This window comes from Paractinoplanes hotanensis (genome assembly GCF_023717965.1).
Classification (GTDB): domain Bacteria; phylum Actinomycetota; class Actinomycetes; order Mycobacteriales; family Micromonosporaceae; genus Actinoplanes; species Actinoplanes polyasparticus.
Genome location: NZ_JAMQOL010000017.1, coordinates 111130 through 166625, shown reverse-complemented (window position 1 = coordinate 166625; position 55496 = coordinate 111130). Strand labels below are relative to the sequence as shown.

The following is a 55496-nucleotide window of genomic DNA, read 5'->3' as shown; positions in this document are numbered from 1 at the left end:
CAGCGCCGGTAGCGGGCCGGTCGATCCGGCGGACCCGCTCGTCCGGCGGGCGCTGCGGGAAGCTCAGGCAGCGGCCCGGCTTCGGCACCCCGGCATCGTCACCGTGCACGACGTGGTCATCGATGAAGGCCGGCCCTGGATCGTCATGGAACTGATCGACGGACGTTCCCTGGCGGAGGCCATCCGGGAGCACGGGCTGCTGACCGAGCAGCGGACCGCGGAGATCGGGCTGTACATTCTGGACGCGCTGCGCACCGCGCACCGCGAAGGCATCGTCCACCGCGACGTCAAACCTGCCAACATCCTCATCGATGACGCGGACCGGGTGGTGCTGACCGACTTCGGCATCGCCGCGATCGACGACGCTACCGCGCTCACCGCCACCGGGCAGACGGTCGGTTCCCCGGCGTACCTGGCACCGGAGCGGATCAACGGCCGCCCCGCGACCGCCGCCGCCGATCTCTGGGCCCTCGGTGTCACCCTCTACACGGCGGTGACCGGCCGCTCCCCGTTCCAGCGTGAGGATACCCAGGCCACCATCGCCGCCGTCCTCACCAGCCGCCCCGCCCCGCCGGCCCATGCCGGCAGACTCTGGCCGGTCATCAAGGGCCTGCTGGTCAAGGATCCGGCACGTCGTCTCGCCGCTGAGAACGCAATCCAGCTTCTTGCCAATGTGGCCTACCCGACGGGCTCGCCCGGACCCGCCACAACAACGCCGGGACGACGCTCGGCTCGCTGGTGGCCTACCCAGTCCAAGCGGCGAAGGCCCGCTCTGGACGGCTTGCCGGGGACCCTCGCAGCACCGCCACCCACGATCGCCGCGCCTACGGCCTACCAGGACGCTCACGATGGGCGAGTTACTGGTGCGGTCCCGTCATCGCCGGGAGAAGCCACACCGGAGCAGGCCGTCGTGGAGCCGCCCGGTTCTTCAGCGGACGATCCGGCAGCCACCCTCGCGACGTCGGCGCAGGTCACGTCGGACACCGAAACCGCTGAGAACGGACTGACCACGGTCGTACCGGATCAGACCGGCCCCGCGCCGACGGAGACTGCCGCCGCCGTCACGGTCGACATGCTGACCGGGGCTGCTCGGCTGACCGGCGGACCGTCGCGGGGATCCGAGCCGGCCCGGCCGAAACCCGCCGGGCGACGGCCGAGGCGGGTCGTCGTGCTCTTCGCTGTCCTCGCGGGGACCGCGGCGAGCGCCGTCATCGGCGGCGGGACGCTCTATACCCAGACCCGATCCGACTCAGCCGGTACGCGGGCCGGCACCGGCCCCTCCGCGCGCACTGCCGTGACGTCCGCAGCGCCGGGTCCCAGCACGGTGTCGCCGGCACCGGACAGCCTGGCCGATCGCCCTCCGCGACGCAGCACCAGCCCGTCGGCGACGCGGTCCCGAGTGCCGGCCCCGTTTCACGGCCGATGGGTCGGCATCGCCGCCCAGCCGATGAGCACAGCGAAGTCATGGCCGGCGGTCATCACCTTCGCCCCGGGATCGAACACCGGCCGGATCGAGGTCGTAAGCCTCGGCTGTAAAGGCCTGCTGACCGTCAGCGCACCGGCTCCCACCGAGCGCGTACTCCACGTGCGCCAGCACACCACCCGCGACTCGAAAGCACGCTGCGCCGAGGCTGCCAAGCTCACCCTGATCATCAACAGTGCGGGTGGCATCGACATGTTCTGGCAGGACGCGGCCGCCGCCGACAACACCGCCACCGCGACTCTGGTATCCGAAACGCCGCGGTGATGTCGCATCCGGCAACGATCCGGCCTTCACACGATCTGCGCCTGCCGACCTGCTCCGCGTGTGACGCGTCTCAGATCCAGCCGTGCCGGTAGGCGATGCGCACGGCCTCGTGCCGGTTGGTCGCACCGGTCTTGCCGACCGCGGCCGACAGATAGTTGCGCACGGTGCCTGGGGAGAGGTTGACCCGGCGCGCAATCTCCTCCACCGGCGCGCCTTCGCCGGCGTAGCCGAGAACCTCAGCCTCCCGGGGCGTCAACGGGCTGTCCCCGGCGCTGATCGCCTCGGCGGCCAGTTGCGGATCGACGTACCGGCCGCCGCTGTGCACGGTCCGCACGACGGTGGCCAGAATGTCCGCGGAGACCGTCTTGGGTACGAAGCCGCGGGCGCCGGCCGCCAGCGCCCGCTTGAGGTGGCCGGCCCGGGCGTGACTGGTAACGATCAGGGTGCGGCAGGAGGGCAGTTCGCCGTGGAGGATCCGGGCCAGCGTCACGCCGTCGAGGCCGGGCATCTGCAGGTCGACGACCGCCACGTCGGGGCGCAGCGCGCGGGCGAGCGCCAGCGCCTCGTCGCCGGTAGCGGCCTGGGCGATGACGTCGAGGTCCGCCTCGAGCGCGAGCAGCGCGGCCATCGCACCCCGGATGAGATGCTCGTCGTCGGCGAGCAGGATCCGGATCCGGGGGTCACTCACCGTTGTCCCGGTCCACACCCGCCGGCACCGTGACCTCGAGGCGGAAGGTGCTGGGGTCCCGCCGTTCGGCGTTGACCGTGCCGCCGAGGCCGGCGATCCGTTCGCTCACGCCGACCAGGCCGTTGCCGAACTCCACCCGGGCCGGGCCGGCCGGCCGGGACAACCCGTCGTTCTCCATGGTCAGCGACACCCCGCCGCCGGATGCCACCCGCACGGCCACCAGGCAGGTACGGGCTTCGCTGTGCCGCAACACATTGGTCGTACCCTCCCGGACCACCCAGCCGAGCGCCCCCTGCACCGGCGCCGGAACCCTACCGCCGTCCCCGATCACCCTGCACTCGATGCCGGCGGAGGCGAGCAGCGACCGGGCGCCGGCCAGCTCGACGTCGAGATCGGCGGCACGGTACCCGCTGACCAGAGCGTGCAACTCGGCGAGCGAGTCCTGGGCGATGCGGCGGACCGCGAGCATCTCGTCGACCGCGTCCTCGCGGCCACGCCGGGCCAGTTGTGCCGCCAGCTCGGACTTCAGCGCCACCACCGACAGGGTGCGTCCCACCCCGTCGTGCAGGTCCCGGGCGAAGCGCAGCCGCTCGTCGGCGACCGCGAGCCTGGCCTGCAGGTGCCGCGCCCGGTCCAGTTCCCACATGACACCGAGCATCCACGCCGTGAAGCGGTACGCCGCACCCGCGCCGAGCAACAACAGCGCGAAGGCGAGGACGGCACCGGCGTCGGGCCGGCCCTGCAGGGCGGCGAGACCGTAAACGGCCCCGCAAGCGACCGCGCCGGCGGTGACCACGACCGGGGCGCTCTCCGTCGCCGCCAGCGTGACGACGACGGCGCCACCCACCAGCAGCAGGATCCACAAGGCCGGCCCGTCGTTGTGCCCGGGCGTATGGTCCGGATAGGCCAGGTAGCCGCCTACCACGGCGGCCACCGCCAGCCCCACCGACGCCGCGATCAATCGCGTCGGCCGGGGCCGGCGGCCCAGGTAGTGCTCCAGCGCGGCGCGCAGCTGCACCAGGCACACCACGCCCTGCCCGGCCACGACCGCCACGAGCACCCCGGTCGCCGGTCCCAGCGAGGGCCCGAGTCCCAGGCCGACGACCACCGGCAGCATCAGGTAGTTGACGTACAGCGTGCCCCGGGCGGACAGGTCGAACCGGGCGGCGTTACTCAGCCCACGCCACCACTGCGCCATCACCGTCATCCCCGTCCGCCCCACTCAGCGCCGCGGTTCCCAGCGGAACCAGCGCCGTACCACCACGATGCCGATCGCGATCCAGACCAGCAGGATGCCACCCGGCGCCGCCGCCACGGCGAACACGCTCACGAAGTCGGCCGGGGCGGCGGAACCGGTGGTTCCCAACCAGCCGAGCCGCAGCAACTCCATGGCCGGCGACAGCGGCAGCAACCGCAGCACATCGGCCAGGTTGTCCGGCAGTTGCGCCGCCGGCACCACGATCCCCGACCCGAGCATGCACACCAGCAGGATCGGCAACGTCGTCACCTGAGCCGTCTCGGCCGTCCTGGTGAAGATCGCCGACGCCGCGGCGAGCAGCACACAGACCAGCACCCCACCGGCCACCCCGGCCAGCAGCACGACGGCGTTGACCGGCATCGGCAGTCCGAGGAACAGTCCGCCACCGATGACGACCAGGACGATCTGGACCAGCGCGACCGCCACCGAGGGGCTCGCGGTGCCGGTCAGGATCTCCGCGTCCGTCAGCTCACCGACCCGCAGGCGCTTGAGTACGAGCTCCTCGCGCCTGGCCACATAGGCGGTGACGAGGTTGTAGTAGACGGCGAGCAGCAGGAGCACGCCGCACAGCCCGGTCATCAGGAAGGCGTTGCCGGACAGTTCGCCGCCGTCGACATCCGCCGAGCCGAGGGCCACCGCGATGCCCACCGGGACGCCGAGCGCGTTGAACAGCGCGGTCCGGTTGCGCCAGAACAGCAGCAGCTCGGCGCGACCGAGGGAACGGATCCGCCGGACCCCGGTGCGCGGGCGGGCAAGAGTACCGATGGTCACGACCGTACCTCCGCGATTTCGGCGGTCGCGACGTCCCCGGCGATGGCAAGAAACGCCTCTTCCAGCGACGCGGACCGAGCGTTCAGATGGCCGAGGGTGACGTGCCGTTCGGCCGCCCAGCCCAGCAGGTCGGCGAGACTCTCCTGCAGGGAGTCGGTCTCGACGGTGACCGCCGCTGTCCCGGACGGAACGCCCGGCCGTGCGTGCGACAGCGCCGGCAACTGGTCGGAGCCGACGCCGTCGGGCAGCACGAAGCTGATCCGCGCGGGGTAGTCGGCGGTCAGCTCGGCCGGGGACCCGGCCGCCACGATGCGTCCGCCGCGCATGATGGCGATCCGATCGGCAAGCTCCTGCGCTTCGTGCAGATAGTGCGTGGTCAGCAACACGGTCGTGCCGTCCCGCAGCAGTTCGCGGACCAGCTCCCACGTGGTGCCGCGGCTCTGCGGGTCGAGCCCGGTGGTCGGCTCGTCGAGGAAGAGCACCTGAGGACGGCCGAGCAACGCCAGGGCCAGGTCGAGGCGGCGGCGTTCGCCACCGGAGAGCTGCTGCACGCGTACGGTCGCGCGCTGTGCCAGCCCGGTCAGCGCGAGCACCTCGCCGACCGGTCGTGGCGCGCTCAGCGTGCCGGCCCACATCCCGGCCGTCTCGGCGACGGTCAGGTCCGCGGGGAAGCCGGCTTCCTGCAGCATCACGCCGACCCGGGGCCGCACCACGGCGCGCTCAGCGAACGGGTCGTGCCCGAGCACCCGGACCCGGCCGCCGTTCGGACGGGCCAGCCCCTCCGCCAGCTCCATGATGGACGTCTTGCCGGCGCCGTTCGTCCCGAGCAGGGCGAACAGCTCACCGCGCTCGACCTGGAACGACACCCCCCGGACCGCGGTGAAGCCGCGGGGACCGCCGTACCGCCGGCTGAGGTCGTGCACCTCGACCGCCGGAGCACTTCGTGAGTTCGTCATGAGCCGATTCTTCGGCCCCGCCGGGCCCCCGAGTAGTGCCCCGAGCCACAGGTTCGGATGGCCGGCGCCCGGTTTCCCCATGACATCCGTCATGGGTGGACAGTGCCGACGCCGGCGGTGAACCATCATCCGGTGTGGACGGTGTTCGCCGGTGTCGCGGATGCTGACTCGACCCCTGTACGTCTCGTACGATTGGTTGCCCCGGTAGCGGGCACGTCCGCTCCCTTTAAGATCACTGATCCCGCGCGGGGAGGCGTGGAGACGGTGTTGTTCACGGCTAAATGCCCGGCTGTTGCCGATGAGCAGGAGCGGATTGACCGCAGCATGGCCAGGTTCGTCGAGCGGTTCGGCACAAGCTGGCTCGGCTCGCCTGTCATATTGCCCACCGCGGAGTTCTTTCCGGGCGCCTATACCGGCACCCAACAGGACATGCGTCGGGCGGTCGTCACCGTTTGCGGCATTATGGGCGTCGACGCCTCGCGGATCTTCGTCAAGTTTCCCCACGGCCGTTTCGAGGGATGCTGAGGCGGCGGGACACTGGACCAGAGTGGTGACAGGCCCGGTTGGGCGAGCACGTGGCAGTCGGGTGGCGCAACAGCTCACCGCCGGCCATCGCTGATGTCCGTAGACTCCGCGGATGACCCGGCCCAGGTTGCGGAACAACGCCAACGGGTGGGGCGGATTCAGCGTCATCGGCGCGGCCGGGTCTCAGACCTTGCGGTAGCGGGCCTCCGCCAACGCGAACGATCCGTACGCGGCGAAGCCGATCGCGGCCAGCAGCAACAGCCACATGCCACAACTATGCTCGGACAGCGCCCGCAGCGCGGCATCCAGGCCACGCGCCTTGTCCGAGTCGTGCTCCTCGGCGGCGGACCGCGCTGATTGTCGGCGTAGATCCCGACGCCACGACGCCACGCCGGGGTTCGGTGCTCATCCACAGCAGATGAGGCATGCCCCCCCACACGATCGATGAGACTGCCGGGCACCTTACCGGTCGATCGTGATCGAACACTTCTGCGGCCGACCTCAAAGTAGGGCGTGACTTCGAGTGGGAGTCCCTCTACGGCCGAGCAGTGGCAGGTCTATTCGGCGCGGTACAGCGCGGACTTCCTCCGCGTCGCCGACGCTGATCGGCTTGACGAGCTGGGGGACGAGCGGCTGGCTTCCGGGTGGCTCGGATGCGCCGGCGCGGGTCCCGATGCGCTCGCCGCCGTGGAGGAGCGGCTCGGGATGACCCTGCCACCGGGTTACAGCGCCTTCCTGCAAGCTGTGGCTTGTCGTTCGGTCACCGCTGTGTCGAACCGGGGCGGTGAAGACGAATTGACGTGGTTGCCCTCGCCGTCGACGTATACCGCCTTGCTGGAAATCATCTGAAATCGCTACCTGCCCCCAGCGAAAGGGGGACGGTCCGTGATTCGGATAACAGCCAGGCCTGCGCGGTTTCCGTCAAGGTCGACTTATCCAACGGTCGAACGTTTCGAGGGTTCACCACTGTGGACTGAACGCGTCGCGGCGGTAACACGCCGGACGCAAAGGTCCGGCGGGTCGGGCCGTTGTGCCAGAATCCCTTGTGCGGTAAGGATTTCGGGCGACCGATCGGCCGGAAAGAAGGGGGGATGCCCGATTCCTTGTTGCGCCCCCATTTCGGGTCGGATAACGCTTCCGTACGGGCTGTAAAACCCACGACAGTCCACTTGATAGGTACGAGGCTATTCCGGTTAGGTTCTTTCTCGTACGGCAGGAGCAGTCCTGCCGAGGAAATCGGGGAAGAGGCCATGACATTGGCTGCCGTCGTCATGATTTTTGTTTCTCTGGTGCTCGCGGCGTTCGCCGCGGTCACGTTGTGGTGGACCATGCACGCCTGGCGCACGCCGGAGACCCTGGCCGGCACCCGGTTCGCCCCGCCCGACGGGGAGCAGCACCTGACGTTCTCGTTGCTGTTGCCGGCCCGGCACGAGACGGCCGTCCTCGAGCACACGGTCGAGCGGCTGCTGCGCTCCACTCACGAGGGTTTCGAGATCATCATCATTGTGGGGCACGACGACCCGGAGACGGCCGAGGTCGCGCACCGGGTCGCGCTGGGCGCGCCGGGGCGGATTCTCGTGGTGACCGACCACAACGAACAGAAGAACAAGCCTCGCGCCCTGAATACCGCGCTGCCTTACGTACGCGGGGATGTGGTCGGGGTCTTCGACGCGGAGGACCAGGTGCATCCGCTGCTGCTGGAGCACGTCGACCACGCGTTCCGGGCCACCGACGCCGATGTCGTGCAGGGCGGCGTTCAGCTCATCAACTTCCACTCCAGTTGGTACAGCCTGCAGAACTGCCTCGAGTACTTCTTCTGGTTCCGCAGCCGGCTGCACCTGCACGCCAAGAAGGGGTTCATCCCGCTCGGCGGCAACACCGTCTTCGTCCGCTCCGACGTGCTGCGCCGGGCCAACGGGTGGGACGGCACCTGCCTCGCCGAGGACTGCGACCTGGGGGTGCGGCTCTCCAGCCGGGGTGCGAAGGTCGTGGTCGCGTACGACGCCACGATCGTCACCCGCGAGGAGACGCCGGGCTCGGTGACCGCCCTGCTCAAGCAGCGCACCCGCTGGCACCAGGGGTTCCTGCAGGTGCTGCGCAAGGGCGAGTGGCGCCGGCTGCCCACCTGGCGGGCCCGGATGCTGGCCCGCTACACGTTGACCAGCCCGTTCCTGCAGGCGTTCTCCGGTGTGGTGATCCCCCTCGGGGTGGCCATCGCGATCTGGGCTCAGCTGCCGGTCTTCGTCGCGCTGGTGACCTTCCTGCCGGTGCTGCCGATGGCGGCCACGCTGATGTTCCAGATCGTCGGCCTGCACGACTTCGGCCGGCAGTACGACCTGCGGATCCGCTGGCATCACTACGCCAAGCTGGTGCTCGGGAGTTTCCCGTACGCGCTGGTGTTGTCGACGGCCGCGCTGCGCGCCGTCTGGCGTGAGTACACCGGCAAGCGCAACTGGGAACTGACCACGCACGTCGGCGCGCACCTGAGCGCCGCGCGGCCGGCCACCGAGGTGGCGGCATGACCGTTCTAGAGCTCGTCAAGCCAGTACAGGAAGAACCGGTCCAAGCCCCCAAGGACCGCAGCGATCTCTACCTGTCGGTCGCGCTGACGACGGTGGTCCTCGCGTTGCTGGCGTGGAACATCACCGGCTTCCCGACGGCCAGCGACGACGAGGGCACCTACCTCGCGCAGGCCTGGGCGGTGCAGCACGGCAAGGGCCTGGCCCACTACACCTACTGGTACGACCACCCGCCGCTCGCCTGGATCCAGCTGGCCGCGGGCTCCTGGTTGCCGGGACTGGTCGCGCCCGGCCTGATCGCGGTGGCCGCGGGCCGGATCGCCATGCTGCCGCTGCAGGCTGCCGGGCTGCTGCTGGTCTACGTGGTCGGGCGCCGGATGGGCCTGCCGCGATGGGCGGCGGCGGCCGGGCTGCTCACGTACGGGCTCTCGCCGCTCTTCCTCACCATGGGCCGGCAGATCTATCTGGACAGTTTCGCCGTGGTGTGGCTGCTCGCCGCGCTGGCCCTCGCGCTCTCGCCGCGCCAGCATCTGTGGCACTTCGCGGCAGCGGGCGCGGCGGCCGCGGTCGCGGTGCTCTCCAAGGAGACGATCCTGCTCATCCTGCCCGCCGTGCTGGTGGCGATGTGGCAGAACACCGCGCGCAGCACCACGCGGCCGTGGGCGTTCGGCGCGTTCGCCAGCGGCCTGGTGCTGGTCGGCTGCTTCTACCCGCTCTACGCGCTGCTGCGCGGCGAACTGTTCCCGGGCGAGGGGCACGTGTCGCTGATCGGCGCCGTCCAGTTCCAGCTGGGCTCGCGCTCCGGCTCGGGCAGCATCTTCGAGGCGGGCTCGGGCGCGAACTCGCTCGTGCGCTCGTGGCTCTACTACGACAGCGTCATCCTGGTCGCGGGCGTCGCGGCGACCATCGCCGGCCTGGCCATCCGGCGGCTGCGCCCGGTCTCGGTGGCCGGCGCGATCCTGATCCTGGTGGCCCTGCGCCCGGGCGGCTATCTGCCCGCCATGTACGTGGTGCAGGTGCTGCCATTCTTCGCGCTGGCCGTCGCCGGCGTGCTGGCCTGGACGATCGGGCGGCTCGACCGCTGGTTCAAATGGGGTGCGATCGCCCTCGCCGTGGTGCTGGCCGCCACCGTCGTGGCGCCACGCTGGTACGTCGGCGACCGGCGCGCGCTGACCGCGAACGACAACGCCGCGTACGTCCAGGCCGCCGAGTATCTGCGCGCCCAGCCGCCGTCCACGGTCGTCGTCGACGACGTGCTGTGGCTCGACTGCGTCAACGCCGGCTACCCCGAGCAGCGGGTGATCTGGTTCTACAAGCTCGACCTCGACACCGAGGTCGCCGCCCGGCTCCCCGGCGGCTGGCGGGATGTCGACTACATCGTGTCCACCCCCGCCGTACGGCAGGACCCCGGCACCCTGCCGACCGTGACCGCCCTGCTCGAGAACTCCACCGTGATCGCGTCGTTCGGCCCGGCCGACGGCCTCATCGAGATCCGCCAGGTCCTCAAGGAGCCACAATGACCATCACCCCGGTACGGGCGACGATGCGGGGCACGCTGGGCGAGTTGCCGGTGAGCACGGCCCTCGAGCAGACCGTCGTGGTGCCCACCTACAACGAGCGCGACAACATCGGGACCCTGCTGGAGCGGCTCGCGGCCGCCCTGCCGCACGGCGGGACCGAGATCCTCTTCGTCGACGACAGCACCGACGACACACCAGCCGTGATCTCGGCCGCCGCCGCGGACTGCCCGATCTCCGTACGCCTGATTCATCGCGAGCACGCGACCGGTGGCCTGGGCGGCGCGGTCGTCGAGGGCATGCGGGCCGCCCGGGGCGAGTGGATCGTGGTGATGGACGCCGACCTGCAGCACCCGCCCGAGGTGGTTTCGACGCTGGTGGGGGCCGGCCGGCGCGACGGCGCGGACCTGGTGATCGGCAGCCGGTACGCCGGGGGCGGCAGCAGCCGGGCCGGACTCGACGGCGGCTACCGGCGCATCGTGTCGGGCGGTTCCACCGTGGTCACCAAGGTGATCTTCCGGAACAACCTGTTGCAGGTGAGCGACCCGATGAGCGGGCTCTTCGCGATCCGCGCCAGCTCGCTCGAGACCGAGGAGCTGCGCCCGCTCGGGTACAAGATCCTGCTCGAGCTGATCGTGCGCAACCGGCCCGGCCGCATCGTCGAGGTGCCGTACGCCTTCCAGCCCCGCCACGCCGGGGAGTCCAAGTCGAGCCTGACCGAGGGGCTGCGCTTCCTCAAGCACCTGGCGATCCTGCGGTTCGGCGCCAAGCGGGCCCGGATGCTCGTGTTCGCGCTCATCGGCATCTCGGGGCTGCTGCCCAACCAGTCGGCGCTGTGGTTCCTGCACGACGTCGTGGGCGTGCACTACCTGCCGGCCGCGATCGTCGCCAACCTCCTCGCGGTCGGGTGGAACTTCCTGCTGACCGACGCGCTGCTCTACCGCGACCGCCGACAGCATCGCAGCTTCACCGGGCGGATCAGCCGGTTCTTCGTCCTCGGCAACGCCGACCTGCTGCTGCGGGTGCCACTGCTGGCGCTGCTCGTCTCGGGCCTGCACGTCGGCGTGCTGATCGCGAACCTGCTCACGTTGCTGGTCTCGTTCGTGGTGCGATTCCTGATCCTGGACGGTGTCATCTACCGGGCGCGACGCCCATGACTCCACGGCCCTGGCTCAGCCGGCGCAACCGCCGCGACCTCGGAGTCACGCTGATCCTGTCGCTTCTGCTGCTGCTCGCCCTGCCCACGCTGCCGGTCTCGGCGGGCGCCAACCTGGTCGCGAACGGCGGCCTCGAGTCGGTCGGCGCGGACGGCTTCCCGGTGTGCTGGGAACGCTCGGGGTGGGGCGACTCGCCGTACACGTTCGACGTGACCGCCCAGGCTCACACCGGCGCCCGGGCCATGCAGATCACGCTGGCTCAGAGCACGACCGGCGACCGCAAGGCGATGATGCTGGAGAACCCGTCCTGCGCGCCGAACGTGTCGCCGGGTCACCAGTACGACCTGAGCGTCTGGTACACGACGACCACCCCGAACACGGCGATGACCGTGTTCCGCCACGACGTCGCGCAGGGCTGGGTCTACTGGACCGATCTGGCCAGTCTGCCGGTCACCACGACCTACCAGCAACAGACCGTACGCACCCCGCAGGTCCCGCCCGGCACCGACCAGATCGTCTGGGGCGTCACCCTCTACGGCGCCGGCACCCTGCGCACCGACGACTACCGGATGGAGGACGTCACCCAGCCCTCCCCCGGCACGACCGCCTGCACCGCGGGCGCGGCCTGCACGAAGGGCGCCTGGCAGGTCATGCCGTTCGACACACCCGTACGGGCCATTCACGCCGTCGTTCTGCACAACGGCGACGTGTTGCTGGTCGCGGGCTCGGGCAACAACCTCGACGACTTCGCGGCCGGCACCTTCAAGACCGCCGTCTACCACCCGTCCACCGGCGCCTTCACGAACGTGGCGACGCCGGCCGACCTGTTCTGCGCCGGGCACGTGCAGCTCGCCGACGGCCGGGTGCTGGTGATGGGCGGCAACAAGGACTATCCGTCGGCCGACGGGACGGTCGGCTACAAGGGACTGCGCGACTCGTTCGTCTTCGACCCGGCGACCAGCAGCTACGAGCGGGTCAACGACATGTCGGCCGGCTCCTGGTACCCGTCGGCGACGATCCTCGGCAACGGCGACGTCATCTCGCTCGGCGGGCTCAACGAGGACTCCTCGGGCATGGTCGCCACGCAGTACTTCGACGCGAGCGAGGAACGCTGGCTCGGGCTGGGCGAGGCCAACCAGACCTGGAGCTTCTGGGGTCTCTACCCGTCGATGATCCTCATGCAGGACGGCCGGCTGTTCTACACGGGCAGCCACGTCTTCGGCAACGGCCTGCCCGGCACGGGGGCGTCCATCTACGACTACGGGGCGAACACCATCACGCCCGTGCCCGGCCTGCGCAACAAGGACGAGCGCGACCAGTCGATGAGCGTGCTGCTGCCACCCGCGCAGGACCAGCGGGTGCTGACCCTCGGCGGCGGCAACATCGACACCAACCCGGACGCGAACCGCTTGACCGACCTGATCGACCTCAAGCAGGCGGCCCCGGCCTACACGGCCGGCCCGCTGCTGCCGACCGGCGTCGGCCAGACCTCCACCCAGGGCAAGATGTACGTGTCGGCGGTGCTCCTGCCCGACGGCAAGGTCTTCGAGACCGGCGGCGCCCTGCACAACCGGGCCGATCCGGTGTACGAGGCGTCGATGTTCGACCCGGCGACCGACACGTTCACGGCCGGCCTGGCCACCGACCCGGTGCCGCGCGGCTACCACTCGTCGGCGTTCCTGCTGCCCGACGGGCGGGTGATGGCAGTCGGCAACAATCCCGGTGACGGCACGTTCGACACGCGCGTGTCGGTCTATTCGCCGCCCTACCTGTTCCGGGGCGCCCGCCCGCAGATCCTCACCGTGCCCGACAACACCTGGGCGTACGGAAGCGCGAACACCATCACGGTCGACGGCCCGATCCTGAAGGCGGAACTGATCCGCCCGGCCGCCGTGACCCACTCCAGCGACCCGAACCAGCGCTTCGTCGACCTGCCGATGACCGTCACCGGCAACACCATCGACCTGAACCTGACGAGCAACCCGAATCTGGCCCCGCCCGGCTGGTACATGCTCTTCGTGGTCGGCGCGAACGGCGTCCCGTCGGTGGCGAAGTGGGTGAAGGTCGGATGACCGCCCGGCGCGCGTCCCTGCTCCTGATCGGGGCGGCGGCGGTGGCCGCGGCGCTCCTGCTCATGCTGCGCCCGGGGCCGGCCGCACCGGTCGGCTCCGGGGTGCAGATAACGTTGGCGACGCCGGCGGCCGCTTCATCCCTGACGCCGGCGGCACCGTCACCTCAGACGCCGGCGGCACCGGCCCGGGTCAGCCCGCCGCCCGGCACCACCCGTCCGCCGGCCGCCCCGGCCGCCACCGTTGCGGCCGGCGGGCCCCCGGCGCCGTTCGTCCAGACCTTCGCCGGGCAACCCGGCGTCCGCCCGCTGCCCGCACGGCCGTCGCCGACCGCACCGGTGCCGGTGCCGGCCCATGTCGACGGCTGCGACCGCGCGTACGGCACGCCCGGTCAATGCGTGCCGTGGACTTTCCCGCCGAACGTGACCGACAAGTGCGCCTGGCTGGCCACCAACGGCTTCACCGGGCTGACGGTCCGCTCCCCCGACCGGCACCGCCTCGACTCCGACCGCAACGGCATCGCCTGCGATTCCTAGTTACTGGGCCTTCGGCGCGTCGAGAACCCATTCCACCGTGACGCTCACGGTCAGCTGCTGCCGGCCCGGCTCGAGCGGAACTGCCGAGTCGGCGGCGAACCTGTCCTGTCCACCCTGTCCCCAGTAGACGGGACCGCCCTCGCTCACCTTGACGACCCGGCCGAGCGGCCGGCCCGCCTCCCGCGCGTACAGTCCGGCCTTCCGCCGGGCATCGGCGAACGCCTTCTTCCGGGCCTCCGCCAGCAGAGCCGCGTCGTTCTCGATCGCGAAGGACGTTCCGTTGACCCGAGCCGCGTCGCCGCCGGCCGCCACAGCGGCGGAGATGAGCGCCCCGCCCCGGGACAGGTCGCGGATCTTCGCGGTGAGTCCCTGGTTCACCGTGTAGCCGGTGATCGCGCCGTCGTCCTTGCGCGTCGAGGTGACGCTGACGTTCGACGTCTGCAGGTCGGCCTTGGCCACCCCGCCCCGGACGAGCGAGTCCCGCATCCGACCGGCGGCCGCGCTGGCCCGCTTGAGAGCGTCGGCGACCGTGGACGAGCTGGTCTCGACCGCGAAGCTGGCGTCGAGCCGGTCCGGCTGACCGGACACCTCGCCCTGACCGGTGACCGTCACGCTCTCCCAGGGCTGGTCCACCGCGGCCCCGCCCGCCGCGAACGCCGTACCCCCGCCGGCAAGCGAGGAAAGGACGACAACAGCCGCCAGAAGGACGACCACGGATCTTGACTTCTTACTCATACTTTGAGGGTATATGCCCGTTTAGCGCAAGTTCCGCATTTCGCTGTGGCCTGCCGTGACCGGGCGACTACGCCGCAGGTGCTCACTGGAGTTGCGCCGCACCGGTTGACCACAGTGTCAGACATGCCGACCACCACCCAGCGGCCGCCAGCCGATCTGCTGCTGCGCAGCCTGTCGCCCCACCACCGCAAAATCCTGGTCGCCACGTACTTCCGCCGCCGCACGACCCGCGAAGCCGCCCGCCTGCTGGGCCTGACCCCCGAAGCAGCGAAGTCCGACCTCTACCACGCGATGCGCGACCTCTCCGACAAACTCCGTCGCGCGACGGCCGCCGGTATGTGATCGTCGCGGGATGGCCCAGCCCATTCTGCGCACCGACCGTCTGCTGATGGCGCCGCTGGCCGACCGCCACCTCGACCTGGAGGTGCACCTCGACGCCGACCCCGAGGTGCTGCGCTACCTCTGGGGACGGGCCCGGTCCCGCGAGGAGGTGACCGCCAGCCACGCCGAACGCACAGCGGCCGCTCACCGGGTCGACGGCCTGGGCCACTGGATGGCCTTCCGAGCCGACCGAGACGCCACCCCGGCCGAAACCGAAGACACCTTCGTCGGACTCATGATGCTCCCGCCGGCCCACGGCCCCGACCGACCGGACGACCCGTCCGTCAGCGAACTCGGCTACCGCCTGGTCCGCCGTTGCTGGCGGCAGGGCCTGGCCGGCGAGGCGTCCCGCGCCCTGCTGCGCCACGCCTTCGACACCGTCGGGCAGAGTCGCGTGATCGCCCAGACCATGGCCGTGAACGCCGGATCCCGAGGCGTCATGGAGTCGGTGGGGCTGCGCTACGTGCGCACGTTCTTCCCCGTCTGGGACGATCCCCTGCCCGGAAGCGAGCTGGGCGAGGTCGAATACGAGATGACCCGCGAGATGTGGCGGAGCGTCAGCTGAGCCGACCGCCGCGGAGCCCGGACGCCGCCGGAGCCCGGACGCCGCCGGGGGCGCGTCACGCCGCGAACAACAGGGCGGCGCTGATCAGGACCGTCACCGCGGTGGCGAAGTGGATGCCGAACGCCGTGGCTCTCGTGCCGCCGTTGCGCAGGACGATCAACGTGTCGCCCAGGGGCACCAGCGCGACCACCAGCATGAACCAGGCCCCGGCGGTCGCTCCCACGAAGGCGAGCAGCGCGAGCCCGATCAGGCCGTAGCTGAGGTCGCGGACGCCCTTGACCGACAGGAAGGCCACCTCCCGGGCCGGCACGCCGTAACCAGCCGCTGCTGCCTGCGGCACGACGAGGAATCTGACGCCGATGAAGATGATGAACAGGTTGAGCAGAATGGCGAGCCCGTAGGCGATCGACGTAAGCATCGGTTCCTCGTTTCTAGCGTTGCTAGCTTCTACAGCGACACTAACATCGCTGCGCTCGGCTCGCTAGTGGCGCTAGGATTCCTGTCATGTCTCTCCGAGAGCGCCGTGAACGGGAACGCCGGGAACGGGAGCAGCGCATCATCGCTGTCGCCCGCGAACTGGCCGAGGCCGAGGGCTGGGACGCCGTCACCACACGCCGGCTGGCCGAGCTGATCGAATACAGCCAGCCGGTGCTCTACAGCCACTTCAAGGGCAAGGCCGCCATCATGGCCGCGGTGGCGCTCGAAGGCTTCGCCGAACTGGCCGCCGAACTGCGGGCAGCCCGCACCGCTTCGCCCGACCCGCGAACGTCGCTCGCCGATGTGGCGGCTGCGTACGTCCGGTTCGCCGTCACCCGGCCGGTCCTCTACGAGGCCATGTTCACCAGCGACGTCGACCTGGCCTTCGCCAGCCCACAGACGCCGGCCCCGTTGCAGGAGGGCTTCGGCGAACTGCGCGAGGCGGTGCGTTCGCTGGCCGGTTCCGACGAGCTCGACGCCCGCACCGAGGTCTTCTGGGCGGGCCTGCACGGCCTCATGACACTGACCCGGGCCGGCCGCCTGCCCCCCGAGGACCACCACCGCCGGCTGGCGATCCTGCTCCGCCAGTTCGCCGCCTGACGGCTCGGGAACCGCCCGATGGCACAAAGAACCGCGTGACGGCACAAGAACCACTGACGGCTCGGAACCACCCGACGGCACAAGAACCACCCGACGGCACAAGAACCACCCGACGGCACAAGAACCGCCCGACGGCACGGAACCACCCGGCGGCACGGAACCGCCTGACGGCTCAGGAACCGGTCGTCGTGCTGGCGCGGATCTCGAGACGATGCGGGACGACCAGGCGTCTCGGTGGGGCGCCGGGGTTCGCCAGGCGGTCGGCCAGGCAGGTCAGGGCGGCGTCGGCGATGGCGGGCTTGTCGGGCGCGACCGTGGTGAGAGCGGGATTGGCGAAGCGGCCGTCCTCGATGTCGTCGAAGCCGGCCACCGCCAGGTCGGCCGGAACCCGCCGCCCGCTCGCGACGGCCACGTGCAGGGCGCCCAGGGCGAGCTGGTCGCTGAAGCAGAACACAGCATCGACATCCGACGTCAGCAACTCGGTCATCGCCGCGGCGCCGTCGGCGCGGTGCAGGCGCCGCACCGGAATCTCGCGAGCGGGCAGGTTCGCATCGGCCAGGGCCTGGCGGTAACCCTCGGCTCGGCGGGCGGCGGTGCCGTTGACCAGGTGGGACTGCAGGCCGATGGCGGCGATGCGGCGGCGACCGGTTTGGATCAGGTGGCGGGTGAGGTCGGCGGCGGCGACGACGTTGTCGATGGCCACGTGGTCGAGCAGGCCGTCGGCGTCCTGCTCCCCCAGCAGCACCAGCGGGGCGCTGTCGGTGCGGCGGGTCAGGTCGGACGGTGACAGGCCCCACGGGCTCATGATCAGGCCGTCGACGGTCTGGGACCGTACGCCGTCGAGCAGTTCCCGCTCGCGGGCGGCGTCACCGCCCGTCTGCTGCACCAGCAGGGTCCACGCGTGCGCCCCGGCCCGGTCGGCCAGCAGACCGGCCAGCTCGCCGAAGTAGGGCGACGCGATCTCGGGCAGCACGAGCGCGACCAGCCCCGACCGGCCGCCGCGCAGGTGACGGGCGGCCGCGTTGGGCTTGTAACCGAGCTCGTCGATCACCCGCTGCACACGTTCCCGGGTCTCGGGGGCGACCAGCGCGAAGCCGGACACCACATTCGACACCGTGCGCACCGAGACGCCGGCGCGTTCGGCCACCTGCCGCAGATTGGCGCTCACGAGCCCATCCTAGGGGTTGCAACGTGGCATGCCACGTTGCAACATGAGGATTATGACGACTTTCATCAATGAGGCCGATGCGATCTACCGCGACGGCATCACCGCTCTCCAGGGCGCGTTCGACACCGGCTGGGCCGACGCCATGCGCGAGGACATCGAGGCGGCGTTCGCCGAGGCCAGCAACCGTGAGGGCGGCGCGGTGGGCCGCGGCCCCAAGCGCTACTACGTCGAGATCCACCCCGAGCAACTGCGCGGCTTCGTCGACCTGGTGACCCACCCGTGGGTGGTGGGCGTCTGCACCCAGGTGCTCGGCCCGGACTACGAGATCGTCGAGCTCGGCTTCGACATCCCGTTCGCCGGCGCGGTCAACCAGCCCTGGCACCGCGACTTCCCGATGCCCACGGTCACCCGCGAGAAGCGCCGCCTCAACTCGCTCGCCTTCAACCTCACCGGCGTCGACACGACCGACGACATGGGCCCGTTCGAGATCGCCCCCGGCACCCAGTTCGACGACAGCCCCGAGTTCGGCCACGACATGTTTCCCCCGCGTACGCACTACGACCGCTACAACGAGCTTGCCGTGCGCAAATACCCGCAGCGCGGCGACATCTCGGCCCGCTCGGCGCTCACCGTCCACCGCGGCACCGCCAACAAGTCGGCCAAGTCGCGCCCGGTCCTCGTGCTCGGCGTGGACGCCCCCGACGCCACCAACGGCGACAAGCACGCCATGGCCGTCACCCACGGCTACCGGGAATCGCTGCCCCCACTGGTCAAGGACCACCTGCACTGCCCGGTCGTCGACGAGCTGACCCCGATCACCCAGAAGCACACCATCGAGGGCCTGGTCATGGGCGACGCCTGAGTGGCACCCTGCCTGGCATGCCGTGGGAAGCCTCGAAACCGTCTCGCCCGCCGTCCCACCCGGTCGCGCTCAAGCCCCTCGCCCGCGGCGACCGGGCCGTGCTCGACCATCTGGGCCAGCTCTACCGCTACGACCTCTCCGACGCGTACGCGCTGCTGCCCAACGCCGACGGCAGCTTCAACTTCCGCGAACTCGACCGCTTCCGCCTCGCCGACGACCCGAAGCGGCGCGCCTGGCTGATCACCGCGGCCGGCCACACGGCGGGTTTCGTGCTCACTGGCCCGGGCGAGCCGGACGGCACGTCCATAACCGCCTTTTTCGTCGTACGAGCCCTGCGCCGCACCGGCGTCGGCCGGGAAGCCGCCGTCCGGGCGATCGGCGAGTTCCCGGGCCGATGGGTGATCGGCTTCCAGCGGTACAACCCCGGCGTCGAGACCTTCTGGACACGGGTGGCCACCGACGTGGCGGGCGACCGATGGACGATCCACGACGGCCCCGCCCCCGACGACCGGCCGCCCGACACGTTCGTCACCTTCACGACTCAGGGCACCACCCGCAGTGCGGGGCCGGACTCGACGGCGAGCACCTCGTAGGGCGCGACGATGATGCCGCCCAGCAGCTGATAGCGACCCGGTGGCGGCGCGGGGAACTCCAGCGTCACCTCGCCGCCGGTGCTGCCCGCCGCGACGCGGCAGGCGGTGGTGGCGACCACCCGGGCCTCCCAGGCCTCGGGCGAGGTCACGACCACATGGACGATGTACCGGGCCTGGTCGTCAGCCGTCCGGGCGGCGTCGGCGCCGGTGAGCGCGAAGGCGAAGGTGGCGGTCAGCTTGTCCGGGTCGGCCTGCGCGAACCGCAGGTCCACGATCTCGAGTCGAAGATCGGCCGGCAGCGGGCCGGCCGGCGTCACCGCTTCGATCGTCTCGACGAAGTACTGCACCTGGCGACCGCCGTCGGCTCGCGGCGGCTCGGCGCCAGTGGTCTGCTCGCCGTCGTCCCGGGCCACGTGCTGTTCCCGCACCTCGCCGTCGGCGTCGAGCACCACGGTGACCGAATAGATCGGAGCGACCGCCTCGGCCGTCGGCTCGAGGGCCTCCGGCGTACGGAAATCGGCCTTTATCCCTTGCAGCCGTGCGCCCAGCGACCTCGCGCCCGGGCCCATGCCGAAGCGGGCGAACGCCTCCCACACGGCCTTGTTCGCCTCGGCGAACCGGTCGGCCGGCAGCTGCCCGGCGTCCCGCAGATCCGCGAGCGCGCTGAGGATCGCGTCGCGCATGTCCAGGAAGCTCGGGTTGGGCGGCGACACCTTGAGCGCGTCCATGACGAGGCTCAGGGCGAGCTGGTCCGACCCGAGGCGCCGGGTCATCTCCATCAGCGTGGCGCACCAGACCTCGCCGACCTCGTGCACCTCGCGGTACTCGATGCCCAGCCGCCCGAAGTGCCCGGGATGCCGCTCGTCGTAGCGGTGCCCCCGGATGCCACCCGTCCGGTCGACGACCCACGCGGCGACCACGTCGTTTCCGGTGTGCATGCAGGCGAAGTAGTCGCCCCAGCCCTCGCCCATGCCGGCGCTCTGCGGTTCGTCCAGCGCGTGCGTGTCGAACCCGCCGCCGACCAGCCGGTTTGTCACCCCGTGCGAGAACTCGTGGAACACGACCGACGCGTCCAGCGCCGTGTGCCGGTCGGTGCTGGTCACGAGGCCGAGCCGCAGCACGGGGCTGGTCCCGTCGACCGGTGTGAGCATCGAAGCCGTGCCGGGGACGCTGCGCGCGTACACACGGGCGTCCACCGGGTCGGTGCCGGTGCCGCCACGGCCGAGCGAGTCGCGCTGGAAGTTCCCTTCGGCCTCGGTGAAGCCGAGGAGGTAGAAGAAGTCGTGGGCCGACGAGGCGAGGGCGAACGCGTTCAGCACGCGCTGCTCGGCGCTCTTCGGATCGGGCGAGAAGGTCAGGTGCGCGTCCTCGTGAGTGCCTCGCACCGGCGGGTCGGCGTCGCCGGGGTGGGCCACCACATTGTTGCCGGAGGTGTCGTCGCCGGACAGCCACGGGTCGGGGAACCCCGCCGGCAACCCGGGCGGCGACTCGAGCCGGTAGTCCTGCAGGGCGCGGGGGAAGGCGATCCGCTCCCGCTCCCGGCCTCCGTCGATCAGGTGGACGTCGCCGACCGCGGTCCCGTTGAGGACGGTCTGGTGGGCGAAGAGCACTGTCCCGTCGCCGGCGTCGACCACCACGACGAACCGCTGCACGTGGTCCGGCATCGTGAGGGCGACCCGCCAGCCGAGCCGGATGTCGCCGGGGCCGAGCGGGAACCACACCAGGCCGGCCGTGATCGGCTCGGCGAACGGGCCGGCCGCCAGGACGGTGGTGCGGTCCTGCGCCCCGGCCAGCACGGTGGTGACGCGTGGCTCGTAGGAGTCCAGGTCGACCGCGGGCGGGTCGAACGGCTGGTGGAATTGGTCGTACTTACCGAGTTCATCGGGCGCCGGCAACGCGACGTGCCGGGCCGCGGCCAGCACGGCGGCCTCCACCCGCACCGCCGGTTCGGCGTCGAGCAGTTGGTCGATCGTGACGCTGCGGCCGGCGGACGAGGCCACCGTGCCGGACGGGTCGAAGACCACCGCCTGAGCGGCCTGGAACACCTGGATCCCCTGGTGCTGCTGCCGCAGGTGGACGGTGTGGGCGCCCGCGCTGGTGGTCCGCACGACGGGATCGGGCACGAACTCGGCCGGCTGGGTCGCTGTCAGCCCGAGCAGCGGACCCACCGAACGCAGGTGGGCGAGCGCACGAGCCGCGTAGGGGCCGGGCTCGGCCTCGCCCCGGGCCACTTCGACGCGGGCGGCGTTGCCGGTCAGCCGGTCGAGCGCCGCGACCCGTGCGGTCTGCTCGCCGGGCAACTGCTCCGAGACCGTACGGGCCAGTGTTCGCAGCCTCTGCTCGTCGGGCTCCTCGACCGGGCGGCGGAGATCGACTTCCCGGCTCATGGTTCGCCTCCTCATGGTGGAACGCCCGGCGCCGGGTGGCGCCGGGCGCTCAGCGGACGGCTACTGGGGGTAGACGAGGTAGCGGAGCGGGATGTTCTCCTGGATCTGGCCGGTGTCGACGTCGATGACCGTGCTGGCGAAGGCCGCGTACGGCTGACCGATGTCGACGATGTCGGCCGACAGGTTGGCCTCGAACAGCAACGGCTTGCGACCCGGGACCGGCGCCTGGAACCAGAACTCGAGAACGGTGAAGGCCGGCGCGGCGGGAGGTGCGAAGAAGTCCTGCCGGAAGTCGTCCGGACCGTCCGTCACATCGGTCAGGTTGACCTGCTCCATGCTGACCCGGTACTCGCGGCCGCTCAGTTGCGTGGTGGGGGGAACGGCGAACCCGTTCGGGATGTCGATCGTCGGGTTGACGAACATCACGGCGTAGATGACCGCCCACTCGCCGCCGGCGATGATCCGGCTGGGCTGGTACGGCGGGGGCCCGCCGAACTGGATGGGAGTGAACGCGTACAGGTCGAACGCGACGTACGGACCGACATTGGGCTCACCAAGCTGGGCTTCCGCCTTCGCCCGCTGCGTCTTGGCCTTCTGTACCGCCTGCCGCTCGTCGAGACGGTCCTGCATGGTCGCCCGGAACCGGTCGATCAGGTCGTCGCGGGTCTCGTCCGCCCGCTTCCGCACATCGTCGGGGGGAGTCACTGCCGGTGCTGTGCCGGCACTGACAACGATCTCGTCCTTGGTGCTGCTGCTCATCGGGGTGCCTCCTGGTAGCCCTGCGTCTGACCTGACAGACCCTTGCAGCGAGCGCTTAACCGGCATCGTCCGACCACTTAGCCGCGGACCCGCCCGTCCTTAAGCGACTGGCACGCCGACGTGGTTTTGGGATGGTTTCCGGGGGGAATTACGCGTTCCCCGAGCCCGGGGGATGTCACCGAGTGACCGGGAGACGACAGTGGTCCCACACGAGATGATGGTGGTGAAGTCCGGCGAGACCGGCGCCGAGGAGTGGAACTGCCCGAGTTGCGGCCGTCGGCTGCTGCTGCGCTGGCCGCCGCGCTTCGAGCGGATCGTGCTGCATCCGGGCGACGACCGCGTGATTCACGTCGGACCGAACTGTCCGTGGGCGACGTGCCCGAGCAGGAACTGCGCTGGCTGAGCGCCAACGGCATCCTCTGGACCTAACTTCAGACCGGCTCGTGCCGCCGGATGCGCTGGTAGAGGGCCTGCGTCTCCGGGCTCGGCTCCACGCCCAGGTCGCGCCAGAGCGCGTCGGCGCACGCCCGGTGCTGGAGCAGGGCGAGGTGCGGCTGCCCCTGCCGGCTCTGGCAGACCATCAACCGCCGGTGCGTCGTCTCCCGGCAGGGATCGCCCTCGACGACGCGCGCGCAGAGACCCGCGGCCGCGGCGTAGCGGCCGGCGGCGAAGGACAACTCGCCCAGGTGGTCGAGGGCGTCGACGTGGGCCAGGCGCCACTGCTCTCGCGGCAGGACGGGCCATTCCTCGTACGGATTCTCGGCCAGCAGGTCGCCACGGTAGAGCCCGTCCGCCACCTCGTACTCCCGGATGGCCGCGTCGGCCTCGCCGGCCAGGCGCCGGAGACGGGCCAGCCGCAGATGCCGGTCGAACTCGTCGACATCGAGCCAGAGGCGCACGGCCGGGTCGAGGCCGTAGCGGTTGCCGAGGAAGCGGACGATCGGCCGCTCGGTGACCGTGCGCAGCGCCCGCCGCACGCCGTGCAGGGCCACGTTGAGGCTGTTGCGGGCGGCGTCCTGGGTGGAGCCGGGCCAGAAGACGTGCATCAGCGTCTCGCGGGACGGCCACGGGTTGCGGTGGGTGAGCAGATAAGCGAACAGGGACTCGTTGCGCCCGCCGTGCCAGAGGCCGGCCGGCACGCCGTCCAGCGTCACCAGGAACGGGCCGAGCACGTGCGCAGCCAGAAGCGGACGCGCTGACCAGGGCTTCTCCGCCGTGAGCAGGCTGGATGGCGAGTGATCGTCCATGCGGCACCTCCGGGACGGCCACACACCAGGCTACGAGCGCCCGGCGGCCGTGGCCCGGTCAGATCAGGGACACACCGCCCGCCCGATCTCGGAAATTTACGTACGTAAGTCCTTGCAAGCTCTTCCACCCCCTGCAAGCGCTTGCTATGGTCCGTTCCAATGTGAACGCGGGATTACGTCCCTGTCACCGGATCCGTCCCCGGTGGTAGCGGCACCGCGGTCACCAGGCAGCGAAACGTGTCGTTGAAACCCCACCCCGATGGCTTCTCGCCGCCCCCTCAACCTCACGCCGGCGGGCGTCGTGGCTCGTACCTGACGTAAGGAGATCCCCGTGAAAAGATTCGCCGCACCGCTGATAGCAGCGTTGCTGGCCGCGATTGTCGCGGTCGTCGTGGTGGGCCGCCCCGAGCAGGCCGACGCCAAGCCGGACGCGAACCCCGGCGCCCGGGACGTGATCGTGCACCTCTTCGAATGGCCGTGGGCCTCCGTCGCCGCCGAGTGCACCAACGTGCTCGGGCCGAAAGGCTTCGGCGGCGTGCAGGTGTCGCCGCCGCAGGAACACGTCGTGCTGCCGGGCGCCGGTTACCCGTGGTGGCAGGACTACCAGCCGGTCAGCTACCAACTGGTGACGCGGCGCGGCGACCGGGCAGCGTTCGCCGCCATGGTCAGCACGTGCCACGCGGCCGGCGTGAAGATCTACGTCGACGCGGTGATCAATCACATGGCCGGCGGGGCGTCGACGGGCACGGGCTCGGCCGGCACGTCGTACAGCCACTACTCGTACCCCGCAGTGCCGTTCGGCGCCAACGACTTCCACCACTGCGGGCGCAACGGCAACGACGACATCGCCAACTGGGGTGACCGCTGGGAGATCCAGAACTGCGAGCTGGTCGACCTCAGCGACCTCAGGACCGAGGACTCCTATGTGCGCGGCAAACTGGTGGCGTACCTCAATGACCTGATCTCCCTGGGCGTCGACGGTTTCCGCGTGGACGCGGCGAAGCACGTGCCCGTGGCCGACCTGCAGGCCATCTACGGGCAGCTGAACGGCAACCCGTACGTCTTCCAGGAGACCATCGAGGGCGGGGCCGGCGAGCCCAGCCCGGCCGAGTACGCCGGGATCGGCGACGTGACCGAGTTCCGCTACGGCGACGTGGTGGGCAACGCCTTCCGTGACGGCAATCTGCAGAATCTGCAAAACCTGCCAGGCCAGATGCTGCTTCCCAGTGGCGACGCGGTCGCGTTCATCGACAACCACGACACCCAGCGCAACGGGCGGGCCAAGCTGACCTACAAGGACGGCACGAACTACGCGCTGTCCGAGGCCTTCATGCTGGCGTACCCGTACGGGACGCCGTCGGTCATGTCGTCGTTCACGTTCAGCAACCCGGAAGCCGGGCCGCCAGCGACGTCCAACGGCACGACCACCGCCGTCAACTGCTCGTCCGGCTGGGCCTGCGAGCACCGCTGGCGCACGACGGCCAACCTGGTCGCCTTCCACAACGCGGCCGCGGGCACGGGCCTGACGAACTGGTGGTCCAACGGCGGCAACCAGATCGGGTTCGGGCGCGGGTCCAACGCGTACGCCGTGTTCAACCGGGGTGGCGCGCTGAACCGCACGTTCAGCACGTCCCTGCCCGCCGGAACCTACTGCGACGTGGCCAACGGCGACTTCGCCAACGGCAGCTGCACGGGTACGGCGTACACGGTCAGCAGTTCGGGCCAGTTCACCGCCACCGTCCCGGCCAACGGCATGCTGGCGCTGCACGTCAACGCCCGTGGCGCCGGCAGCACGACACCGCCGCCCACCGGCTGCACAACAGTCGCTGTCACGTTCGCCGCCAACGCCACCACGACCTGGGGCGAGAACGTGTTCCTGCTGGGCAACCGGGCCGAGCTGAGCAACTGGAACACCAGCGGCGGCGTGGCCCTGTCGTCGGCGGCGTACCCGGTCTGGCGCGGCACGGTCACCCTGCCGGCCAACACCGCGATCGAATACAAGTACGTCAAGAAGAACGGCTCCACGGTGGCCTGGGAATCCGGCGGCAACCGAACCCTCAACACCGGCACCGCCTGCACGCTGACGGTCAACGACAGCTGGCGTTCCTGACTGGTTTAATGAGCCGCATGCGGCGGTTCACGGTGTTCATCACGCTGACGATGCTCGTCTCCGGCTGCACCTCCACCCAGCCGGAGGCGAGCATCGACGCGGCCGGGATGGTCGGGTGCGCCGACCAGGCCGCCTGGGGCCGCATCGCCAGTGTGTCCGGCGACCGCGCGACACTCGAGGTCGACCGCTGGCTGACCCCGTCGATGGGCGCCACCACCATCGAGGTCGACGCGTCAGGCACCGGCCCCGCGGGTTCCCACGGCTTGCTGGTGATCGAGGGCGAGTCGGTGGCGTGGCTCTCCGACGAGGCCGGCCTGGATGCCCAGAACGCCTGGGAACAGGCGGGCCGCCCGCTCATCGACAACTGCGAGGACAACCCTCAGCGCTGACGCGATAGGCTTCGATCGATGCCCATCCGCGGAGTCATGTTCGACGCCGGCGGCGTGCTGACGCGACCGGTCGGCGGTCGTTGGAACCCGCGCTACGACTTCGAGACGATCGTCATCATGCACCACCCCGGCGTCCGGCACGACCTTTTCCCGTACGCCATCCGGGCCGGTCAGGCGTTCCTCGACGCGACGCCGTCCACCGCCAACCGCACCGACTACCACCGCACGATCCTCAGCGCGCTCGGCATCGACCTGCCGTCCCCCTCGCTCCTGCAGCAGCTCGAGGCCCCGGCCGCCGGACCGGTCATCGAGCTCTATCCCGACGTCCGCCGCACCCTGTCCCGCCTCCGGCGCGCCGGACTGCGGATGTCGGTGGTCAGCGACAACTGGGCCGGCCTCGAGGCGACCTTCGACGGCCTGGGGATCGGGCGCTACTTCGAGGGTTTCGCCATCTCGGAACTGCTCGGCTGCCGAAAGCCCGACCCCCGCATGTACGCCGAAGGCAGCCGGCTGCTGTCGCTGGCCCCGGACGCGTGCCTGTTCATCGACGACGACCCCGCACTCGTCGTGGCGGCCCGCGAACTCGGGTACCACGGTGTCACCCTCGACCGCTCGGCCTCGCATTCCTCGGACGGGGTGATCCGGTCGCTGGACGAGCTTCTGCCACCGCCGTCCTCTCTGCCAGGATGATCGGATGGCGTACATCGATCTGGGTCTGGATGAGACGGTCAACCCGGGAATCCGGGGGTTGCTGCGGTATCGGCCCGAGACCGGGCGGCCGCTGATGGAGCTGGCCGAGGTGCTCTTGCGGGGTCCGAGCACGCTCAGCCGCGGGGAGCGGGAGATGGTCGCGGCCTACGTCTCGGGTCTCAACGAATGCGTCTACTGCCGCAACTCGCACGGCGCCTTCGCCGCCGCTCAGCTCGAGGACGGCCGGCCCCTGGTCGACCAGGTGTGTGACGACCCGGCGTCCGCCCCGATCACGGACAAGCTGAAGGCGCTGCTGCAGATCGCCGCCGCTACCCGGGTCAGCGGCCATGACGTGACCCCGTCGCTCGTGGCGGCGGCCCACGACGCGGGCGCCACCGACGCCGAGATCCACGACGTGGTGCTGATCGCGGCCGCGTTCAGCATGTTCAACCGTTACGTCGACGCGCTGGGCACCCTTGCTCCCACCGACCCGGCGCCGTACGAGGCAGCCGCTCCCCGCGTGACCGGGAGCGGCTACCTCGCCTGATCGGAGACTACGAGGCAACCACCCGCAGCGCGAAGCGGCGGTACCCGAGCCGCTCGAAGGCAGCCACCATCGGCGTGTTCGTGCTGTCGGTGTCGGCCCTGGTCGCCACGTCGAGGCCGCCGACCGAGATCTGCTCGAAGGCGTCGGCGAACGCTTCGTCGGCGGCGGGCTCGAACGTCAGGCGGGTCGAGCGCTTCGGCAGGGGCCGGGCGCTCGTCCATTCGTACCGGAAACGCTCGGTGACGGTCGTGAGCCCGGCCTCGGCGGCGGCCGCGAGACGGGTGGTGATCTGCGGGTCGTCGCGGGCCTGGGCCCGCCCGTTCCAACTCGGCGTCGCCCAGGACGCGGACGGGCTCGGCATTGAGCAGCACGCGCCCACACCAGGCCGATCCCGCCCCGCCCGCCTACTGTGCGCGGACGACCAGGGTCTTGGCGGCCATGTCGCCGAGGCGGCGGCGACGGTCGGAGTTGACGACGATGAGAAAGCCGACCAGGTAGCCGAGGAAGCCGTCGATCAGGCGCAGCAGCGTCCGGACGAAGCCGGACAGCAGGCCGGGGCGGCCGCCGGTGTGCGCGTCGACGACCCGGATACCGGTGATCCACTTGCCGATCGTGCGGCCGGTCAGGCCCTCGAAGAGCGTGTAGTAGAGCAGCACGATGACGCTCAGCCAGAGCGTGCCCGTGTTGTCGAAGCGGGTCAGGTCGAAGCCCGACTCCGCGCCCTCGACGCCGAACGCGGCCACCAGCGCGCTGTTGATCAGGCTGAAGATGAGGCCGTCGATGAGGGTGGCCACGATCCGGCGGCCGGTGACCCGCACCTCCGGGGCGCCCGTTCCGTACGTCATGCTGCTGATCATGCCGGACGGGCGCCAACGCCATCCTCGGCCGCGTCAGGTCGCGGTGCCGGCGCTTCGGCCGGGAGCGGCGCGGGTGATGCGGCCGGGCGGCGGGTGCCGATGATGAGCAGGTAGCCGACCATCCACAGTTCGCCGACCGTGGCGGGGTAAGCCAGCAGGTCGGCAGCCAGGGTCGCCCCGGGCGTCGCGTAGCGGACGAACGCGCTCAGCACGTAGCCGACACCGCCGGCGATCAGGATCCAGCCGAGCGCCCGGGGCATGGCCGCGCGCAGCGCACACCAGCCCATCGGGATCAGCCACAGGCCGAAGAACACCCCGCCCACCGACCAGAGCTGGTCGCTCACCAGATACAGCGTCTGGACAGTGGCCGCCGCGTCGCCGTACGGGGCTTGCGCCACCTCGAGCGCGCCGGCCAGCAGGGCCGAGCTGACCAGCACAGCGACGGCGTTGACGAGGCCGAACGCGGCGATCTCACCGGCCGCGACCGGAGCCACCGTACGGAACAGGCGGTAGAACCAGACCGCGGCCAGCGCCTGCATGACGACGAGCAGCAGTTCGAGCAGCACGACGGCGCGGGCCCATGACTCGTCGGCGACGAGGTTGGCCAGCGTGGCGGCGGGATCGTCGGCGACGAACAGCCTCGGGCGGACGAACAGATAGGCGAGCCCGCCGACGACGGCGAGCGAGAGATAGAGGAATCCGGTGACACGGGCGGTGCGGACCATGGCGCCTCCCTTACGTTGTAAGGCCCACCATACGCTGTAAGGTCAAGCCATGGCGATCAAGGCTTCCCGTGCGCCGCTGAGCCGCGAACGGGTGCTGTCGGCCGCCGTCGCCCTGGCTGACCGGGAAGGCCTGCCCGCCCTGACGATGCGCCGCCTCGCGGCCGAGCTGAGTGTCGAGGCCATGTCGCTCTACCATCACCTGGCGGCCAAGGAGGCCCTGCTCGACGGCGTCGTCGAGACCGTCATCGCCGAGATCGTCCCGGCCGGTGGGGCCGAACCGGACTGGCGAGCGCGGCTGAAGCAACAGTTCCTGGCCGCGCGCGAAGTGATGCTGCGCCACCCGTGGATGCCGGGCCTGCTCGGCTCGCGGCGCACCGTTCCGACGACGGTCTTCGCCTACTACGACGGCATCGTCGGCACGCTGGTCGGCGCCGGATTCTCGTACCGGCTCGCGCACCGCGCCCTGCACGCGCTGGGCAGCATGCCGCTCGGCTTCGTGCAAGAGGTCTTCAGTCCGGGCGCGGCCGGCGGCGATTTCGACCCCGCGACCGCCGAGGCGGAGATGGCCGCCCTGGCCGAGGCGATGCCGAACATCACCGCCATGGTCGCCGCGGAGATCCACGCGGCCGGCGACCCCACGCTCGGCTGGTGCGACAGCCAGACGGAGTTCGAGTTCACCCTCGACCTGATGCTGGACGGGTTCGAACGCCTGCGAGCGAAGGGTTAGGCGACCCGGGCGCGCTGGGCCCGGTGGTGCTGCTCGGTGCGGTACATGTCGGCGTCCGCGGCCGAGGCGAGCTGGGGAAAGTCGGTTCAGCAGGCCCCGTACGCATGGCCGACGCTGGTCACTTCGCCTCCGTTCCGCCGCCCCGAACCAGGGATCTTGACCGCAGCGCGCCGCGGTGCACGGCGGCGCTCGATAGGCGCAGGTCACAGACTGTGGCGGGCCGGGCTACCGCGTGCTTGGGTGTGATCCGTGACCGACACGACCGACCAGAGCGACTCCACCCGGACGACGAGGTGGAAGCGCCGGGTCGCCACCCCGTTGCGCGACTTCCTCAGCACCGAGGCGGGCAGCGCCGGCGTGCTGGTCGCGGCCATTGTCGCCGCCCTGATCTGGGCCAACACGGCTGACAGCAGCTACGAGTCGTTCTGGCACACCGCAGTGAGCGTCGAGTTCGGCAGCCGGGGCATCGAACTCGACCTGCGGGAGTGGGTCAACAGCGGCTTGATGACGCTGTTCTTCCTGGTCGTGGGGCTCGAGGCGCGACGCGAGTTCGACCTCGGCGACCTGCGCGACCGGCGGCGGTTCGTCCTCCCCGCGCTGGCCGGCGTCGCGGGCATGGCCCTGCCCATCGGCATCTTCCTGGCGTTCAACCACGGGCACGCGGGCGGTGCGGGCTGGGGCACGGCGATGTCGACCGACACCGCGCTCGCGCTGGGCCTGCTCGCGCTGGTGGGCCGGCACGTGCCGGTGCAGGCGCGACTGTTCCTGGTGACGGTGTCGGTGGTCGACGACGTGGTCGCGCTGATCGTGATCGCCGTGGCCTACTCGGACGACATCCGGATGATGCCGTTGATCGTGGCGGTCGCGGCCTTCCTGCTGACCCTGGTGATGGTGCGGGCCGGCGTGCGCAGCGGGTTCGTCTACCTGCCGGTCTGTCTGGTGGTCTGGGGCGCGACGCTCGAGAGCGGCATCGATCCGGTGGTGTCCGGCCTAGCCATCGGCCTCGCCGCCGCCGCGTACACACCCGGCCGCAACGACCTCGAGCAGGCCAGCGACCTGTTCCGCTCGTTCCGCGAACAGCCGACCCCCGAACTCGCGCGGTTCGCCCGGATGGGCCTGCTGCGGTCGCTGTCCCCCAACGACCGGCTGACGCGCACCTGGTCGGGCGTGTCGAGCTACCTGATCGTGCCGCTGTTCGGCCTGGCCAACGCGGGCATCGTGATCGACGCGGGCTTTCTCGGTGACGCGCTCGCCTCCCGGGTCACCCTGGGCGTCTTCTTCGCGTACGTGGTGGGAAAGCCTCTCGCCATCACCGGTGTCTCCGCGCTGGTGACGTGGCTGAGCCGCGGCCGCGTCCGGCCGGCCGCCGGATGGGCGTCGGTGCTGGGCACCGGGACGATCGCCGGCATGGGCTTCACGGTGTCGTTCCTGATCGCGAACCTGGCGTTCGAGGAACCCGAGCTGTCCGACGCCAAACTGGGCCTGCTGCTGGCCATCCCGGCCGCGTCGCTGATCACGTGGACGGTGTTCTGGGTGACCGGCCGGCTGCCGAGGCCCCGCAAGGCGGTCGCGCTGCTCGGCGATGTCGAGGAGCTGATCGACCTCATCCCCGAAGTCGACCCGGAACGCGACCACGTGCGCGGCCCGGCCGGGGCCACGGTGACCCTGGTCGAGTACGGCGACTTCCAGTGCCCGTACTGCGGCCGGGCCGAGCCCATCGTGCGCGAGCTGCTGACCGACGACGACCTGCGCTACGTGTGGCGCCACCTGCCCCTGACCGACGTGCACCCGCAGGCCCAGCTGGCCGCGCAGGCCGCCGAGGCCGCCGGCCTGCAGGGCAGGTTCTGGGAGATGCACGACCTGATGTTCACCCGGCAGGACCACCTGCGGATCGCCGACCTGCTCCGCTACGCCGGCGAGCTCGGCCTCGACCAGGACAAGTTCCACGACGACATGATGCAGACGATCTGCAAGGACCGGATCACCGCCGACCTCGAATCGGCCGACCTCAGCGGCGTCTCCGGCACCCCTACGTTCTTCATCAACGGCCGTCGCCACTACGGCTCGTACGACGTCCAGACCCTGAAGGAAGCCATCCGGGTGGCCCGCGTGCGCGCGAAGATCGCCGCCAAACGCCGGTGAACCGTGCCCGGCTTCTGTCGTAGGGCTCGCATAGAGTCTCGTGTGTGGAACCGGGAGCGGGGGCGCCGGCCAAGGCGAGGGAAGCACGCACCCATTGGGCGGCGGCGCTGGCCAATGGGCCTCGGGAGCTGCTCGATTTCCTGTTGCCGCTGTGGGCGGGGGCCGCGCTCGGCGCAAGCGCGACGCAGGTCGGCCTGCTGATCGCGGTCGAGTTGGCTGTGTCGGTGGCGGCGCGGCCGATGGCGGGCCGGCTGGCCGACGTGCGGGATCGGCGGCGGGTGGCCGCCGCGGGCGCCCTGCTCTACGCGGCTTCCTGCCTGGGGTATGCGTTCGCAGGAGGGCTCGCGGTCGCCTTCGGTGCGGCGGCGATCGGCGGCGTGGGTGGGGCGTTGCTCTGGGTTTCCGTACGCGCCATGGCCGGCGAGCGATTGGCCGAGGACACAGCGGTGTACGCCCGGCTGACCGCCGCCGAAGAGAACGGGACGTGGATCGCCTTCGTGGCCGGCTTCACGGTGTTGCAGGCCGCGGGCTACCGCTCCGTCTTCCTGGGGTGCGCGACCGCCTGCCTGATCGCGGCGGGCGCCCTGCTCAGCGCCCCGGCCCGAGCGGTACCGCCCGCGCCCTCGCTGCCGGGAAGCACTCTGCGACGGCTGCGCCCGATGCTGCTCGCCGTCGTCATCACCATGACGGCCGAGGCTGCGGTCGGGCTGCTCCTGCTGCTGCACCTGCAACGCCGGTTCGAGCTGCAGATTGTCGAGATCGCCTACGTCTTCCTGCCCGGCGCGATCGCCATGGCCCTGCTGCCGACGTGGCTGCACCGGTTCGTGCTGCTCTACGGCCGCACCCGGGTGCTGGCCGTGGCGTCGGTGTCGTCGGCGGTCTTCGCGGCGGCCCTGGCCTGGGCGCCGCATCCGGTGGTGATCGCCGGGCTGTGGATCCTCAGCGGGGTGGCCTGGGCCGCGGTGCTCCCGATCCAGCAGGCGGTGATCGCCGAAGCCTCCGGCTCGCAGGTGGGTCGCGGCATGGGCGCGTACGAGGCCGCCGTCCTTCTCGGCGCCCTGATCGGCTCGCTCGCGGCCGGCGTGCTCTACGACGCCGGGCCGTGGGCGCTCGCCTGTGCCCTGGCCGCCGCCGTGATCCTCTCGGGCGCCGTGCTCGTCCCCTGGTCGGTGCGCGCGGTGGGCGTACCCGATATCCCACCCACGCCGGCACCGCCGGCACCGCCGGCACCGCCGGCACCGCCCACACCCGCACCGCCCACGCCAGCACCGCCGGCGCCCACACCAGAACCGGCGCCCGGTGCGCAGCCGGCCCGGTCGCCCTACCGCAAGCTGGCCGAGCACGCCGCGCTCTACACCCTCGCTCAGGTCGTGCTGATCGTCCTGGCCGAATCCTGGCTGCTCGACCTCGCCCGCGGGAACGCCGACATCCTCAACGGCACCCGGGAGGGCGGCGCGTCGTTCCTGTACGGCGCCGGTCGAATCTGGACCTTCATCATCGTCATCGATCTCGTGTGGACCCTGATCGCCGCACGTCGCCCCCGGAGGGACAGCAAGTGACTTTCTCGAAGAACCGGCTCACCCGGCTGCGCGGTCAGCTCCAGCGCCGCGTCGACGACGGCTTCGCGCCCGGCATGCTCGCCCTGCTGGCCCGCCGCGGCGAGGTGCACGTCGAGGCGACCGGCTACCTCGCGTACGAGGGCGCCGGCTCGACCACGCCGATGGCCACCGACACGATCGTCCGCATCGCCTCCATGTCCAAGCCGATCGTCGCCGCCTGCGCGATGACCCTGGTCGAGGACGGCACCCTGCGCCTCGACGATCCGGTGGACGACTTCCTGCCCGAACTGGCGAACATGACCGTGCTCGCCGACCCCACCGGGCCGCTCGACGACACTGTCCCGGCCGAGCGCCCGATCACCCTGCGCGACCTGCTGACGTACACCCTCGGCACCGGCATGGTGGACGCCGGCCCGATCGCCGACGCCCTGGACGGCCTCGGCTACCCGCCCCCGGCCGATTTCGTGGCCCGGCTGGGCGCGCTGCCGCTTGTGCACCAGCCCGGCGAGCGCTGGATGTACGACACCGCCGCCGCCGTGACCGGGGAGCTCATCGCCCGGGCGACCGGCAAGAGCTTCGGAACGGCCCTCCGCGAGCGGCTGCTCGACCCGCTCGGGATGCGGGACACGGGCTTCCTCGTGGGCCCCGACCGGCTCGACCGCTTCGCCACCGCGTACGCGGCCGAGAACGCCACCGAGGTCGAGGACGGCCTCGACGGGCTGCTCAGCCGGCCACCGGCCTTCGAGAACGGCGGCGGCGGGCTCGTCTCGACCGCCGAGGACTACCTGGCCTTCGGGTCAGCCCTGCTCGCCGGGGGCAACGGCATTCTCTCGCGGCCGGCCGTGACCCTGATGACGACCGACCACCTGACCCCAGCCCAGAAGGCCGTCTCCGGCTTCGGGCCGGGCTACTTCGACGCCATCGGCTGGGGTTTCGGGATGTCGGTCCGCACCCGCCGCACCCACCTCGGCCCGTCGGCCGGCACCTACGGATGGCCCGGTTTCTACGGCACCGCCTGGTACAACGACCCGGCCGAGGACCTGACCGCGATCTTCATCATGCAGCGGGCACACGCCGGCGACCAGACCGGAACCCTCTGGGCCGACCTGTGGACCGCCGTCTACCAGGCGATCGAGGACTGACAAGCGTCTCGCACATGGGGCGTGGACGCTCGGCGATGGAGCGCCGGGCGTCGCGCCGGTTGACTGGGGGCATGTTCGCACTGCGAGTGACCGCGCTGATCGCGGCAACCATGACGACCGGATTGATGGCCGGCGTGTTCGGCCTCTACCAGCACACCGTGATGACCGGCCTCGGCCGCACCGGCGACCGCACCTTCATCGGGGCCTTCCAGGCGATCGACCGGGCGATCATCAATCCCTGGTTCATGCTCAGCTTCCTCGGGGCGCTGCTGTTCACGGCCGTCTCGGCGTTCCTCAACCCGGGCCGGCAGATCCTGCCCTGGGTGCTGGCCGCGCTCGTCCTCTACATCGTCGTCTTCGCCATCACCATCGCCGTCAACGTGCCGATGAACGACGCCCTCAAGGCCGCCGGCGACCCCGGCCGGATCCCCGACCCGGCCGCCGTCCGCGCCGCCTTCGACGAGGCGCGCTGGGTGGCCTGGAACCTGGTCCGCACGCTCGCCACCACGGCCGCCTTCGGCTGCCTGTGCTGGGCGCTCGTCGCCCGCGGCAAGCTCGGTTAGATCATCTTCCGGGCGAGCTCCCGCACGACGTCGACGAACAGGTCGATGTCGGCCTCGGTGGTGCGCCAGTTGACGATGGCCGGGCGGAGCGCGACCCGGCCGTCGTACACGGTCGTGCCCGCGTACACCCGGCCGTCCTGCAGCAGGGCGGCGCCGAGGCGGCGGTTGAAGTCGTCGAGGTCGGCCACGCCGCGCGGTCTGGCTCGGAAGCACACGATGCACAACTTCACGTCGGCCAGCCGCTCCAGCTCGGGCGCGGCGTCGACGCGGGCTGCCAGGTGCTGGGCCAGATCGAGGTGGCGCTCGACCATCTCGCGGTGACCGGCTTTCCCGTACGCGGCCAGCGTGGCCCAGATCGGCAGCGAGCGCGCCCGGCGGGAGCTTTCCGGCCCGTACAGCGCGTAGCCGCTCGCCGGATCGCCCGGCCCGGGCAGGTACGCCGCACCCGGCATGCCGAACGCCGCCCCCAGCCGGGCCTGGTCACGAACCAGGGCGAAGCCGCTCTCGTACGGCACGTTGAGCCACTTGTGCGCGTCGGCCGCGATCGAGTGGGCCCGGTCGATGCCGTCCACGAGAGGCGCCGTGCGCGGGGAAAGGGCGGCGAACAAGCCGAACGCACCGTCGACGTGCAGCCAGCAGCCGAACTCCTCGGCCAGTCCGGCGAACTCGGCCACGGGGTCGAAGTCGCCTGCGTTCACTTCCCCCGCGTTCGCGATGAGCACGGCCGGGGCGCCCTTCAACGAATCCAGGTGCCGCCGCATCAGGCCGAGGTCGATCCGCCCGACGCCGTCTCGCGCGCAGACCATCACGGCGTTGCGCCCGTGCCCGAGCATCTGCAGGGCCTTGCGGGCGCTGGCGTGCACGTACCCCGACGACAGCACCGGCATCCGCGGCAGCTCGGCCAGCCCGTCCGCTGCCGTGTCGATCCCGTGCTGGAACCCCCACCAGTGAGTCGCGCAGCCGAGCGACGTGAAGTTGGCGAACGTCGCGCTGCCCACCAGCGCCCCGCCCCACGATTCGGGCAGCCCGAACAGGTCCCGCAGCCAGCCCAGCGCCACCGTCTCCACCTCGTGCGCGAACGGCGACGAGATCTTCGAGAACGCGTTCTGGTCGAGCAGCGCCGCCGTCCAGTCCGCGGCCAGCGCCGCCGGCGTCACTCCCCCGGTCACGAAATGAAAGAACCGCGGCCCCGACGACGCCGTGCCGGCCGCCGTCCCCACCCGGAGCAGCCGCTCGATCACCTCGGCCGGATCGCCGCCCGATTCCGGCAACGGACCACCCAGCTCAGCAAGAAGCGACAGCGCCGCCGGATCCTGCACCGCCCGCCCCGAGAGCGACGCGAGATAGGCCCCGGCAGCCGCGTGAACCTGTCCCAGAAGATCCGACATGCGAGCAGACTACGGCGCGCCCACGACCGGATGCCCGTCGTCGCCGGTCCAGTGCCGCTGCGACACCCCAGCCGGCACGCCGTACCGCTCAAAGGGCATACTCGCAGTCAACCAGCCCTACCGCGACGGCGCCTGTCCGATCGGGGACATGTCGTCTTCTCCTCCGTGCTGATCCGGCGGGCCGACACACCTCTGCTCGGGCCTGAACAGTGAGAGTGAGTCATGGAACGCAATCGGTCAGCCGCTGCTACGGACAACGCGGGCCGGATTCCGCCGGTCTATAGAGCGGTCATGGCGGCGGCAGGGCCGATCGTCCGCTGGTGGGGTCGTCTCGAGGTGGTCGGCCTGGAGCACCTCCCGACGCACGGCGCGACGATCGTCCCGGCCAACCACGACAGCGCGTGGGATCCCGTGGTCATCGCGTTCGCCGCCCGGCGGCGCCGGCAGATCCAGGCCCTCGCGAAGGCATCGCTCTGGAAGAACCCGCTGCTGCGGCGCGTGCTCGACGGGATGGGGCAGATCCCCGTCCGGCGCGGCCAGACCGACACGGACGCCTTGGACGCCGCGGTGCAGTGTCTCTCGGCCGGCGGCTGCGTCGGGATCTTTCCCGAAGGCAGCCGCTCGCAGGGCCGGCAGCTACGCGCCCGCAGCGGTGTCGGACGCCTCGCTCAGGCCGTGCCCCAGTCCCGCATCGTCTGCGCGGCGGTCTCCGGGACCGTGGACATCACCCGCTTCCCGCGACGTCCCCGGCTGAAGGTGACGTTCTTCGAACCCACCCCCTCGCCGCCGTCGGAATCGGCCTCGGATCTCGCCGCGAGGCTGACCGCCGAACTCCGCGCCGTCGCACCGGTGGCAGCCGGGCGGTAGCACGGTCGCCGCCTCGGGGCGACGGCTCGTTCGTCTCGGCAACCAGCACGAGCACACCGACCGCGTCGGCCAGTGCCAGGGCGACAACCGTGACCGATCGGCGGACGGACGGGCTCATCGGCGTAGGCATGCGGGCAGGGTACGGCGGGCGATCACGGGGTGAGGGCGCGGAGGCCGGCCGCGAGCAACGGCTGCACAGCGTCCTCGGCCCGGGCCGACGTCGGATCCGCGGCGGCGCCCCGGCGGGCGCGGTAGCTGATGCCCTGGGCTATGACGGCCAGCTTGAAGTTGGCCAGGGCCAGATAGAACGGCCAGTGGTCGAGGTTCACGCCACGGCGGCGGGCGTAGGCCTCGGCTATCGCGTCGGCGCTGGGCAGGCGGTCGCTGGCCCAGGCCGCGTCCAGGCCCAGGATCGGGTCGAGCTGGGGCTGGCGGTAGACGCACATGAGCGCGATGTCGGTCAGCACGTCGCCGACCGTCGCCAGTTCCCAATCGACCACGGCCAGGACCTTGCTGATGTCGGCGCTGTCGAGCAGCGTGTTGTCGATCCGGAAGTCGCCGTGCACCACGCCGATGTGGGCCGACCGGGCCGGCACCGCCCCGGCCAGGCGGCTGTGCAGGGCCGTCGCGTCGGGCAGGTCCCGGCTCTTCACCTCGGTCCACTGCCGCCACCACAGCCGCACCTGACGGTCGAGGAAGCCGTCCGGACGGCCCAGACCGCCCAACCCCACCTCGTCGACATCCACCGCGTGCAGGTCGGCCAGCACCCGCACCAGTTCGGTCACGCACGACTCGAGTTCGCGCGAGGTGTACGCCTCGAGCTGGGACCGGGTGCGCACGACCTGGCCGGTGATGAACGCCGACACCGCGAACGGCGCCCCGATCAGTCCCGGGTCCTCGCAGAGCGCCACCGCCGGCGGAACCGGCACCGCGCTGTACTGCAAAGCCTGCGTCACCTTCCATTCCCGGGCCACGTCGTGGGCCGACGGGGTGAGGCCGGACAGCGGCGGCCGCCGGACGATCCAGCGGTGGGCGCCGTCGGTGACCGCGTACGTCAGGTTGGACCGGCCGCCGCTGACCAGGGTGCTCGCCAGCGGCCCGGCCACCGGGATCCCCCGCTGCTCGAGGAACGCCCGCACCCCGTCGACGTCGAGGCTCACGGCCGGTGTCCCACCGCGGTGGCCCGGCGCATCACGATCTCGTCGATCACGCTGCGCGGCGACAGCCCCAGGACGGCCGTCACCGTGCGGACGACGTCGTCGACCGGGATCATCGTGTCGGGCGGCACGGTGTCGTGGATGTAGGCGCTCATGTCGGTGTCGACGTAGCCGGGCGCGATTGCCGTCGCCGTGACGCCGCGAGCCGATTCCTCCGCGTTGACGGTGCGGCACAACGCGAGCAGCGCCGCCTTGCTGGCCCCGTACACGCCCAGCGACGCTTCCGCGTGCACGCCGGCGATCGACGCCAGCGCGATGACCCGCGCCCCGCCCGAAGCCGCCCGCAGCAGCGGCAGCAACTGGCTGACGAGCACGAACGGCGCCCGCGTGTTCAGCGCGAACTGCTTGTCGAAGCGCCCGACCGGATAGCCGTCGAGCGGCGCGGCCGATCCCACGCCGGCCGCCAGGATCAGCGCGTCCAAAGACAAGTTCTTCTCCGCGTACGCGGCCACGACGGCGTCAGCCGCGTCCGGTGCCGCCAGGTCGACAGCGATCCTGTCGATCCGGGACGCGCCCACACCGTCGAACGCCGCAGCGAGCCGGTCCGGATCGCGCGCCACCACCGTGAGCTTCCACCCCTGGGCGGCGAGGGCGAGCGCGATTCCCCGCCCGATGCCGCGGGAGGCGCCGGTCACCAGCGCCGACCGTCCGGCGCTCACGTGGTCTCGCCCGGAATGCCGACGATGGAACGCGCGATCGTCGAGTACCGCTCCAGCAGCGCCTCGACCGGCAGCGACCCGTCCGGCCGGTACCACGACGCGACACCCACGCAGAGCGACGCGATGGCCCGGCTGGCGTCCTTCGGATACGGGGTGGCGAAGGCCTTCTCCCGTACGCCGTCGAGAATCACCCGGTCGAGCATGCGCTGCTGCTCGTCGCGTTTGGCGACGTAGCGCTCGCGGTTCTCGGGCTCCAGGCTGCGCAGCTCCGCCGTCGACACCGTGGCGCCGATCCGCCGGTACATGTGGAACCGCAGCAGCGACTCGACCAGCGCGTCGAACTGCGACCGCGGATCGCCGGGCGCGGCCGCCAGGGCCTGCTTGCTGCGTTCCAGCAGCTCATCGATGATCACGTTCATCAGGTCGAAGAGGATGTCCTGTTTGGACGGGTAGTAGTGGTAGACCCCCGGAACCGACAGGCCGGACCGGCGCGCGAGGTCGCGGGTCGTGGTGCCGTGATAGCCGTGCTCGAAGAAGGCCTGAAGGGCGGCGTCGAGGATGTTCGAGAGGTCTTGCGCCTCGTACTCGCGCCACTCGTGCCCGGCTGACATCTTCGCCTCTTTCGTCGTGCTCACGGCTGGCTCCGTCCCGCGCGCGCCGCCGCGATCAGCGTGTCGAGGGCGCCGGCGTCGTCGACGGCTCCCCGGTCGATCACGCGCTCGGGATCGGCGCCCTGGAGGATACGTTTGACCGGAACCTCCAGGCGCTTGCCCGTCCTGGTGTGCGGCAAACTGGGCACGAGGATGACGTCGTCGGGCACGTGCCGGGGCGACGTGCGCTCGGCGATCACCCGCTTGACGGCGGCCGGCTCGACCGCTCCGGCCGGCACGACGAACAGCGGCATCCAGTAGCCGCCGTCCGGCTGCTCCACTCCGACGAGCAGGGCGTCCGCCACGTTCGGCAGGTCGCCGATCGCCGCGTAGATCTCGGCCGAGCCCAGCCGCACCCCGTGCCGGTTGATGGTGGCGTCGGAGCGCCCGAGGATCACGTAGCCGCCGCGTGGGGTCCGCTCGATCAGGTCGCCGTGCCGCCACACGCCGGGAAAGACGTCGAAGTAGGTGTCCCGCAGCTTCCGCCCGTCCGGGTCGTCCCAGAAGTAGAGCGGCATCGACGGCATCGGCTCGGTGATCACCATCTCGCCCGGCGTCCCGTCCGGCGCCTGGCCGCCGTCGGCGTCCCACACCTCGACGGACGCGCCCAGGGCGGCGGCGCTGATCTCACCGTCGTACACCGCCGTGGTGGGAGCACTGGCGACAAAGACACCGCAGATGTCCGTGCCACCGCTCATCGACCCGAGTTGGACAGTGTCGCTGACGTTCTCGCGAAACCACTCGTTGGCCGTGGCCGGCAGCACGGACCCGGTGACGCCGACCAGCCGAACGGAGGGGATATCCGGTTTCAGGCCGGCCCGCTGCGAGGCCTCCAGATACCCCGGTGAGGTGCCGAACACGGTCACGTCATGGTCGGCAACCACTCGCCACAACGCATCCGGGCCCGGGAAGGTCGGCTTACCGTCATACAAGACAATGGTCGAGCCGTGCAGCAGCCCGCAGATCTGCGCGTTCCACATCATCCAGTTCGGCGTGGTGTACCAGAAGAACGTGTCGTCGCCCCGCAGATCCATGTGCAGCCCCGGCGACACGAGCTGTTCCAGCAGCACTCCCCCGTGCCCGTGCACAATCCCCTTGGGCTTGCCCGTCGTCCCCGACGTGAACAACACCCACAACGGGTGATCGAAATCAACAGCCAGAGCCTCCCGCACAGGCGTCGCCGCGAGCGCCTCCACCCAAGAACTGGATGAGCCATCCGAGAGTCGCCAAGGCTCGGCTGCGACAGCGCCCTCCTGACCGGATGACCTATCCGCAACCCCGGCGGTTCGCACCGGGACAGCGGCCTCCAGACCGGACGAGCTGTCCCCGACCGCGGCGGTCCCCACCGGAACAGCGCGCTCCACACCGTATGAGCTATCCGCAACGCCGGCGGTCTCTGCGGTGATCGTGTGTTGCAGGCCGGGTAGCAACTCGCGCAACTCGCGGGCCGCGGCGCGCCGGTCGTGGACCTTGCCGCCGAAGCGGTAGCCGGTGCCGGCGATCAGCACCTTCGGGTTCAGCTGGGCCATCCGCTCGGCTGCCGAGGGCGCCGCGTAGTCGAGTCCGGTCTGGGCCCACACCGCGCCGACCATCGCGGTGGCCACGAACGCGACCACTCCCTCGACGCAATTGGGCAGATAGGCGGCCACCCGGTCGCCCGGCTCGACGCCGAGGGCGCGCAACCGTCCGGCCACCGCGCCGGCCTGGATGCGCAGTTCGGCGTATGTCAGGACCGTTCTGTCGCCGTTCTCCGCGACCAGAATCACGGCGGCCTGGTCGTCGCGTCCGGAGCGCAGCAGATGCCGCCCGAAGTTCAGCTTGCCTCCGGGGAACCACACGGCCCCGGGCATCCGCCGTTCCGCCAGCGCTTCCCGCGGCGGCGCGGCCCACTCGACGTCGAAGAACTCGGCGACCGCGCACCAGAACTCGCCCGGCGCCGCCACCGACCACGCGTGCAGCTCGCGGTAGTCCGTCACGTCGGTCAGCCCGGCGCGGCCCTGGTCGACCAGCCATTCAGCGAACCGCACGATGCGGGTGTCGTGGATCCGTACCGGATCAGGTATCCATTTCATCGGCGCCGGCCCGGCCAGAGCGAGCCGCGGGTGAGGACCACGTCCACCGCCACGGCGATGATGAGCACCGACCCGGTCGCGAAGTACTGCACCTCGGTGGTCAGGCCCAGCAGTTGCACGCCGTTGCTGATCGAGCCGATGACCAGCGCGCCCAGGATGGCCGACCAGATCGACCCGCGCCCGCCGAACAGGCTGGCGCCGCCCACGACGGCGGCCGCGATCGCGTTCAGCATCAGCGGTCCGGCGCCGGAGGTGACCGAGACGCCGAGTTGCCGGGAGGCGTCCACCATGCCCGCGATCGCCGCGCACGCCCCGAGAATCAGGAACGAATAGATCACCATGCGCCGCACGGGGACGCCGGCACGCTGGGCCGCCTCCCGGTCGCCGCCCACCGCGTACAAGTGAATGCCGTATCGGGTCTGCGTGGTGAAGTACCAGGCGATCAGCAGCATGACCGCGACGATCAGCACCGGCATCGGCAGCCCCCGCTGGCGGGTCAGCGTGAAGACCCCGCCGAAGAGCACGACTGCGACGAGCACCGACGGCACGACGACCGAGACGGGCGACGTCCGCGTGCCTGTGGATATCCGTTCCCGGTACTGAAAGAAGCGGTAGGCGGCGAAAGCCAGCGTTCCGAGCGCGGCCAGCACATAGCCGGCGCCGGCCGGGATCGCCGTGCTCGCGATCTTCGCGAACGAGGTGCCGGCCACGCTGACCGTGAATTCGGGCGGCAGCACGACCAGAATGAGTCCCTGCAGGATGACCATGCCGCCCAGCGTCACGATCAGCGACGGCACCCCGAACGTGATCACGAGGGCCTCGACGAGCGTGATCGCCATGCCCGCGGCGATCGCCACCGCGATGGCGAGGGGCAGAGCCAGACCGCTGTTGACGGCCAGTCCGGCCGCGATGGCGGCACAGACTCCTGAAAGGACGGCCGAGGAGAGGTCGATTTCGCCCACCAGCAGGACGAAGACCACGCCCAGGGCCAGGATCGCCGTCGTCGCGATCTGCAGCGTCAGGTTGGTGATGTTCTGGAAGCTGAGGTAGGCCGGGCTCTGGCTGTAGAAGACGGTCCAGATGATGGCCAGCACGATCAGCACCGGGAGGCTGCGATGCCCCCGCGCGGCCATCTCGATGGCCCGGCCGGCCGGGGTTCGCCGGGTCCCGGGCGCGGAGGTCGTCGCGGTGCTCACAGCTCGTCTCCTTCATGGGCGCCGGCCGGGGTCCCGTTCGCGCCGGAAGCCTGCGGAGAAGCGATGCTCACAGCTCGTCTCCTTCATGGGCGCCGGTCATCGCGCCGACCAGGTCGGACGGGGTGTACTCGCCGCGGCGGAACTCGGCCACCCGGGAGCCCAGGCGCAGCACCACCACCCGGTCGGCGACCTGCCGGACGTCCTTCATGTCGTGTGAGATCACGACGACGCCCCGGCCCTGGTCGCGCAGCCGGTGGATGAGGTCGAGCACCTCGGCGCGCTGGGACACGCCCAGGGCCGCGGTGGGCTCGTCCAGGATCACCACGGCCGGGTCGCTGATCAGCGCCCGGCAGATCGCGATGCCCTGCCGCTGGCCGCCCGAGAGCGCGACGACCGGGGTGCTCAGCGAGCGCAGCTTGACCGACAGGGACTCGAGAATCCGGTGGGCGTGGTCCTCCATGACGTGCCGGCGGATGCGGCGACCGGACCACATCGGGCCGTACTTCTCCTGGCCCAGGAAGAGGTTCTGCACCGCGTCGAGGTTGTCGCACAACGACAGGTCCTGGAACACAGTACGGATTCCGGCCTCGGCTGCCGCGCGCGGCGAGACCAGGCGGGCACTCTCGCCGCGGACCCGGATCTCGCCGGTGTCGGGCGACTCCACACCGGACACGATCTTGACGAGGGTGGACTTGCCGGCGCCGTTGTCGCCGATGAGCGCGACGACCTCGCCCGGGTCCACCGCCAGGTCGACCTCGTGCAGGGCTCGTACGCCGCCGAAGTGTTTCGAGATCTTGGTGAGCTCGAGCAAGCTCATGGGACGTCCTCCCCGCGGGGCGGCCGGTGAGTTCCGGCCACCCCCTCATGCGATGGGCTACTTGTTCCGGGTCTTGCAGGTCTCGGTGGACGCGGCCGGGCCCTCGCAGATCTGCGCCCAGGTGAAGATGCCGAGGTCGACGGCCTTCTGCACCGCGTCGCCGGGGTCCTTGCCGTCCTCGAGGTGGATCAGCGTCGACTCGAGCTTGGCCGTGGGCACCTGCATCGCGCCGTTGTCGATGGTGTCCTTGACCAGGTCGGCCGGCGGCGCCTGACCCGCGGCGGCGGCGAGGGCGATCTTCGCGGCTGCCTCGGCCTCGACCGAGAACGCCTTGAGCACGTTGTCCTGCTGATCGCCGGTCAGCATGTACTGGAGCCCCGTCAACTCGGGGTTCTGACCGCCGTACACCGGGGTGTTGAGGTTCTTGCCCTTGAGCGCCGCGATGATGCCGGCCGTGATGCCGTCGTAGAACCCGAAGAACGCGTTCACGCCGTTCTGCGTCTTGGTCAGGCACTGCTCGGTCGCCTTGGTGGCGTTGTCGGGCGCCCAGTCCTTGATGTAGTCCTCGCAGACGACCTGGATGTCGCCGCTCTGGATCAGCGGATCGATGATTTTGTTCTGCCCGGCCAGCATCTGGGTCGTGTAGACGTCGCCCTTGTTGCCGTACTGGCGGGAGACCTTGACCGGCTTGGCGCCGAGCTTGCCGCTGGACACCTGCTCGGCGAAGTACGTGGCCTGCTGCTCGCCGACCTTCTCGGGGTCGAAGATGACCTGGGCGTACATCGTGCCCTTGACCGGCGGGTTCTCGTAGCCGATGACCGGCACCTTGGCCTGCTCGGCCGCCTGCAACAGGCCGGCGCTGGTGTTCGGGTCGGCCGCGACGACGACCAGGGCCTTGGCGCCGGCCGCGATGGCCGCGTTGGCCTGCTGCAGCTGCTGGTTGGAGTCGCCGCCGGCGTTGACGAACTTGACCTCGACGCTCGGGTCGAGTGCCTTGATGGCCTTCTCGAAGGCCGGGCCGTCCTGCTGGATGTAGCGGGTGGGAGTGGTGTTGGGGGCCATGAAGTAGACGAGCTTCTTGTCGTTGCCGCCGGCGGCGGCGTCAGAGTCGCCGTTCCCGCAGGCCGAGACGAGTAGAAGACCGGCGCAGGCGATGGCTATAGGACGTTTCATGGGCTGACTCCTCTGCGGACGGGCATGAGGTATCGCGCCGGGTCGCCGACCCGGCGGTATCGCTGAAAGGCGTTTACTCCGGCTGGATCCCCGCCTGCTTCGCGGTGATCTGGAGTGCGAGGTGCTTGGAGTAGATGCGGACCCAGGCGAGCGGGCCACCCATGTACCAGAACGCGGGGTGACCCGTGCGCCGGTACAGTCCGCCGATCTCGCTGTCCTCGCCGATGCCGAGGACGAGCGGGAGCCGGTCGGCGACCTCGTCGCCGAAGAGCCGGCGAGCCGTCTCGCGCATGTTGCGGTAACCGGTCGCGAGGACGACGAGGTCGGCTTCGAGGGTGCGGCCGTCCTCCAGGCGTACGCCGTCCGGGGTGAACTCCGCGAGCCCGGAGCCCTGGGCGAGTTTGATCTTCCCGTCGGCGATCAGCCGGGAAGCGCCCACGTCGATGTAGTAGCCGCCGCCGTACGCCAGCGCGTAGCCCATCAGGCCGGTGCCGTCGGGCCCGTCGTTGCGCTTGAACCCGACCGCGTCGAGCGCGGCCAGCAGGTCGGCGTCCTTGCGAGCGGTCTCCTGCACGCCCTCCTTGGCCATCTCGAGCACGAGCGGCCACGGCGTGCCGGCGGCCAGCAGGTCGGCGTACTTGGTGGGCGGGCCGCCCTCGACGAAGTTGCTGCCGAAGATGGCCGGGATGCCGTGTTCCTGGCTGATGATGTGGGTCGACGAGCGCTGCACGAGCGTGACGTCGGCGCCGGCCTCGTACAGGTCCTGCGCGATGTCGTGACCGCTGTTGCAGGCGCCGACGACGACCGCCTTGCGACCGGACCAGTCACCGCCACTCCGGTGGCCGCTCGAGTGGTAGCTGACGCCTTCGTAGGAGGAGCGGCCGGGGAAGTCGGGCACGTTGGGCTCACCCGCGGCGCCGGTGGCCAGGATGACGTCGCGCGGATGCACCTCGCGCTCGCCCTCGGGCGTACGGACGACCAGCGTCCACCGCCCGGCCGCCTCGTCGAAGCTGCTCGACGTCATCTCGGCCGAGGTCCAGACGTTGAGCTCCATGGCCGCGGCGTACGACTCGAACCAGTCGGCGATCTTGTCCTTCGGGCAGTAGACAGGCCACGACTCGGGGTACGGCATGTACGGCAGGGCGTCCGCCCACACCGGGTCGTGCAGCACCAGCGAGTGGTAGCGCTTGCGCCAGCCGTCGCCGACCCGCTCGCTCTTCTCGAGCACCAGGGTGTCGACGCCCATCAGGCCCAGGTTGGCGGCGACCGCGAGCCCGCCCTGGCCGGCGCCGAGCACGACCACGTCCGGCTCCCGGCCGGCGAAGCGGACGTGCTCCCGCCGCTCGTCGAGCCAGTTGCCGGTCGCCTCGTGGCGGGGGCCCCGCGACCGGCGGGCGCCGATGCGGCGCTCGTGGCCGCGCAGGTCGTCGAGCTCGGTCATCAGCGTCCAGGCGACCCACCGGCCGTTCTCCAGCCGCAGGCGGACGGCGCCCCGCCCGTACCCGAGCGGGGTATCGAAGGTGATGAAGCCCTCGACGACGTCGTCGCCCTGGTAGCGCGGGCCGAACTCGGTGACCATCGCGATGTTCGTGAAGGAGTCCGGGGTGAGGTGCTCGTTCAGCATCGCCGCGACCTGGTCGCGTCCGTGGTGGACGCCCAGGTCCCAGGTGAGCGCGAGCAGGTCGCGCCACCAGCAGTCCTCGGCGAGCAGCGCCGTGGCGCCCGCTGCGTCGGCGGCCTCGAGGGCCGCGGTGAGTCGGCCGAGCCAGGCGGCGAACGTGGCCTCCGCCGTGACCTCGGTTGTCATGGCTTGATGTGTCTCCGTCGCCATTGACGCGCCCTTCCCGTCCGTATCAAGCTGATACAGCCCGAGCGCTCGCTCGGTAGCCAAGAGTGTGGACCTTCACCCGTGTGACAGGCAACACTCCCGGCAACATTTCCTTAACGAGATCGTCACGAGCGGGGTGGCTATGACCAGCGACATCGTCGAGCGCACGCGATCATTCATCGACGAGCATGTGATCCCTGCCGAGGACAGCTCGGACGGCTCCGTCGACGCGGCCGGCGGTGAAAGTCTTCGCGTCGAGCTCCAGCAGAAGGCTCGGCTCGCCGGCATTTTCGCCCCGCACGCCCCGCTGGAGTACGGCGGTCTGGGCCTGAACATGGAGCAACGGGCCCCGGTCTTCGAGGCCGCCGGACGCTCGCTGTTCGGCCCGATGGCGCTCAACATCAACGCCCCCGACGAGGGCAACCTGCACCTGCTCGACCAGGTCGCCTCCGGTCCGCAACGGGAGCGATATCTCGCTCCCCTGGCCCGGGGTTCGGTGCGTTCGGCCTTCGCGATGACCGAGCCGCCACCGGGCGCCGGCTCCGACCCGAACGCGCTCCGGACTACCGCCCGCGCATCCGATGACGGCTGGCTCGTCACCGGCCGGAAGAAGTTCATCACCGGCGCCGACGGCGCGGGATTCCTCATCGTGATGGCCCGCACCGAGGGCGGCGCGACGATGTTCCTGGTTCCCGCCGACCGACCCGGAATCCGCCTGGTGCGGCATGTGACCACCATGGACAAGTCGATGCTGGGCGGCCACTGCGAACTGGAGCTGACCGACGTCCGAGTCGGCCCGGACGACGTGCTGGGCGAGGTGGACCAGGGCTTCCGGTACGCGCAGGTGCGCCTCGGCCCGGCCCGCCTCACGCATGTGATGCGCTGGCTCGGCGCCGCCCAGCGAGCCCACGAGGCTGCCGTGGCCTACGTCAGCGACCGCACCGCCGCCGGCCGCCGCCTGTCCGAGCACGGCATGGTCGAACTGATGATCGCCGACAACGAGATCGACCTCGCGGCCACCCGCGCCCTGCTGCTCACCGCGTGCCGGGCCCTCGACGCCGGCCGGCCCAGCCGCGAGGAAACCTCCCTGGCCAAGGTCTTCGGCGCCGAAGCCCTGCACCGGGTGGCCGACCGGGCCGTCCAGATGTGCGGCGGCGCCGGCGTCTCGGCCGACCTGCCCACGGCCCGGATAGCCCGCGAGATCCGCCCGTTCCGCATCTACGACGGCCCGTCCGAGGTCCACCGCTCCTCGCTGGCCCGCCGCGCGGTCCGCCGCTACGGCGCCGGCTCGAAGGAGACCACCTCGGAGGCGACGCCGGTGACCTGAAGCGCGATGCCGTGCGGGCCCGGGTAGTAGCGGCGCGTGGTGATGACCCGGAACGAATGCCGGCGGCGCACCTCGAGGGTCGCGCCGGGTGCGAGGGTGGCGGTGGTCAGCTTGTAGGTCTTGGCCGTCTGGGCGCTGTTCGCCTTCCGGTGGTGCACGACGTAGTCGATGGCAGGGGTGTCACGCCCGGGCTCCTCCGGCGCGGGACGGTTCAGGATCGTGGGTGTCACGACGACAGGCCCAGCGGGCGGGCCTGCCTGGCGGGGCGGGCCCAGCCCGCCGGGACGCCGGACTGATCTTGCGCGGGGTCTCTATGCTGGCCCGATGGCAGCGTGTCCTGAGCTGGCCGTCGACCGCCGTTCGCGGCGGCGGGGGCTCTTCGGGGCAACCCCGAGGACGCTTGATTGAGCACCGCAGCGCATCGCCGGCGCGACGCAGCGCTTCGCGCGGCACTGCGCAGGCACGACCGGGAATCGTCAGGGCACGCTGCCCCGCCGCAGGTGGCCGGCGCCCTCGCCGACGCTCTGCTCACCACGGACTGGCGTCCGGCGCAGATGCAAGCAGTCGTACGGGCCGTCGTCGCGGGGCGCGTGCCCTGGGCGCGACGGCTGGTGGCGGCCGTGTTGTCGGCGTACCCGCGCGCACCGGTCGACCGCCCGCGGGAACTGCGTCAATTTCTGATCAACCGCGCCCTGGCCCGCCGCGCGGTCATCCGGCGCCGGATCGTGGCGCCGACCCGGGTCGTACGGATGCGGTGGGGTGCTCCTGCTCTGGGCGACCTGGCGGAACTCGCCGCGTTTCTGGAGCTCGACGGCGACGCGCTCGACTGGTTCGCCGACCGGCGCGAGATCAACCGGCACGCCCGGGACGAACGACTGCGCCACTACCGGTACGTGTGGCGGCCGCACCGGCTGATCGAGGCGCCGAAACCGCGGATGCGCGACCTGCAACGGCGCCTGCTCGATCAGATCCTGTCGGTGGCGCCGGTGCACGACAGCGCTCACGGGTTCGTGCCGGGCCGGGGCACGCACACCTTCGCGCGGGCCCACACCGGCGCCGACGTGCTGGTGCGCCTCGACCTGCGGGCCTTCTTCTCGAGCATCACGGCGGCCCGGATCTACGGGCTGTTCCGCGGCCTCGGCTACCCCGAGCCGGTCGCGCACACCCTGACCGCTCTGACCACCACGCGTACACCGGCCCACGTCCTTCGCGAAGCGCCCGACCCGCACCTGGCCGCGCTGCTGCGCCAACCCCACCTGCCGCAGGGCGCGCCGACCTCGCCCGCGCTCGCCAACCTGTGCGCCTTCCGCCTCGACCGGCGGCTCAGCGGGCTGGCCGACCGGTTCGGCGTCACCTACGGCCGGTACGCCGACGATCTGGCCTTCTCGGGCACGCTCACCAACGCCCGCGTCGACCGGCTCGTCGAGCTGACCGGCCTGATCGCCGCAGAGGAGGGCTTCCGCGTCCACCCCGGCAAGACCCGGATCCGCCGGCGGTCGCAGCGCCAGGAACTGACCGGCCTGGTCGTCAACGGGCGCCCGGCCGTCCCCCGCGAGCAGTACGACCGGCTGCGCGCCGTCCTGCACAACGCCGCCCGGCACGGGCTCGCCGAAGCGAACCGCGACGGCCACGCCGATTTCGCCGCCCACCTGGCCGGCCGGGTCGCCTGGATGTCGCACCGCCACCCGGCGCGCGCCGCCAAGCTCCACGAACTGCTCGCCCGCGCTCTAACTGCCCGTCCTTGACCTTCAAGATCGGTCAGGTCGGGTCTGTTCCGCGGTGTGCCGGGCGCGGCATTGGCGTACGGTCCGGCGGAGCCGGGTTCGGATCGCGGCAGCGAGGAAACCGCAGCGTTCGGTGTGTCCGCAGTGCGGCTGTGGATGGTCGGGCGGGCCGCGCCGCGGCAAGAGTGTGACCCCACGTAGCCTTTCGCGCCGCTATCTACCGTTTTGCTCCTACGACGTCAGAGCCGTTTCCACTGCTCTGGTCAGGCTTGTGATGTCGTCCGGGGTGGTGTCGAAGGTGGTCATCCAGCGGGCTTGGGCGTGGGATCCGGCCCAATCGTAGAAGTGAAACTGGTCGTGCAGGGCAGCCAGGGCGAGTTCGGGGAGAGTGACGAAGACGGCGTTGGCCTGGACTGGGTAGTTGACTGTCAGGCCGGGCAGGTCGCGGATCCGGTCATGAAGCAGCGTGGCCATGGTGTTGGCGTGGGTGGCGTTTCGTAGCCACAGGTCGCCATCCAGGAGGGCGAGGAACTGCGCCGAGATGAAGCGCATCTTCGAGGCCAGCTGCATGGACGCCTTGCGCAGGTGGTCGACGCCTCGGTCGAGGGCGGGGTTGAGGATCACGACGGCTTCGCCGAGGAGCATGCCGTTCTTGGTGCCGCCGCAGGAGAGGATGTCGACTCCGGCGTCGGTGGTGAAGGCGCGTAGCGGCAAGCCGAGGTGGGCGGCGGCGTTGGCCAGTCGGGCGCCGTCCAGATGGACCAGCATGTGGTGGGCGTGGGCGAAGTCGGTGATGGCGCGGATCTCGGCCGGGGTGTAGACCGTGCCCAGTTCGGTGGCCTGGGCCAGGGAGACCACCTGGGGTTGGGCACGGTGCTCGTCGTCGAAACCTCGGGCCTCCCGCCGGATCGCTTCTACGGTCAGTTTGCCGTCGGTGGTAGGGACGGTGAGAAGTTTGAGGCCGGCGACCTTCTCCGGGGCGCCGCACTCGTCGACGTGGAGGTGGGCGCTTTCAGCGCAGATCACCGAGGCCCAGCGGTCGCAGGCGGCCTGCAGAGCGATCACGTTGGCGCCCGTACCGGTGAGCACCGGGTACGTCCGGGCCTCCGGGCCGAAGTGGTGACGAAACACCTCCCGCAACCGCTCGGTGTAGACGTCCCCGCCGTAGCTGACCTGATGGCCGCCGTTGGCGGCGGCGACAGCGGCCATGACCTCGTGGTGGACGCCGGAGTAGTTGTCGCTGGCGAATCCGCGAAAGCTCGCATCGTGCATCGTCACGCTGTGATTCTGGACGCCGACGTGACCACTCGGAAAGCTGGTATCCGCGTCGTCAAGGATAAGATTTTCCGATGCTCGCCACCCGTCGGTTGCATCTGCTGGTCGCCGTCGCCGAGTCCGGGTCGATCGCGGGTGCGGCCGCTGCGGTCGGATGCAGCGCGGCTGCTGCGTCGCAGCAGCTCGCCGTTCTGGAGGGCGATCTCGGCGTGCCCCTGTTGGAACGCGCGGCGCGCAGCGTCCGGCTGACCCATGCCGGTGAGGTCCTGGTGGAACGCGCCCGTGTGATCCTGGCCGACCTGCAAGCGGCCGAGCAGGCGGTCCTCGCCTCGGGAACGGTCGGGCACGGTCGGCTGAGGCTGGCCGCCTTCGCGACGGCGACCACCCGGATCGTTGCTCCGGCACTGGGCGCGATCCGGCGGCGGCACCCCGAGCTGCGGCTGATCTTCACGGAACTCGAACCGGAGGCGTCCCTGCCCGCCCTGCGGCTAGGGACGATCGATGCGGCGATCACCCACCAATACGCGCCGCTGCCCGCGTCCGACCTACGCGGACTGACCCAGAGCCCGCTGTTCGCCGACCCCATGGTGCTGGCCGTCCCGCCGCGCCTGCGCCCTGCGGGTGACGGGCCGGTCCGGCTGGCCGACTTCGCCGACGGCGAGTGGATCGCGTCCCGGGCCGAGTCGGGATTCCAGGCGGTGACCGAGTCGGTGACGCGCGCGGCCGGCTTCGAGGCCCGAATCAGTCACCGCGCTGACAGTAGCCAGGCGGTCTTGGCGCTGGTCGCGGCGGATCTCGGCGTCGCCTTGATATTGCGGTCGGCGGTGACCTCCCATGGCGGGATAGCGCTGCTCGACATCGCCGGCCCGCCGAAAATCACCCGCCAGGTGCACCTCACCAGCCGCACCGGCGACCTCAACCCGGCGGTGAAGGAGTTGCACCGGGAACTGACCCGCCGAGCGCGTGGCGCCCCAGGCAGATCAGAGTCCAATGACACGCTGACTACACGATGACCGAGGAGCGTGTCCAGGGGGTGTCGGCACGTTGCTGATACAGCCGCCGTACGGACAAGGACTCACGGTTCGATCGCCCCTTCCCACGTGGCGGCGTTCGGAACAGCGTCACTGTGACGGCGATACGAACGGCAGAAACGAGGCCCGACGAACCATCATTCGCGCCGGCTGCGGAAACAGGTAGAGAGACAGCCACTAGCCTGAGCGTCATGACCGTAGACCTGTTCGCCGGCGTTCCGGTCCGCGACTACGCCGCCGCCATCGCCTGGTACGAACGACTTCTCGGCGCCGAGCCGGCGTTCCGTCCCAACGACACCGAGGCGGTGTGGGAACTGGCCGACCACCGCTACCTCTACGTCGAGGTGCTACCCGAGCGGGCCGGCCACGCCCTGCAGACCATCTTCGTCGGCGACTACGACACCCGGCTGGCCGAGATCGCCGGCCGGGGCCTCGAACCGGCCACTGTGGAGACCTACGAGAACGGCGTCCGCAAGGCCATCTTCCGCGACCCCGACGGCAACGAGATCGGCTTCGGCGGCGGCCCGGTTGAGTGACCGGCTCGAGATCCCCGGCCGGAGGGTGCGGCGGGTCGTCCTGCTGGACCTCGACGGCACGCTGCTCGACTACTCCGACGACGACTGGCTGCTGACCGTCCGCGCGACGTGCGACGGGCTGACCGAGTCCATGCCCGGCCTGGACGCGGCCGAGCTGGCCGAAACGTACGCGCGGCTCTGTCTCCGCCATTGGCAGCCGGCGGCGTCGGCGGTGATGCTGGCGCCGAGCGGCCACGACGTCTGCTGGCCCCTCAGGCGAAGATGCCGGCCGTCCCCATGGCCACGCGGCGGCGAGCGGCGGGCTCGTCGTCCTGGAAGCGGTCGACCGCCCAGGACAGGGCGAGCACCAACTCGTACACCTCGTCGGCGGTGATGTCGGCGGTCGCGTCGCCCGAGGCCTTTGCCGTCGCCAGCAGCGCGCCGGTGCGGGTCAGCAGGGGGTCGGCGGCCGGCTTCATGGGCGAGGCGGCGTCGTGGTGGGCGGCGGCCAGGCAGTACGGCAGGTCGTGCCAGATGCGCAGCTGCCAGGTCAGGTGCTTCAGCCACTCGGCCAGGGCCTCGCGCGGCCCGAGCGTACGCGCCAATTCGTCGGCCTCGGTCAGCGCGTCCGCGATGCTCGTCTGCATGACCGCCGCGAGCAGGTCGTCGCGGGTCGGGAAGTTGCGGTAGAGCGTGGCGTTGCCGACGCCGGCCCGCAGGGCGATGCCGTCGAGCGAGGTGAGCACGCCGTCGACCTGGAACGTCTCACGGGCCGCGGTGAGAATCGCGTCGCGGTTGCGCTGAGCGTCGGCGCGCATCGGGCGCTTCGTTGTCGCCATCACCACATCCTTCTTGACTATCCGGGGATAGTCCCCACATAGTTTTTCCGGGGGCATTCCCCACTTGTCGAAGGAGTCTAGATGAACAAGCCACTCGACGGCCGCACGGTCCTCGTGACCGGCGCCAACGGCGGCCTGGGCGAGCAGTTCGTGCGCCAGGCGCTCGAGCGTGGCGCCTCCCGGGTCTACGCCGCCGCGCGTACCGGAAAGCCGTGGAACGACGCCCGCATCCGGCCGCTGACCCTCGACCTGACCAGCCCCGACGACGCCGGCCGCGCTGCCGAAGCGGCCCCGGACGTCGACCTGCTGATCAACAACGCGGCCATCGCCCCCGCCGGCGACTCCATCTCCGGCCCCGAGGACGAGCTGCGCCGGACCTTCGAGACCAACTTCTTCGGTACGTTGCGGGTCGCGCGCGCCTTCACACCGGTGCTCGCGGCCAACGGCGGCGGAACGCTGCTCAACATCCTGTCCACCGCCGCCTGGATCAACGTGCCGACCGGCTACGGGGCGTCGAAGGCGGCGATGTGGTCGGCGACCAACGCGCTACGGGTCGAGCTGCGCGCCCAGGGCACCCAGGTCATCGGCCTACTGGTCGGCATGGTCGACACTGCGATGTCGGCGCGCTGGGACGTCCCCAAGGTCAACCCGGCCGACGTCGTCGCCCAGGCCTACGACGCGGTCGCCGACGGCTCGATCGAGGTGCTGGCCGATGAGCCGACCCGCGGCCTGAAGGCCCGGCTCAACACGAGGGCCGAGGAGCTGTACCCCTGGCTCGACGAGCAGCTCGCAGGCTTCGTGCCGTAGGCCGCCACTTCCAGGTTGTCATGTTCTTCGGTCGCGGCACCCACCGACAGCCTGGCTGATCTGGGCCGCCGCCACCAGAATCTGCTGCGCCGCCAGCTCGTCCTCATCACCCGGCTCGAGCGCGAGGAGGCCGACCCGGCCGACCCGGCCGGGCTGGCCGGGCTGGCGTGTGTTCTCGCCGCAGCAGGCTCGGCACCCGCCCGGGCCAGCCCGGGTGGCGACGCGGCCCTGTATTAGCAGTGCCGGAAGACGATGCAGCAGATCGCCGACCAGTATCGCGACGCGGACAGCGTCTCGGTCGCGATCATCTGTACTCGGCCGGACGGCACATCGGTGGACCCGAAGTCCTGGATGCCGGCCCCCCGGACCCGTCCAGCACCGATCCCGGCGATGGCCGGGCCTCGCTGGACCGACCTTCTCATCCAGCTGACCGAATCGGCCTTCATCACCGATGAGGTCGCCGCCGAAGCAGACCAGGAGAACTCGGCGCCGCCGGACGGAACCGCCCACCGCAAGCTGGTCGACGCGATCTCCATCAAGCTCGGCGGCCCACAGCACCCCAAACTCTAGATCGGCGCGGGTCAGGTACTCCTTGAACTGGCCATACCGACGCGATCGGTCAAGGAGTTCAGCTGCGGCACTGACCGCGTAGAGTTGATCGATGACCGGTCCTCGGACGGTCGTCCTCAACGGCGACCTCGGCAGTGGCAAGTCAACGGTGTCAGTCGCGTTGGCAGAACGGCTGGGAGTGCGCCGGGTCAGCATCGGCGACCTCTACCGGCAGATGGCGGCCGAGCGCGGCATGACCGCACTCCAATTCAACCTGCACGCCGAGCTCGACGACAAAATTGACCACTACATCGATCAGCTCCAGTACGACATCGCGGCGTCGGGCCTGCCCTTGGTTGTCGACAGCCGCCTGGCCTGGCACTTCTTCCGCGATGCGTACAAGGTCCATCTGGTCACCGACCCTGTGATAGCGGCCCGGCGGGTTCTGGGCCGCGCCGGCGGCCCAGTCGAGCAGTACAGCAGCCTCGAGGATGCGTGCACGCAGCTGGCGGCGCGCAGCGAGAGCGAGCGGCAGCGTTTCCTCGCCCGTTACGGGGCCGACAAGACCCGGTTGCAGAATTACGACCTGATCTG

The 55496-nt window shown here is 70.8% G+C and carries 57 protein-coding genes and 1 pseudogene (2 of these 58 only partly in view); 32 read left to right on the top strand and 26 right to left on the bottom strand.

The genetic code is table 11. The features are described from left to right. On the top strand, nt 1-1747 hold the 3' portion of the coding sequence (locus tag LXN57_RS14985) for a serine/threonine-protein kinase (protein ID WP_251798767.1). Its footprint begins 140 nt before the window's first position; the window shows 1747 of its 1887 coding nt (coding positions 141-1887); its start codon lies beyond the left edge, outside the window; its stop codon occupies nt 1745-1747. Nucleotides 1748-1817: 70 nt separating this feature from the next. On the opposite strand, the gene LXN57_RS14980 is transcribed toward LXN57_RS14985, so the two are convergent. From LXN57_RS14980 to LXN57_RS14965, 4 genes are read right to left on the bottom strand one after another with little or no spacing between them, the layout of a single operon-like run. Beyond that, complete coding sequence (locus LXN57_RS14980; RefSeq protein WP_285904624.1) at nt 1818-2435, bottom strand: response regulator transcription factor; 618 nt, start codon at nt 2433-2435, stop codon at nt 1818-1820. Continuing rightward, the gene (locus LXN57_RS14975) at nt 2428-3642 is read right to left on the bottom strand and encodes a sensor histidine kinase (RefSeq protein WP_251798766.1); all 1215 of its coding nucleotides are present in this window, start codon (nt 3640-3642) and stop codon (nt 2428-2430) included. Before LXN57_RS14975 ends, LXN57_RS14980 begins: the two co-directional genes overlap by 8 nt. Before the next feature lie 15 nt (nt 3643-3657). Beyond that, a complete protein-coding gene (locus LXN57_RS14970; protein ID WP_251798765.1) occupies nt 3658-4464 on the bottom strand; it encodes an ABC transporter permease in 807 nt (268 codons plus the stop codon). Continuing rightward, complete coding sequence (locus LXN57_RS14965) at nt 4461-5420, bottom strand: ABC transporter ATP-binding protein (protein ID WP_251798764.1); 960 nt, start codon at nt 5418-5420, stop codon at nt 4461-4463. The genes LXN57_RS14970 and LXN57_RS14965 overlap by 4 nt, the downstream gene beginning before the upstream one ends. Before the next feature lie 255 nt (nt 5421-5675). Here LXN57_RS14965 and LXN57_RS14960 point away from each other — a divergent pair, with 255 nt between their 5' ends. Further along, nucleotides 5676-5945: a hypothetical protein gene (locus LXN57_RS14960; RefSeq protein WP_251798763.1), complete on the top strand. Its 270-nt coding sequence runs from the start codon at nt 5676-5678 to the stop codon at nt 5943-5945. 183 nt (nt 5946-6128) lie between these two features. On the opposite strand, the gene LXN57_RS14955 is transcribed toward LXN57_RS14960, so the two are convergent. Beyond that, complete coding sequence (locus LXN57_RS14955; protein ID WP_251798762.1) at nt 6129-6335, bottom strand: DUF1206 domain-containing protein; 207 nt, start codon at nt 6333-6335, stop codon at nt 6129-6131. Between the two features lie 123 nt (nt 6336-6458). Between LXN57_RS14955 and LXN57_RS14950 the strand changes: the two genes are divergently transcribed. The 6 genes from LXN57_RS14950 to LXN57_RS14925 all read left to right on the top strand — a co-directional run bounded on the left by LXN57_RS14950 (nt 6459) and on the right by LXN57_RS14925 (nt 13743). After that, nucleotides 6459-6794 carry an SMI1/KNR4 family protein gene (locus LXN57_RS14950; protein WP_251798761.1) on the top strand — a complete coding sequence of 112 codons (336 nt, stop codon included), beginning with the start codon at nt 6459-6461 and terminating at the stop codon, nt 6792-6794. Between the two features lie 401 nt (nt 6795-7195). Beyond that, complete coding sequence (locus tag LXN57_RS14945; protein ID WP_251798760.1) at nt 7196-8467, top strand: glycosyltransferase; 1272 nt, start codon at nt 7196-7198, stop codon at nt 8465-8467. Continuing rightward, entirely contained in the window at nt 8464-9984 is a 1521-nt protein-coding gene (locus LXN57_RS14940; protein WP_251798759.1) for an ArnT family glycosyltransferase, read from the top strand. The genes LXN57_RS14945 and LXN57_RS14940 overlap by 4 nt, the downstream gene beginning before the upstream one ends. Further along, nucleotides 9981-11138 carry a glycosyltransferase gene (locus tag LXN57_RS14935; protein WP_251798758.1) on the top strand — a complete coding sequence of 386 codons (1158 nt, stop codon included), beginning with the start codon at nt 9981-9983 and terminating at the stop codon, nt 11136-11138. The genes LXN57_RS14940 and LXN57_RS14935 overlap by 4 nt, the downstream gene beginning before the upstream one ends. Beyond that, nucleotides 11135-13210: a galactose oxidase early set domain-containing protein gene (locus LXN57_RS14930; protein WP_251798757.1), complete on the top strand. Its 2076-nt coding sequence runs from the start codon at nt 11135-11137 to the stop codon at nt 13208-13210. The genes LXN57_RS14935 and LXN57_RS14930 overlap by 4 nt, the downstream gene beginning before the upstream one ends. After that, nucleotides 13207-13743 carry a hypothetical protein gene (locus tag LXN57_RS14925; protein ID WP_251798756.1) on the top strand — a complete coding sequence of 179 codons (537 nt, stop codon included), beginning with the start codon at nt 13207-13209 and terminating at the stop codon, nt 13741-13743. The genes LXN57_RS14930 and LXN57_RS14925 overlap by 4 nt, the downstream gene beginning before the upstream one ends. On the opposite strand, the gene LXN57_RS14920 is transcribed toward LXN57_RS14925, so the two are convergent. Continuing rightward, nucleotides 13744-14478 carry an SIMPL domain-containing protein gene (locus LXN57_RS14920; protein WP_251798755.1) on the bottom strand — a complete coding sequence of 245 codons (735 nt, stop codon included), beginning with the start codon at nt 14476-14478 and terminating at the stop codon, nt 13744-13746. A 123-nt stretch (nt 14479-14601) separates the two neighbouring features. On the opposite strand from LXN57_RS14920, the gene LXN57_RS14915 reads away from it, so the two are divergent. Continuing rightward, the gene (locus LXN57_RS14915) at nt 14602-14820 is read left to right on the top strand and encodes a sigma factor-like helix-turn-helix DNA-binding protein (RefSeq protein WP_251798754.1); all 219 of its coding nucleotides are present in this window, start codon (nt 14602-14604) and stop codon (nt 14818-14820) included. A gap of 10 nt (nt 14821-14830) precedes the next feature. Further along, the gene (locus tag LXN57_RS14910; RefSeq protein WP_251798753.1) at nt 14831-15424 is read left to right on the top strand and encodes a GNAT family N-acetyltransferase; all 594 of its coding nucleotides are present in this window, start codon (nt 14831-14833) and stop codon (nt 15422-15424) included. Between the two features lie 55 nt (nt 15425-15479). Here the strand turns inward: LXN57_RS14910 and LXN57_RS14905 are convergent, their stop codons facing one another. Further along, nucleotides 15480-15842 (bottom strand): DUF4267 domain-containing protein, encoded by a 363-nt coding sequence (locus LXN57_RS14905; protein ID WP_251798752.1) that lies wholly within the window; start codon nt 15840-15842, stop codon nt 15480-15482. An 86-nt stretch (nt 15843-15928) separates the two neighbouring features. Here LXN57_RS14905 and LXN57_RS14900 point away from each other — a divergent pair, with 86 nt between their 5' ends. Continuing rightward, entirely contained in the window at nt 15929-16501 is a 573-nt protein-coding gene (locus LXN57_RS14900) for a TetR/AcrR family transcriptional regulator (protein ID WP_251798751.1), read from the top strand. 172 nt (nt 16502-16673) lie between these two features. On the opposite strand, the gene LXN57_RS14895 is transcribed toward LXN57_RS14900, so the two are convergent. Further along, on the bottom strand, nt 16674-17669 hold the full coding sequence (locus tag LXN57_RS14895; protein ID WP_251798750.1) for a LacI family DNA-binding transcriptional regulator: 996 nt from the start codon (nt 17667-17669) through the stop codon (nt 16674-16676). Between the two features lie 52 nt (nt 17670-17721). Between LXN57_RS14895 and LXN57_RS14890 the strand changes: the two genes are divergently transcribed. Together LXN57_RS14890 and LXN57_RS14885 are read left to right on the top strand one after the other, a co-directional pair. After that, complete coding sequence (locus LXN57_RS14890) at nt 17722-18531, top strand: phytanoyl-CoA dioxygenase family protein (RefSeq protein WP_251798749.1); 810 nt, start codon at nt 17722-17724, stop codon at nt 18529-18531. A gap of 17 nt (nt 18532-18548) precedes the next feature. Beyond that, entirely contained in the window at nt 18549-19124 is a 576-nt protein-coding gene (locus LXN57_RS14885) for a hypothetical protein (RefSeq protein ID WP_251798748.1), read from the top strand. Here LXN57_RS14885 and LXN57_RS14880 read toward each other — a convergent pair. Continuing rightward, nucleotides 19073-21511 (bottom strand): M36 family metallopeptidase, encoded by a 2439-nt coding sequence (locus LXN57_RS14880; RefSeq protein WP_251798747.1) that lies wholly within the window; start codon nt 21509-21511, stop codon nt 19073-19075. The genes LXN57_RS14885 and LXN57_RS14880 overlap by 52 nt on opposite strands. Nucleotides 21512-21571: 60 nt before the next feature. Beyond that, nucleotides 21572-22270, bottom strand: coding sequence for a hypothetical protein (locus LXN57_RS14875; protein WP_251798745.1), 699 nt, complete (start codon nt 22268-22270; stop codon nt 21572-21574). A gap of 214 nt (nt 22271-22484) precedes the next feature. Between LXN57_RS14875 and LXN57_RS14870 the strand changes: the two genes are divergently transcribed. Beyond that, a complete protein-coding gene (locus LXN57_RS14870) occupies nt 22485-22673 on the top strand; it encodes a hypothetical protein (protein ID WP_251798744.1) in 189 nt (62 codons plus the stop codon). A gap of 28 nt (nt 22674-22701) precedes the next feature. Here LXN57_RS14870 and LXN57_RS14865 read toward each other — a convergent pair whose 3' ends face one another. Further along, a complete protein-coding gene (locus LXN57_RS14865) occupies nt 22702-23517 on the bottom strand; it encodes an AfsR/SARP family transcriptional regulator (RefSeq protein WP_251798742.1) in 816 nt (271 codons plus the stop codon). 331 nt (nt 23518-23848) lie between these two features. On the opposite strand from LXN57_RS14865, the gene LXN57_RS14860 reads away from it, so the two are divergent. The 4 genes from LXN57_RS14860 to LXN57_RS14845 are packed head-to-tail and all read left to right on the top strand — an operon-like array spanning nt 23849 to nt 27253. Then, nucleotides 23849-25627, top strand: coding sequence for a carbohydrate-binding module family 20 domain-containing protein (locus LXN57_RS14860; protein ID WP_251798741.1), 1779 nt, complete (start codon nt 23849-23851; stop codon nt 25625-25627). A 17-nt stretch (nt 25628-25644) separates the two neighbouring features. After that, nucleotides 25645-26016 carry a hypothetical protein gene (locus LXN57_RS14855; protein WP_251798737.1) on the top strand — a complete coding sequence of 124 codons (372 nt, stop codon included), beginning with the start codon at nt 25645-25647 and terminating at the stop codon, nt 26014-26016. Between the two features lie 18 nt (nt 26017-26034). Beyond that, complete coding sequence (locus tag LXN57_RS14850; protein ID WP_251798736.1) at nt 26035-26706, top strand: HAD family hydrolase; 672 nt, start codon at nt 26035-26037, stop codon at nt 26704-26706. A gap of 4 nt (nt 26707-26710) precedes the next feature. Then, nucleotides 26711-27253: a carboxymuconolactone decarboxylase family protein gene (locus LXN57_RS14845; protein WP_251798735.1), complete on the top strand. Its 543-nt coding sequence runs from the start codon at nt 26711-26713 to the stop codon at nt 27251-27253. Nucleotides 27254-27260: 7 nt separating this feature from the next. On the opposite strand, the gene LXN57_RS14840 is transcribed toward LXN57_RS14845, so the two are convergent. Genes LXN57_RS14840 through LXN57_RS14830 form a run of 3 tightly spaced genes read right to left on the bottom strand, consistent with a single transcriptional unit; the run spans nt 27261 to nt 28835 of the window. Continuing rightward, complete coding sequence (locus LXN57_RS14840; protein WP_251798733.1) at nt 27261-27614, bottom strand: hypothetical protein; 354 nt, start codon at nt 27612-27614, stop codon at nt 27261-27263. A gap of 43 nt (nt 27615-27657) precedes the next feature. Beyond that, nucleotides 27658-28098, bottom strand: a complete 441-nt coding sequence (locus LXN57_RS14835; protein ID WP_251798732.1) for an RDD family protein — start codon at nt 28096-28098, stop codon at nt 27658-27660. A gap of 8 nt (nt 28099-28106) precedes the next feature. After that, complete coding sequence (locus LXN57_RS14830; protein ID WP_251798731.1) at nt 28107-28835, bottom strand: DUF4386 domain-containing protein; 729 nt, start codon at nt 28833-28835, stop codon at nt 28107-28109. A 49-nt stretch (nt 28836-28884) separates the two neighbouring features. On the opposite strand from LXN57_RS14830, the gene LXN57_RS14825 reads away from it, so the two are divergent. From LXN57_RS14825 to LXN57_RS14805, 5 genes are all read left to right on the top strand, one after another. Beyond that, the gene (locus tag LXN57_RS14825) at nt 28885-29562 is read left to right on the top strand and encodes a TetR/AcrR family transcriptional regulator C-terminal domain-containing protein (protein ID WP_251798730.1); all 678 of its coding nucleotides are present in this window, start codon (nt 28885-28887) and stop codon (nt 29560-29562) included. A gap of 249 nt (nt 29563-29811) precedes the next feature. Then, nucleotides 29812-31704, top strand: a complete 1893-nt coding sequence (locus tag LXN57_RS14820; RefSeq protein WP_251798728.1) for a Na+/H+ antiporter NhaA — start codon at nt 29812-29814, stop codon at nt 31702-31704. A 44-nt stretch (nt 31705-31748) separates the two neighbouring features. Further along, complete coding sequence (locus LXN57_RS14815; protein ID WP_251798727.1) at nt 31749-33263, top strand: MFS transporter; 1515 nt, start codon at nt 31749-31751, stop codon at nt 33261-33263. Next, nucleotides 33260-34405 carry a serine hydrolase domain-containing protein gene (locus tag LXN57_RS14810; RefSeq protein ID WP_251798725.1) on the top strand — a complete coding sequence of 382 codons (1146 nt, stop codon included), beginning with the start codon at nt 33260-33262 and terminating at the stop codon, nt 34403-34405. The genes LXN57_RS14815 and LXN57_RS14810 overlap by 4 nt, the downstream gene beginning before the upstream one ends. A 71-nt stretch (nt 34406-34476) precedes the next feature. Further along, a complete protein-coding gene (locus LXN57_RS14805) occupies nt 34477-34968 on the top strand; it encodes an anthrone oxygenase family protein (RefSeq protein ID WP_251798723.1) in 492 nt (163 codons plus the stop codon). Here the strand turns inward: LXN57_RS14805 and LXN57_RS14800 are convergent. After that, nucleotides 34965-36356: a pyridoxal phosphate-dependent decarboxylase family protein gene (locus tag LXN57_RS14800; protein WP_251798721.1), complete on the bottom strand. Its 1392-nt coding sequence runs from the start codon at nt 36354-36356 to the stop codon at nt 34965-34967. The genes LXN57_RS14805 and LXN57_RS14800 overlap by 4 nt on opposite strands. Before the next feature lie 291 nt (nt 36357-36647). Here LXN57_RS14800 and LXN57_RS14795 point away from each other — a divergent pair, with 291 nt between their 5' ends. After that, the gene (locus LXN57_RS14795) at nt 36648-37223 is read left to right on the top strand and encodes a lysophospholipid acyltransferase family protein (RefSeq protein ID WP_251798720.1); all 576 of its coding nucleotides are present in this window, start codon (nt 36648-36650) and stop codon (nt 37221-37223) included. A gap of 152 nt (nt 37224-37375) precedes the next feature. Here the strand turns inward: LXN57_RS14795 and LXN57_RS14790 are convergent, their stop codons facing one another. From LXN57_RS14790 to LXN57_RS14755, 8 genes are all read right to left on the bottom strand, one after another. Then, complete coding sequence (locus LXN57_RS14790) at nt 37376-38383, bottom strand: phosphotransferase family protein (protein ID WP_251798718.1); 1008 nt, start codon at nt 38381-38383, stop codon at nt 37376-37378. Next, nucleotides 38380-39099: an SDR family oxidoreductase gene (locus LXN57_RS14785; protein WP_251798717.1), complete on the bottom strand. Its 720-nt coding sequence runs from the start codon at nt 39097-39099 to the stop codon at nt 38380-38382. The genes LXN57_RS14790 and LXN57_RS14785 overlap by 4 nt, the downstream gene beginning before the upstream one ends. After that, complete coding sequence (locus LXN57_RS14780; protein WP_251798715.1) at nt 39096-39734, bottom strand: TetR/AcrR family transcriptional regulator; 639 nt, start codon at nt 39732-39734, stop codon at nt 39096-39098. Before LXN57_RS14780 ends, LXN57_RS14785 begins: the two co-directional genes overlap by 4 nt. Then, complete coding sequence (locus tag LXN57_RS14775; RefSeq protein ID WP_251798714.1) at nt 39731-41821, bottom strand: AMP-binding protein; 2091 nt, start codon at nt 41819-41821, stop codon at nt 39731-39733. The genes LXN57_RS14780 and LXN57_RS14775 overlap by 4 nt, the downstream gene beginning before the upstream one ends. After that, entirely contained in the window at nt 41818-43017 is a 1200-nt protein-coding gene (locus LXN57_RS14770; protein WP_251798712.1) for a sugar ABC transporter permease, read from the bottom strand. The genes LXN57_RS14775 and LXN57_RS14770 overlap by 4 nt, the downstream gene beginning before the upstream one ends. Before the next feature lie 67 nt (nt 43018-43084). Further along, on the bottom strand, nt 43085-43834 hold the full coding sequence (locus LXN57_RS14765) for an ATP-binding cassette domain-containing protein (RefSeq protein WP_251798711.1): 750 nt from the start codon (nt 43832-43834) through the stop codon (nt 43085-43087). Nucleotides 43835-43891: 57 nt separating this feature from the next. Next, nucleotides 43892-45007 (bottom strand): substrate-binding domain-containing protein, encoded by a 1116-nt coding sequence (locus tag LXN57_RS14760; protein ID WP_251798709.1) that lies wholly within the window; start codon nt 45005-45007, stop codon nt 43892-43894. A 73-nt stretch (nt 45008-45080) separates the two neighbouring features. After that, nucleotides 45081-46814, bottom strand: coding sequence for a flavin-containing monooxygenase (locus LXN57_RS14755; RefSeq protein WP_251798707.1), 1734 nt, complete (start codon nt 46812-46814; stop codon nt 45081-45083). A 163-nt stretch (nt 46815-46977) separates the two neighbouring features. Between LXN57_RS14755 and LXN57_RS14750 the strand changes: the two genes are divergently transcribed. Continuing rightward, entirely contained in the window at nt 46978-48162 is a 1185-nt protein-coding gene (locus tag LXN57_RS14750) for an acyl-CoA dehydrogenase family protein (protein ID WP_251798705.1), read from the top strand. Here LXN57_RS14750 and LXN57_RS14745 read toward each other — a convergent pair. Next, nucleotides 48111-48392: a YhaZ family DNA alkylation repair protein gene (locus LXN57_RS14745; protein ID WP_251798703.1), complete on the bottom strand. Its 282-nt coding sequence runs from the start codon at nt 48390-48392 to the stop codon at nt 48111-48113. The two genes, LXN57_RS14750 and LXN57_RS14745, sit on opposite strands and share 52 nt — an antisense overlap. Before the next feature lie 174 nt (nt 48393-48566). Between LXN57_RS14745 and LXN57_RS14740 the strand changes: the two genes are divergently transcribed. Further along, nucleotides 48567-49907 (top strand): reverse transcriptase family protein, encoded by a 1341-nt coding sequence (locus LXN57_RS14740; RefSeq protein WP_251798702.1) that lies wholly within the window; start codon nt 48567-48569, stop codon nt 49905-49907. Nucleotides 49908-50117: 210 nt separating this feature from the next. Here the strand turns inward: LXN57_RS14740 and LXN57_RS14735 are convergent, their stop codons facing one another. Further along, nucleotides 50118-51158 (bottom strand): threonine aldolase family protein, encoded by a 1041-nt coding sequence (locus LXN57_RS14735; RefSeq protein ID WP_251798800.1) that lies wholly within the window; start codon nt 51156-51158, stop codon nt 50118-50120. A gap of 77 nt (nt 51159-51235) precedes the next feature. Here LXN57_RS14735 and LXN57_RS14730 point away from each other — a divergent pair, with 77 nt between their 5' ends. Continuing rightward, nucleotides 51236-52174, top strand: coding sequence for a LysR substrate-binding domain-containing protein (locus LXN57_RS14730; RefSeq protein WP_251798700.1), 939 nt, complete (start codon nt 51236-51238; stop codon nt 52172-52174). Between the two features lie 209 nt (nt 52175-52383). Then, nucleotides 52384-52728, top strand: coding sequence for a VOC family protein (locus LXN57_RS14725; protein WP_251798699.1), 345 nt, complete (start codon nt 52384-52386; stop codon nt 52726-52728). 251 nt (nt 52729-52979) lie between these two features. Here the strand turns inward: LXN57_RS14725 and LXN57_RS14720 are convergent, their stop codons facing one another. After that, nucleotides 52980-53546, bottom strand: coding sequence for a TetR/AcrR family transcriptional regulator (locus tag LXN57_RS14720; protein WP_251798697.1), 567 nt, complete (start codon nt 53544-53546; stop codon nt 52980-52982). Between the two features lie 81 nt (nt 53547-53627). Between LXN57_RS14720 and LXN57_RS14715 the strand changes: the two genes are divergently transcribed. The 4 genes and pseudogenes from LXN57_RS14715 to LXN57_RS14700 form a co-directional block, all read left to right on the top strand. Further along, nucleotides 53628-54353 carry an SDR family oxidoreductase gene (locus tag LXN57_RS14715; protein WP_251798695.1) on the top strand — a complete coding sequence of 242 codons (726 nt, stop codon included), beginning with the start codon at nt 53628-53630 and terminating at the stop codon, nt 54351-54353. A gap of 15 nt (nt 54354-54368) precedes the next feature. Next, nucleotides 54369-54590 carry a hypothetical protein gene (locus LXN57_RS14710; protein WP_251798693.1) on the top strand — a complete coding sequence of 74 codons (222 nt, stop codon included), beginning with the start codon at nt 54369-54371 and terminating at the stop codon, nt 54588-54590. Nucleotides 54591-54605: 15 nt separating this feature from the next. Next, a complete protein-coding gene (locus LXN57_RS14705; RefSeq protein ID WP_251798692.1) occupies nt 54606-54923 on the top strand; it encodes a hypothetical protein in 318 nt (105 codons plus the stop codon). A gap of 91 nt (nt 54924-55014) precedes the next feature. Further along, a pseudogene (locus LXN57_RS14700) lies at nt 55015-55496 on the top strand (AAA family ATPase); its annotated part runs 20 nt beyond the window's last position; the annotation flags it as partial.

What these genes read in the sequence shown, in the direction of transcription:
- LXN57_RS14975 (WP_251798766.1), bottom strand. Translation starts at nt 3,642, where the DNA reads ATGACGGTGATGGCGCAGTGGTGGCGTGGGCTGAGTAACGCCGCCCGG.
- LXN57_RS14965 (WP_251798764.1), bottom strand. Translation starts at nt 5,420, where the DNA reads ATGACGAACTCACGAAGTGCTCCGGCGGTCGAGGTGCACGACCTCAGC.
- LXN57_RS14945 (WP_251798760.1), top strand. Translation starts at nt 7,196, where the DNA reads ATGACATTGGCTGCCGTCGTCATGATTTTTGTTTCTCTGGTGCTCGCG.
- LXN57_RS14940 (WP_251798759.1), top strand. Translation starts at nt 8,464, where the DNA reads ATGACCGTTCTAGAGCTCGTCAAGCCAGTACAGGAAGAACCGGTCCAA.
- LXN57_RS14935 (WP_251798758.1), top strand. Translation starts at nt 9,981, where the DNA reads ATGACCATCACCCCGGTACGGGCGACGATGCGGGGCACGCTGGGCGAG.
- LXN57_RS14930 (WP_251798757.1), top strand. Translation starts at nt 11,135, where the DNA reads ATGACTCCACGGCCCTGGCTCAGCCGGCGCAACCGCCGCGACCTCGGA.
- LXN57_RS14925 (WP_251798756.1), top strand. Translation starts at nt 13,207, where the DNA reads ATGACCGCCCGGCGCGCGTCCCTGCTCCTGATCGGGGCGGCGGCGGTG.
- LXN57_RS14920 (WP_251798755.1), bottom strand. Translation starts at nt 14,478, where the DNA reads ATGAGTAAGAAGTCAAGATCCGTGGTCGTCCTTCTGGCGGCTGTTGTC.
- LXN57_RS14915 (WP_251798754.1), top strand. Translation starts at nt 14,602, where the DNA reads ATGCCGACCACCACCCAGCGGCCGCCAGCCGATCTGCTGCTGCGCAGC.
- LXN57_RS14910 (WP_251798753.1), top strand. Translation starts at nt 14,831, where the DNA reads ATGGCCCAGCCCATTCTGCGCACCGACCGTCTGCTGATGGCGCCGCTG.
- LXN57_RS14905 (WP_251798752.1), bottom strand. Translation starts at nt 15,842, where the DNA reads ATGCTTACGTCGATCGCCTACGGGCTCGCCATTCTGCTCAACCTGTTC.
- LXN57_RS14900 (WP_251798751.1), top strand. Translation starts at nt 15,929, where the DNA reads ATGTCTCTCCGAGAGCGCCGTGAACGGGAACGCCGGGAACGGGAGCAG.
- LXN57_RS14890 (WP_251798749.1), top strand. Translation starts at nt 17,722, where the DNA reads ATGACGACTTTCATCAATGAGGCCGATGCGATCTACCGCGACGGCATC.
- LXN57_RS14885 (WP_251798748.1), top strand. Translation starts at nt 18,549, where the DNA reads ATGCCGTGGGAAGCCTCGAAACCGTCTCGCCCGCCGTCCCACCCGGTC.
- LXN57_RS14880 (WP_251798747.1), bottom strand. Translation starts at nt 21,511, where the DNA reads ATGAGCCGGGAAGTCGATCTCCGCCGCCCGGTCGAGGAGCCCGACGAG.
- LXN57_RS14875 (WP_251798745.1), bottom strand. Translation starts at nt 22,270, where the DNA reads ATGAGCAGCAGCACCAAGGACGAGATCGTTGTCAGTGCCGGCACAGCA.
- LXN57_RS14870 (WP_251798744.1), top strand. Translation starts at nt 22,485, where the DNA reads ATGATGGTGGTGAAGTCCGGCGAGACCGGCGCCGAGGAGTGGAACTGC.
- LXN57_RS14865 (WP_251798742.1), bottom strand. Translation starts at nt 23,517, where the DNA reads ATGGACGATCACTCGCCATCCAGCCTGCTCACGGCGGAGAAGCCCTGG.
- LXN57_RS14855 (WP_251798737.1), top strand. Translation starts at nt 25,645, where the DNA reads ATGCGGCGGTTCACGGTGTTCATCACGCTGACGATGCTCGTCTCCGGC.
- LXN57_RS14850 (WP_251798736.1), top strand. Translation starts at nt 26,035, where the DNA reads ATGCCCATCCGCGGAGTCATGTTCGACGCCGGCGGCGTGCTGACGCGA.
- LXN57_RS14845 (WP_251798735.1), top strand. Translation starts at nt 26,711, where the DNA reads ATGGCGTACATCGATCTGGGTCTGGATGAGACGGTCAACCCGGGAATC.
- LXN57_RS14840 (WP_251798733.1), bottom strand. Translation starts at nt 27,614, where the DNA reads ATGCCGAGCCCGTCCGCGTCCTGGGCGACGCCGAGTTGGAACGGGCGG.
- LXN57_RS14835 (WP_251798732.1), bottom strand. Translation starts at nt 28,098, where the DNA reads ATGACGTACGGAACGGGCGCCCCGGAGGTGCGGGTCACCGGCCGCCGG.
- LXN57_RS14830 (WP_251798731.1), bottom strand. Translation starts at nt 28,835, where the DNA reads ATGGTCCGCACCGCCCGTGTCACCGGATTCCTCTATCTCTCGCTCGCC.
- LXN57_RS14825 (WP_251798730.1), top strand. Translation starts at nt 28,885, where the DNA reads ATGGCGATCAAGGCTTCCCGTGCGCCGCTGAGCCGCGAACGGGTGCTG.
- LXN57_RS14805 (WP_251798723.1), top strand. Translation starts at nt 34,477, where the DNA reads ATGTTCGCACTGCGAGTGACCGCGCTGATCGCGGCAACCATGACGACC.
- LXN57_RS14800 (WP_251798721.1), bottom strand. Translation starts at nt 36,356, where the DNA reads ATGTCGGATCTTCTGGGACAGGTTCACGCGGCTGCCGGGGCCTATCTC.
- LXN57_RS14795 (WP_251798720.1), top strand. Translation starts at nt 36,648, where the DNA reads ATGGCGGCGGCAGGGCCGATCGTCCGCTGGTGGGGTCGTCTCGAGGTG.
- LXN57_RS14775 (WP_251798714.1), bottom strand. Translation starts at nt 41,821, where the DNA reads ATGAAATGGATACCTGATCCGGTACGGATCCACGACACCCGCATCGTG.
- LXN57_RS14765 (WP_251798711.1), bottom strand. Translation starts at nt 43,834, where the DNA reads ATGAGCTTGCTCGAGCTCACCAAGATCTCGAAACACTTCGGCGGCGTA.
- LXN57_RS14760 (WP_251798709.1), bottom strand. Translation starts at nt 45,007, where the DNA reads ATGAAACGTCCTATAGCCATCGCCTGCGCCGGTCTTCTACTCGTCTCG.
- LXN57_RS14755 (WP_251798707.1), bottom strand. Translation starts at nt 46,814, where the DNA reads ATGACAACCGAGGTCACGGCGGAGGCCACGTTCGCCGCCTGGCTCGGC.
- LXN57_RS14750 (WP_251798705.1), top strand. Translation starts at nt 46,978, where the DNA reads ATGACCAGCGACATCGTCGAGCGCACGCGATCATTCATCGACGAGCAT.
- LXN57_RS14735 (WP_251798800.1), bottom strand. Translation starts at nt 51,158, where the DNA reads ATGCACGATGCGAGCTTTCGCGGATTCGCCAGCGACAACTACTCCGGC.
- LXN57_RS14730 (WP_251798700.1), top strand. Translation starts at nt 51,236, where the DNA reads ATGCTCGCCACCCGTCGGTTGCATCTGCTGGTCGCCGTCGCCGAGTCC.
- LXN57_RS14725 (WP_251798699.1), top strand. Translation starts at nt 52,384, where the DNA reads ATGACCGTAGACCTGTTCGCCGGCGTTCCGGTCCGCGACTACGCCGCC.
- LXN57_RS14720 (WP_251798697.1), bottom strand. Translation starts at nt 53,546, where the DNA reads ATGGCGACAACGAAGCGCCCGATGCGCGCCGACGCTCAGCGCAACCGC.
- LXN57_RS14715 (WP_251798695.1), top strand. Translation starts at nt 53,628, where the DNA reads ATGAACAAGCCACTCGACGGCCGCACGGTCCTCGTGACCGGCGCCAAC.
- LXN57_RS14705 (WP_251798692.1), top strand. Translation starts at nt 54,606, where the DNA reads ATGCAGCAGATCGCCGACCAGTATCGCGACGCGGACAGCGTCTCGGTC.